Below are 56,315 nucleotides of genomic sequence, written 5' to 3' on the forward strand. Positions count from 1 at the left end.
GTAACGGCTGCTTGACCGGGCGGACGACCATCTTTGGGGAAGGCGCGCCAGACAACATGCGCTCCAGATCGTGGAAATCCTGCGACGATATGATCGATGCCGATAATTCTTCGGGTGTCGGCTTGCGCAGTTCGAACTCAATGTCGGCTGTGTCGGGATCCGGCGATGGGGCTGCGACCGGCGGTGGAAGTTGTGCTGGCGGTGCCTCATCTGCAGATGCCGGCCGGGGCTCCGCAATCGGATCTTGGGCTTCAACTGGCAGCGGCGAAGCCGATTTCCTGAATGGCCAACGCATCAGCAGAAATCCTGAAGATGCGCTTTGGGAGGCGTGGATATACGCAGCATCGTGATCATAAGGGCACCGAGCAAAAGAAACGCGAGAGGAGGGCCGAGCCCACGATTTTTGTCACCGCTCTCTCACCTGGGTGGCGCCGGATAGCGGCAATATCCTTAAGACCTTTGAAGATCCAATCATGAAGATCTGAACCAAGAATGTCTCCAGTATCGCGGCTGTCCCACGGATCTTACCCTAGCAGAACCTGAGGCGTCGACAAGGCAAGCGCCGCTCTATGGTGCCGCCGAACTGCGTGCGCTGAGGCGCAAGGATTGCGCCAAGCTTGGGAGCGATTTCGACCGCCAGCTGCGCCTTGCGGGGGCAGGATTCACACAATGTCAGTCAGTTGGCAATATGCTCCACCGCCGTTGTTGATGCGGCGGAGCGATGGTTGAACGCATCGCATGACTGTTATACGAGCTAACAATTGTTGGTGCGCGGTTGCGGAGATGGACTTTATGGCCAGTGAAACGGTCATCTTTTATACGACGCAGACCAGTGCGACCATGTCCATCGGCCGCATTCTGACCACGATCAACAACCGCCATCTGAAGCTTCGTGCCATCGGGCACGAACTGTTCACGCAAGGCCCTTTTTTTCGATTTGCCTGGAAAGACGTGCCAAGCACCGGCCAACTGCTCCTGGCAAACTGCCCATATGAGCTTGGACAGATCGAGAATCTCAGACAGCAGAAATTTATCGTCAATTTTCGCGATCCGCGTGACCGGATTTGCAACGAATTCGCGTTTCGCCTCGTCCATTCGAATAGTCCGGACGAACCGAAGGAGGCCGTAGAAGCGCGGGCAAAGCTTCTGCGCGAGAAGGGTATCGACACCTGGATACGCGAAAACCTGGGAACGAGCGGCCTCACCGACCAGGACTATTTCAAATTCTTCATTGATAACGTGGGCAGAATTCCGCCTGCGGACCTTAGTGTCATCACATATGCCCGTCTCTGCCTTGATTTTGATTCCTTCGTCGAGCGAGCTTGCGCGGCGATGGCGAAGGACTTGACCCCGGACCTCAGGGAAGCGCTGGAAGTCGAGCGAACCGAAAAGATTGAACAAAATCCCAATTGGATCGGGCATGTGTGGAGTGGCTCGGATGCGATGCCGGGACGCTATAAGAGGGATCTCAAGCCTGAGACTATCGCGTTTCTGACCGCGCGTTACACCCCCGTCCTGCGGGAGATGGCGCGGCTCGATCCGGATTATGCGGACCTTTATCTTGAGGGGCTGGCGTCGGTTTCGTCGGTCTCGCGTAAGTCACCTGCTGTTGAAAATCCCGTTCAATCTATTCCCGTCCTTGCGGCACGCGCGATCGCCAGCGAGGGTTCAACTGCAAACGTCAATAATCATTCCATTGCGCGATCGACGATCGTCGATCGCGCGGACCTCAGGATCGATCACTTCCGGAGTCAGGCGAAGAATGAGACGGTTGTCTTTACCTTCAGCGAGCGGACCAACCGCGATCTCGCCGGGCCGGGCTTTGCCACCGAATTTCTGCTGAAGAACGGCGTGGATGTCGTCGCGATCAAGACCAATCGGGATGTCTGGTACGAAAATCTCCTGGAGCGCGACATCCGCGAGATCGATCGCTCGTTGTCATGGACGGCTACGCCCTATCGGCAGCGGCTTGCTTATGGCAGCAGCATGGGCGCCTATGCCGCGATCCGCTTCTCCCGCGCGTTGCGGTTCGATCGCGTCGTCGCCCTTTCGCCCTTGTTCGACATCAAGCAGGGTTGGGAGACGCGCTGGCGAGAGGATCTTCCGGCGCTTTCGCCGGACCTGCTGATGCTGGCGCTTCCCGGAGAGGCGGGTTTCGAACAGACCCGGCACCATATCTCGGACAGTTGCGACTTTCTGATGGTCTTCGATCCGCTCGACCCCGATCTCGACCATATCCGGCGTTTCCAGCAGGTGATTGCGCCCGAACGGCTGCAATTGCTGGCGGTGCCCTATGGCGGCCACCCGGCAGGGCAATATCTGCTCGAGATCAAGATGCTCGGCGATGTCGGGCTGAGCGCGCTCAAGGAAGGCCGCTTCCCCTCGATCGCGGCGGCCCGGCGCCAATATAAGGGGCATTCGACGATCCACCTGTTCCAGCTGGCCGAGCATTGTCAGCGGCGCGGCCACCTGCATTGGGCACTGGCAATCATCAAGCGGCTGATAGCGATGCGGGACCATCCCGAATATCAGTTGCAGGCAAGCAGGATATTCCGCCAGCTTGGCCGGATTGATGAAGCGGTGGCGGCGGTCGATCGCGCACTGGGCTTTGCCGACTATATTTTCCGACCGAATATCGAAAATTATCGACGGGAGATGCTCGCTCAAAATAGCCTATCTGAAAATCGATCTCTTTTATCGAGCGGCGACCTATGGCACCACTGATGTGAAGGGCCAGTGTCCAGTGTTGTTGCGCGTTTGCGGAGATCGAACCAATGACCAGCAAAACGGTCATTTTCTATACGATGCAGACCAGCGGCACCGCGTCAACATGGCGTATCCTCACCAAGCTCGATAGGCGTTGCCGAACGCGGCGTACGATTGGTGATGAACGATTTACACAAGGTGCCAGCTTTGCATTCGACTGGTCCGAAATCCCGCCAGAGGATTATCTCGTCTTCGCAAACTGCCCGCATGATCTGAAACCAATCGACAATCTCAACGACCAGAGATTCATCGTCAATTTTCGCGACCCTCGTGACCGCATCTGCAATGAATTCATGTGGTATATGATTCATCCTCTCAATTCGGAGGATACGCCGGAGCAGATCGAAGCGCGTGCGGCGATACTTCGAGATCAGGGTATCGATGCCTGGATCAGCGAACGCCTCAAAGACACACCGCTGACCGACCGAGACTATTATCAATATTTCATGCGGAACGTTGATAGGATCCCCGCGCAGGATCGGGTTGTGAACAGCTATGCGCGCCTTTGCCTGGGCTTTGATTCCTTCGTCGAGCGTAGCTGTATCGCGCTTGGTCTGGAGCCGACCAGTGAACGGAAGGCAGCGGTCGAATTGGAGCGAGCCGAGAAGCTAGAGCTCAACCCCCGATGGATCGGTCATACATGGGCAGGGTCCGATACTATGCCCGGCCGATACAAGCGCGAGATGCGAGCCGAAACTATTGCCTTCGTGACTGACTATTACGCGCCTGTTCTGCGGGCAATGGCACGATTGGATCCCGATTATGCGGACCTGTATCTTGAGGGGCTACCATTGGCTTCGCCGGTTAGATCGGCGCCGGATGCGGTCGTAAACCCGGCTTCAGCCGGTCGGGACCTTTCGAAGCCTCGCCCGCTCGCGGCCGAAGGCGTGACCATGGGTTCAAAAAGCGAGGCTATTGCGCGATCGACGATCGTCGATCGCGCGGACCTCAGGATCGATCACTTCCGGAGTCAGGCGAAGAATGAGACGGTTGTCTTTACCTTCAGCGAGCGGACCAACCGCGATCTCGCCGGGCCGGGCTTTGCCACCGAATTTCTGCTGAAGAACGGCGTGGATGTCGTCGCGATCAAGACCAATCGGGATGTCTGGTACGAAAATCTCCTGGAGCGCGACATCCGCGAGATCGATCGCTCGTTGTCATGGACGGCTACGCCCTATCGGCAGCGGCTTGCTTATGGCAGCAGCATGGGCGCCTATGCCGCGATCCGCTTCTCCCGCGCGTTGCGGTTCGATCGCGTCGTCGCCCTTTCGCCCTTGTTCGACATCAAGCAGGGTTGGGAGACGCGCTGGCGAGAGGATCTTCCGGCGCTTTCGCCGGACCTGCTGATGCTGGCGCTTCCCGGAGAGGCGGGTTTCGAACAGACCCGGCACCATATCTCGGACAGTTGCGACTTTCTGATGGTCTTCGATCCGCTCGACCCCGATCTCGACCATATCCGGCGTTTCCAGCAGGTGATTGCGCCCGAACGGCTGCAATTGCTGGCGGTGCCCTATGGCGGCCACCCGGCAGGGCAATATCTGCTCGAGATCAAGATGCTCGGCGATGTCGGGCTGAGCGCGCTCAAGGAAGGCCGCTTCCCCTCGATCGCGGCGGCCCGGCGCCAATATAAGGGGCATTCGACGATCCACCTGTTCCAGCTGGCCGAGCATTGTCAGCGGCGCGGCCACCTGCATTGGGCACTGGCGATCAACAAGCGGCTGATCGCCCTTCTCGATCACCCCGAACATCAGCTCCAGGCTTGTCGAATCCTGCGCGAACTGGGTTCGTTCGACGAAGCGGTGGCGGCGGTCGATCGCGCACTGGGCTTTGCCGACTATATTTTCCGCCCAAATATCGAAAATTATCGACAGGATATGATCGCACAGCGTGCCGCGGCCTGACGAACCGTATCAGCGGGGCGCGACGACGGGCATAGCATCCTCCGCGCCCTGACAGATCACCACATCGGGCTTGTGTTGATCGAGATAAGCGAGATCGAGCTCGCTGCTCCAGACGAAGTGGAATTCGGCGAACATCGCCTTGAACCACCAGGATAGCTCCCGCGCGCTATCGCCGCGTCCGAACAGCGATCCTCCGAAGGCAATGATGCGCAGCGATGACGGAGCCTGCGCGTTACGCCACATCAGCCGCGTGCCGATTTCGCCCTGGCGTGGTATCCGGGCGACGACGGGTTTGCCCGTCACCAGGGGCGCCGTTCGTGACAGATCGGGAAGCTTCTCGCTTTCATACAGCGGCAGCGCGAAATGCGCGCCGAGATCGCCCGCGAAGGCATCGCTCTCACCGCCAGGCTTTAACTCTCCGCAATAATCGGCCACGCGCATCAACTCGGTCTCGCGGTCGGGCCGCAGAGCCGCGAGTTTCTGCACGAATTGATAGAAGACCAATTGCGCCGCCGCCGTGCGCACGCGCGAGTCATAGCGCAGAAAAGGTGCGATGCCTGCGCCATGAAAACCGCGCAATGTACCGATCAGCGAGCGATACCAGGCCACCGCGTCCGGGCCGTCCCGGCGCAGAACCATATCGATCATCGTTTCAAGTACGCCCAGCCGCGCCGTGACGGGGCCCAGCCCCGGTGGCGCGAGATCGCCGAGCACGGTCGCCCGATCGGGCATGATCGTCTGGATATAGGTGATGCGGCGCTGATGAAGCGTGGCCTGCCGTGCGGAGAACAGCGCAAACCATTTGGCGGCATCGCGCTGGACCGTCGGGTCCTTCGGATCGGCGGCATATTGCGCGAGGAGGTCGTTGAAGGGAAACAGGAATCCTTCACGGCCGACTATGGCCGCCTGATCGGGCGATACGAAGCCGACCGGTACCGGGAAATAGCTGAGCTCGACTGTCGGTTTGGGTGCGGCCGGCGGCGTAGCGGCGGGCACCGGCGGGGCAATATCCTGCGGGGCCGGGTTGGGCGGAAAAAAGGATCGCGCCTGATCGATCACGCTCGACAGCATCGGCAGAGCGACGGGCGCGATCCCTGGTCTGGAGACCTGCAGCGTCAGGCGGCCATCCAGAATGAGGCGGGGCACCTGTCGATCTATGAAGGGAATGCTGAAGCCGCCATGCGGCGTATCCGGCCGATCCGCATCTGCGATCGCCGAAGCGACTTCCTGGCCATCGACTAGGGCTGCGACCCGCAATATCCGGCAGGTGGGATCCTTGTGGTCGCCGGCCCAGCCGCCGAGAAAATTGCCGATATCAAAATGTTCGAAAAAGCCGTGAAGCTCGGCCTCCGATACGGGGGCGGGGGCGGCCGGGGCAGCCGGTGCGACAGGTTCGTCCGAATAGAGGCGATCGAGGCTTATCATATCCTGTTCGAACAGGATCGGTGCCGCCATTTCCTCCGGGGTTGGCTCGCGCAATTCGAACGCAACATTCCCTGTCGGTGGCGGCGAAGCGGCAGGAAGTTCGGCTGTGGCATCGTTCGCGCCGACGGCGGCGGCACTCTCGTCCTGCACGTCGCGCGGAACAGGCGCCTTCCCGAACAATCGCTTCATCACCACTCCACAGCCCCTGGCAGCCCGTTCCCGCGATGCAGCATAACCGCTGATCGGCGGAAATGGGAACCCTTAGTGGGCCGGCCTTCTCGCAATCTCGCTCCGGCGCGTCCACATGAGGGGGATGAGTGCCCTTGCTTCCCTTCCTCCCCCCTTGATCGACTGGTTCACGGCCAAGGGGTGGACGGTGCGCCGGCACCAAAGCGAGATGCTGGCCGCCGCGCGTGGCGGGCGCGATGCGCTGCTGGTCGCGCCGACCGGATCGGGCAAGACGCTGGCCGGGTTCCTGCCGACCCTCGCCGATCTGATCGAGCATCCGCAGGAGGGGCTGCACACGCTCTACGTCTCGCCGTTGAAGGCACTGGCCATCGATGTGCAGCGCAATCTGCTCGGGCCGATCGCGGAGATGGGCCTGCCGATCCGGGTGGAGGCGCGTACCGGCGATACGCCGTCGGACCGCAAGGCACGGCAGCGCGTTCGCCCACCCCAGATATTGCTGACCACGCCCGAATCGCTGAGCCTGTTGCTGTCTTATCCCGAAAGCGCGGCGCTGTTCGCATCGCTCAAGGCGATCGTGATCGACGAGGTCCATGCCTTCGCCAGCGGCAAGAGGGGCGATCTGCTGGCTTTGTCGGTCGCGCGGCTGGGCACGCTGGCGCCCGACATGCGGCGGGTCGCGCTGTCGGCGACGGTCGCCGATCCGGATGCCTTTCGCGGCTGGCTGCGCGGTGATGGCGATTATGAGCAGGTCGCGCTCGTCATTGGCGATCCGGGCGCGCCCGCGCAGATCGACATATTGATCCCCGAAGGGCGCATCCCCTGGTCGGGCCATTCGGGCCGCTATGCGATCGAGCAGGTTATGGCCGAGATCGAAACCCACCGCACCACGATCGTCTTCTGCAACACCCGCAGCCTGGCCGAACTGATCTTCCAGGATCTGTGGAAGGTCAACGCGATGAACCTGCCGATCGGCGTCCATCACGGATCGCTGTCGAAAGAGGCGCGCCGCAAGGTGGAAGGGGCGATGGCCGATGGCCGACTGCGCGCTTTGGTCGCCACCTCCAGCCTCGATCTCGGGGTCGACTGGGGCGATGTCGATCTGGTGATCCAGATGGGCGCGCCGAAAGGGTCGTCGCGGCTGCTCCAGCGGATCGGCCGCGCCAATCACCGGCTCGACGAGCCGAGCCAGGCGGTGCTCGTGCCCGGCAACCGCTTCGAATATCTCGAAGGCCGCGCCGCGGTCGACGCTATTGCGGCCGGCGATCTCGATGCCGAGCCGTTCCGCGCGGGCAGCCTCGATGTGCTCGCCCAGCATGTGATGGCCGTCGCCTGCGCAGGGGCGTTCCGCGCGGAAGAGATGCTGGCCGAGGTCAACCGCGCCGCGCCTTATGCGACCGTGCCGCCCGAGCTGTTCGATCGCGTGCTCGATTTCATCGCGTCGGGTGGTTATGCGCTGAAAGCCTATGAGAAGTTCCGCCGGTTGACCCGACAGCCCGACGGTTTATGGCGGGTGAGCCACCCGAACTTCGTCGCGCAGCATCGGCTGAATGCCGGGATCGTCGTCGAATCGCCGATGCTCAACGTCCGCTTCCGCAACGGGCGCACGCTCGGCCGGGTCGAGGAGATGTTTGCTGCGTCGCTGTCGCCGGGCGACTGCTTCTTCTTCATGGGCCTCGCGCTCGAGGTGCAGAAGGTCGACGTGACCGATCTGCTGGTGCGGGCAACGTCGAAATCGGCGCGAATCCCGACCTATGGCGGCGCACGCATGCCGATTTCGACCCATCTCGCCGACCGCGTGCGGGCTTATCTCCACGATCCGTCACAATGGCCGCGCTTTCCCGACGATGTCCGCGAGTGGCTGGAAGTGCAGGCGCGGCGATCGCGGCTGCCCGCGCCCGACCAATTGCTGGTCGAAACCTTCCCGCACGAAGGGCGCCATTATTGGGTGATCTATAGCTTCGAAGGCTGGAATGCGCACCAGTCGCTCGGCATGCTGCTGACGCGGCGGATGGAGAGCGCCGGGCTGATGCCGCTCGGTTTCGTGTCGAGCGATTATGCGCTGGCCTGCTATTCTCTGCATCCGGTCACCGATCCGGCAGCGCTATTTTCGGCGGAGATCCTCGAGGACGAATTCGTCGCCTGGGTCGAGGGATCGGCTTTACTCAAGCGCGCGTTTCGCGAGGTGGCGATCATCGGCGGGCTCGTCGAGCGCCAGCATCCGGGCAAGGTCAAATCGGGCCGGCAGGTGACCTTCTCGACCGACCTGATCTACGACGTGCTGCGCCGCTACGAACCCGATCACCTGATGCTCAACGCCGCCTGGGCCGACGCGCGGTTGAAGATGACCGATCTCGGCCGGCTGAGCATGTTGATCGAGCGCGCGGCCGATCGCATCGTGCATGTGAAGCTCGATCGGGTTTCACCGCTCGCGGTGCCGGTACTGGTGCTGATCGGACGCGAAACGGTAGCGCAGGGGCTCGCCGACGATGTGCTGCTGATCGAGGCCGAGGCGCTGGCGGCGGTGGCGATGCGGGAGTGACGCTTATTTCCCCTCCCTGGAAGGGAGGGGATCAAGGGGTGGGTCGCGAACATAGTGAGCGTCCCGAACTATCCTCCCCGGTACCGCATGCTGTGTCCTCAGCGGCATCGAGCCGCTTCGGCCACTACCCACCCCCTTACCCCTCCCTTGGCAGCGAGGGGAGATTATCCCTTATACAGGCCGTCCAGCCGCACCCCATACACCGCCCGTATCGCATGGCGCCGGTTCTTCATCGACGGCGTCATCTGCTCGTTGGCGATCGAAAAAGGTTCGTCGGCGATGGCGATCCGGCGGACGCGTTCGATCACCGACAGATCGGCGTTGACCGCATCGACCGCCACCATCAGCGCACGCTGGAAGTCGGGATTGTCCTTCAGCGCGACAAGCTGTGCCGGCATGCCGTGCGCCTCGGCCCATTCGGCCATCCATTCGGGATCGGGGACGATCAGCCCCACCAGATATGGCCGCCGATCGCCCGACACCATCGCCTGCGCGATTTCGGGCCGCAGGGTCAGCATGCCCTCGACCCGCTGGGGCGCGATATTGTCGCCCTTGTCGTTAACGATCAGATCCTTCTTGCGATCGGTGATCACCAGCCGGCCCTTGGCGTCGAGATGGCCGACGTCGCCGGTGTGCAGCCAGCCGTCCTGGAGCACGCGTTCGCTCTCGGGCTCGTTGCGCCAATAACCGTGCATCACCAGCTCGCCGCGCACCAATATCTCGCCGTCGGCGGCGATCTTCACCTCCACCCCCTTCAGCGGCGGGCCGACCGTTTCCATCTTCAGCCCCACTGACGGGCGGTTGCACGCGATCACCGGCCCGGCTTCGGTCTGTCCATAGCCCTGCAGCAAGGTGACGCCGAGCGACTGGAAGAAGATGCCGATATCGGGATTGAGCGGCGCGCCGCCCGAAACCATCGCCTTGATCCGCCCGCCGAAGCGCTGCGCGACCTTGGGCTTGAGCAGGGCATTGACGAGCAGGTCCACGGGCACGTCGATCAGCCGGCGCTTGCCCGCTGCCGATCGCGCACCCGATTCGAGCGCGTGGGCGAGCAGATAGCGGGGCAGCTTGCCCTGCTTCTCGACGCTTTTCAGGATGCGTGCGCGCAGCAGCTCGAACAGCCGCGGCACCACCACCATGATCGTCGGCTTCACCTCCTCGATATTGCTGGCCAGCTTTTCCAGCCCCTCGGCATAATAGATCTGCCCGCCCAGCCCGATCGGCAGATATTGGCCGCCGCTATGCTCATAAGCGTGGCTGAGCGGCAGGAAGCTGAGGAAGACCTCGTCGTCCCAGCCGAAATCCTGCTCGATGATGTCGATGCAGCCTTCGACATTGGCGAGGATCGATCCGTGATGGTGGCGCACGCCGCGAGGGGCGCCGCCGGTGCCGCTGGTATAGATCAGGCAGGCGAGATCGCCGCGGCCGAAATCGGCGCTGGCGCGAGCGGCGGCGATGTCGGCGGGCGAGGCCACCATATCGGAGAAATCGATGCACCGCACCGCGCCGGTCCGCGATGCCTGCGGCTCGATCGCGATCAGCAGATCGCACGCCGAGGACCGGATCATCGCCGGCAATAATGTCGCCGCCAGTTTTTGCGAGGAGACGATCGCCGCCCGCGCGCCGCTATTTTCAAGGATATGGCTGTGATCGCGTTCGGTGTTGGTGGTGTAGGTCGGCACCGTCACGCAGCCGGCAGCCATGATGCCGAGATCGGCGATGCACCATTCGGGGCGGTTTTCGGAGACGAGCACCACGCGATCGCCCGGCCGCAGCCCCTGCGCCTTCAATGCGCCGGCGAAGGCCGCCACCTGCCGTGCGGCCTCGCCCCAGCTTGTCGCCACCCATGCGCCATCGCGTTTAGCCCACAGGAAGGGCTTGTCCCCGCCTTGCGCCGCGCGTGCAAAGAACATCGCGACGAGATTCGGAAAATGTTCGAAAGTCCGCATCGTCTCTCCTGCCGCGCCCCGGCGACCTTTCGGTCGCTCTTATGCGACGATCATAGGACAATTATGTTTCATGGCGAAAGGGCGACGACAATCCGCGATTGCGGCGCATGTCATCACTCGGATGGGCGGTCGCGCTGGAGCGCCGCCATCGCCGGTTTCACCACCTTGCCGTCGATGCCCATGGACACGCCTTCGCTGCGCGGATCGGCGGCGCCGGCCCAGGCACCGCTTTGCCATTCGATCGCATTGGCTTTCAGTCCCAGGGGCGCGACCGACAGATGCTCGCCCAACGCCGCGAGTGCGGGCAGCATCGGCTCGAGCTGCGTGTCCTTCTCGGCCACGCCCCCCGGCGTCGGGGCGTAGAGCAGGCCCATCGATATCGCGTCCTGCGCGCTCATATGCCAGTCGATCACCCCGACCAGCGCCTTGGCGACCTGCGCGATGATCGTCGATCCGCCGGCTGCGCCGATCGCGATCCGCACCTTGCCGGCTGCGTCATAGACGATCATCGGCGACATCGAACTGCGCGGCCTCTTGCCGCCTTCGACCCGGTTCGCGGTCAGAACCCCATCCTTCTCGGGCACCAGGTTGAAATCGGTGAGCTGGTTGTTGAGGAAGATCCCGTTCATGCTCTGGCCCGATCCGAACACGCTTTCGATCGTGACCGTGCCTTCGGCGACATTGCCCCAGCGGTCGACCGCGGTGAACGAAGAGGTGCCATGTTCGGGCTGGAGCTCGGCCCGCTTGAGTGCGGGAGCGCCTGCCGGCATTCCCGGTGCGATGGCCGCCATGGTGCTGTCTGGCGAGATCAGCGCCGAGCGGCTCGCGAGATAGTCGGCGGCCAGCAGCCCTTGGACGGGTACCTGCACATAATCCGGATCGGCGAGCCAGGTGTCGCGATCGGCATAAGCCAGCCGCGAGCTTTCGGCGAACAGGTGCCAGGCGACGGGCGAGCCCTTGCCCAGCGCGCCCATGTCGAACCGCTCGAGCTGTTTCAGGATCATCAGCACGATCACCGTGCCCGAGGCGGGCGGCCCCATGCCGCAGATTCGGTAAGTCCGGTACGTGCCGCACACAGGCGCGCGCTCCTGCACCTTGTAGGACGCGAGATCGCCGGTCGTCATCTTCGACGGGTTGTGTGCGGCATTGTTGATCGTCGCGACCAGGGTCTGCGCTGGCGGGCCGACATAGAAATAGCTCGGGCCATGCCGGGCAATATTGCCGTAGAGCGCGGCGAGTTCGGGGTTCTTCACGACCGTGCCGACGGCCTTCGCCGTCCCGTCGGCATTGTAGAGATAGGATTTGGCCCAGGCGTTGAAGAAGCCGGTCGCCGGCATCTTCGTGAGGAAATTGTTGAACCGGGGCGTGATTGCCCAGCCATTGCGCGCCAGCCTGGTCGCCGGGGCGAACAGTGCGCTCCACGCCAGCTTGCCATGTTCGGCATGCGCCGTCTCCATCAGCCGCAGCTCGCCGGGTACGCCGACGCTGCGCCCCCCGGGGATCGCCTGGCGAATCCCCAACGGTTTGCCATCCGCCCCGTAGAACCAGCGCCCGTCGGCGGCGGCCGGGGCGGCTTCGCGCGCGTCATAGCTGCTGATCTTGCCGGTCTTCGCATCGTGATAGACCAGGAAGCCGCCGCCGCCGATGCCCGAATGGCCCGGCTCGATCACGCCGAGCGCCAACATCATCGCGACAGCCGCATCGGCGGCGGTGCCGCCCTTCTTCAGCATCTCGACCCCGGCCGCGGCGGCCCGCGGGTCGGCGGCGGAGACCATGGGTTGGGCGAGCGCCATGGTGGCGGTGAGGGCGAGGGCGACGAGGGCGATGACGCGGTGCAGCATCGGGCGAGCTTACTGCTTTCTCCCCTCCCTGCAAGGGAGGGGCTGGGGGTGGGTGCGAGCGACGAAGTCGCGAGCTCCCCGCTCGTCCCGCAATGCTGCGCCAAGGGCATCGAGCCCTTGGCTTCGCCACCCACTTAGCCTCCCCTCCCTTGCAGGGAGGGGAGGCTAAGTACCCACAGCTACCTTGATGCTTGCAAACCCGTCGCGCTCGAGCAGCTTCACGAGCCCCGCGTTGATCCGCCGCACCAATCCCGGTCCTTCATAGACGAGCGCCGAATAGAGCTGCACGAGGCTCGCCCCCGCCCGGAAGCGCGCATAGGCATCCTCCGCCGATGCGATGCCGCCAGCCGCGATCAGTGGCATCGCGCCGCCGGTCGCCTTGCGGAAATCGATCAGTCGTCGGTGGGCGAGATCGCGCAAAGGCTCCCCCGACAGGCCGCCGGTCTCACCGCGGAATGCCGACCGCAGCGCCGGCCGCGTGATCGTGGTGTTCGAAACGATGATGCCGGCGATCCGGTGCGCGGCGGTCACCTCGGCGATGTCATCGATGTCGGCCGGCTCCAGATCGGGCGCGACCTTGAGGAACACGGGCGGCCCGCCGGCCGGCCGCGCCGCCATTACCGCGGCGAGCAAGGCATCGAGCGCACCTTTGTCCTGCAGCGCGCGCAGCCCGGGCGTGTTGGGCGAAGAGATGTTGATCGTCAGATATCGCGCGACCCCGGTCATCACCCGAACGCCATTGGCATAATCGGCGATGCGATCGACGGCGTCCTTGTTCGCGCCGATATTGACGCCGACGATGCCCGGCCGCGCGTTCCGCCGCAGCAGTCGTTCGTGCGCCGCCGCCTGCCCGCCATTGTTGAAGCCCATGCGGTTGATGACGGCCCGGTCCTCGACCAGCCGGAACAGCCGCGGGCGCGGATTGCCGGGCTGCGGAAAGGGCGTGAGCGTGCCGACCTCGACAGAGCCGAAGCCCAGGCCCAGCATCTGATCCGGCACCTGCGCATCTTTGTCGAACCCCGCGGCAAGCCCGACCGGATTCGGAAAATCGAGCCCGGCGACGCGGATGGCAAGCCGGGGATCGGATGCGGGCGGCGTCCCGACCGGCTTGAGCCGCAGCGCGCGGATCGTCGCGCGGTGCGCGCGTTCGGCGTCGAGGGTGAACAGCAAGGGGCGGGCGAGGGCGTAGAAAGACATGGGAAGGCGCTTAACCGCTTCCCACCCAGTTCGTCACGCTGAACTTGGCTCGGCGTGACGAGGAGGGCCGTGGCCGGAACAACCCCTTGACGTTACGGGCCCACGCGCCCAATTGGCAATCGGATCGAATCAATCCGATTGAAAGCCACGCTCATGCGCCTGTCCAGCCTCGCCGATTATGCGGTGGTCATGCTGTCCGCCGCCGCCCGCCATGGGCCGACCGCGCGGCTGACCGCGAATCTGCTGTCCGACGAGACCGGCGTGCCGCTTCCCACTGCGCAGAAATTGATGGGCAAGCTCGCCGGCGCGGGCCTGTTGACCTCGGCGCGCGGCACCGGCGGCGGCTTTGCGCTCGCCCGCGATCCGGCGTCGATCAGTCTGGCCGACATCGTCGAGGCGGTCGAAGGGCCGATCGCGATGACGGCGTGCGTCGACGATCATCGCGATCATTGCGGGCTCGAAGGCGCGTGCCGGGTGCAGCCGCACTGGTCGGTGGTCAACAACACGATCCGGGGGGCGCTCGACGGCGTCAGCCTGGCGACACTTTCAGGAGCAGCGGCATGACCGATGTGAAAAATCGGGCCGCCATCGAGGCCGCGAACAAGAGCTATGAATGGGGCTTTTCGAGCGACATCGAGCAGGATTTCGCGCCGAAGGGCCTGAGTGAAGACACCGTCCGCTTCATCTCCGCCAAGAAGAACGAGCCCGCATGGATGCTCGAATGGCGGCTCAAGGCCTATCGCCACTGGCTGACGATGGAGGCCCCCGACTGGGCCAAGCTCGAAATCGCGCCGATAGATTATCAGGACGCGTATTATTATGCCGCGCCCAAGGCCAAGCCGAAGCTCGACAGCCTCGACGAGGTCGATCCCGAGATCCTGCGCGTCTATGAGAAACTCGGCATCCCGATCGAGGAGCAGAAGATGCTCGCCGGGGTTGAGGGCGCGCGCAAGGTGGCGGTCGACGCGGTGTTCGATTCGGTGTCGGTCGCAACCACCTTCCGCGCCGAGCTGGAGAAAGCCGGGGTCATCTTCCGCTCGATCAGCGAGGCGATCCGCGAATATCCTGATCTGATCCGCAAATGGCTCGGCAAGGTCGTGCCGATGCACGACAATTTCTTCGCGACCCTGAACTGCGCGGTCTTTTCGGACGGCACCTTCGTCTATATCCCCGAAGGCGTGCGCTGCCCGATGGAGCTCAGCACCTATTTCCGGATCAATGCCGAAAATACCGGCCAGTTCGAACGCACATTGATCATCGCCGACAAGGGCAGCCACGTCTCCTATCTGGAGGGCTGCACCGCGCCGATGCGCGACGAGAACCAGCTCCACGCCGCCGTGGTCGAACTGGTCGCATTGGACGATGCCGAGATCAAATATTCGACCGTCCAGAACTGGTATCCGGGCGACGCCGACGGCAAGGGCGGCATCTATAATTTTGTGACCAAGCGCGCGCTGTGCCAGGGCAGGAACAGCAAGGTGAGCTGGACCCAGGTCGAAACCGGCAGCGCCGTCACCTGGAAATATCCGAGCTGCGTGCTGAGCGGCGAGAACAGCGTCGGCGAATTTTATTCGGTCGCGGTCACCAATAATCATCAGCAGGCCGATACCGGCACCAAGATGATCCACCTCGGCAAGAACAGCCGCTCGACGATCGTCTCGAAGGGGATTTCGGCCGGCAAGAGCAACAATACCTATCGCGGATTGGTGCGGGTCGGCCCGACCGCCGAGAATGCGCGTAACCACACCCAGTGCGATTCGCTGCTGCTCGGCGACAAATGCGGCGCGCATACCGTGCCCTATATCGAGGTGCGCAATCCGAGCGCGCAGATCGAGCATGAGGCGACGACGAGCAAGATCAGCGACGATCAGCTGTTCTACGCGATGTCGCGCGGGCTCGATCAGGAGGCGTCGGTGGCGCTGATCGTGAATGGCTTCGCGAAGGAAGTGCTGCAGCAATTGCCGATGGAGTTCGCGGTCGAGGCGCAGAAGTTGCTGGGCATTTCGCTAGAAGGCTCGGTCGGATGACTTCGGCCATCACACCGCATGAGGACGCGCGCCGCCTCAACTCCCCTCCCCTTCAGGGGAGGGGTCGGGGGTGGGGCCTCTCCGCGAACGCATTGGCCGAGAATCAGCGTCGCGCATCCGAAATGCGCCGCAATCCGACTGAACCGGAGAAGCGCCTCTGGCGGGTGCTGAGCAATGGTCAACTCGACGGGTTCAAGTTCAGACGGCAGGCGGTGATCGGTGGCCACATCGCCGATTTTCTGTGCCCGCGCAAAGGGCTGGTGGTCGAGGTCGACGGCGACACCCATGCCGACCCGGTCGCGGAAGCGAGGCGGGATGCAGCCCTTCGATCGCACGGGTTTACGGTGTTCCGCGTCACCAACGCCGATGTGATGGGGAATATTGAAGGCGTATGGCTACAATTGCGAGACATGCTTCGAGCGTTGCCCGATCGGCGAGCGCCCCACCCCAACCCCTCCCCTGAAGGGGAGGGGCTTGAGGAGGCCAAGGCGCAGAAATTGCTGAGGATCAGCCTTGAGGGGAGCGTGGGGTGATCTATTCTTGGCTCGCCTTTCTGCACGTTTTACTTGGGGCGTGGCCAGGCCAAACAATCTTGGTGGCATCATTCGCATTGGCGATGATTTTATTTTTTAAATCATCAGGGCCGAGTCGCCGAATTATTCCCGTTACGCTTAGAGTTACTCTTATTGTTAGTATTATTTCTGGGCTTACTGTTGCTATTTTATTATATAAATCTACATTTTTCTTGGAACTTTTTGTTATCCCCTTTGCGATATTTGGTTTTGCGTTAATCGCTTTCTTGCCCGCTCTAGTTGGGGCATTCGTATCTGCCAAAATTTTGCAGTTAAACAATTCCGGATTTAATGATGCTGAAAATTGAAAACCTCCACGCCAAAGTCGACGGCAAACCGATCCTCAAGGGGCTCTCGCTCACGATCAATCCGGGCGAGATCCATGCGATCATGGGGCCGAACGGGGCGGGCAAGTCGACGCTCAGCTATGTGCTGGCGGGGCGGCCGGGCTATGAGGTCACGCAAGGATCGGTGACGTTCGACGGGCAGGATCTGCTCACCCTCGCGCCCTATGAGCGTGCGGCAGCCGGGCTGTTCCTGGGGTTCCAGTACCCGGTCGAGATCCCCGGCGTGTCTAACGTCCAGTTCCTGCGCGAGGCGCTCAATGCGCAGCGCAAGACGCGGGGCGAGGCGGCGCTTTCGGGCGGGGATTTCCTGAAGCGCGCGAAGGTGCAGGCCGATGCGCTGGGGCTCAGCATGGACATGATGAAGCGCCCGGTGAACGTCGGCTTCTCGGGCGGCGAGAAGAAGCGCAATGAAATGGTGCAGATGGGGATCATCGATCCGAAACTCGCCATCCTCGACGAGACCGACAGCGGCCTCGACATCGACGCGCTGCGCGTGATCGGCGGCGGGATCAACATGATCATGCGCAAGCCCGACAAGGCGGTGCTGCTGATCACCCATTATCAGCGGCTGCTCGATTATGTGAAGCCGGATTTCGTGCATGTGCTCGCGGCCGGACGGATCGTGCGGACCGGCGGTGCCGAGCTCGCGCATGAGCTGGAGCGCGAAGGCTATAAGGATATTGCGGCGTGAGGGGAAATGAGCTTACTCCCTCGCCCCCGCTTGCGGGGGAGAGGGTCGGGGAGAGGGGGCAGTCGGGAAGAGGTTCGCGACAGAACCTCCAGCACTGCCCCCTCTCCCAACCCTCTCCCCCTAAAGGGGGCGAGGGCTTATGACTCCTCTCCCAACCCGCAAGGACGAGGCGTGGCGCTATAGCGACCTCGACGCGCTCGCGCCCGTCTGGCCGCGCGATGCGGTCGAGCATGTCACCGTGCCGGCAGGCGAAACCTATGTCCGCCAGATCGTCCAGATCGCCGGCCCGGACGAAATCGTGATACGCAACCTCGATCTCACGCTCGAATCCGGCGCCGCCGCGACGCTCCACCTGCTCAATGCCGGGGGCAAGCTCGGGCGGATCGCGATCGACGTGACGTTGCACGAAGGCGCCGCCTTCTCGCTCGGCGCGGTGCAGCTCGGCCAGGGCCAGCAGACCGTCGAGATCGTCACCACCGTCCGCCATGTCGAACCAGGCGCGACCAGCCGGCAGACGGTACGGTCGATCGTCGCGAAACGGGCGACGGCATCCTATCTCGGCAAGGTCGCGGTCGCGCGCGACGCGCAGAAGACCGACAGCGTGCAATCGGTGAAGGCGATGCTGCTCGATCGCACCGCGACGGCGAACGCCAAGCCCGAACTGGAGATCTACGCCGACGACGTGAAGTGCGCGCATGGCGCCACCGTCGGCGAGCTGGACAAGCAGGCGATGTTCTATCTTGCCAGCCGCGGGTTGCCGCCGGAAACGGCGAAGACGTTGCTGCTGCAGGCGTTTATCGCCGAGGTGTTCGGCGATGTCGCGGATGAAGCGGCCAAGGTGCGGCTGGAAGAAGCGGCGCTTGCGGCGCTGGAGGCGATGGTATGAGCAGCACGATTTTGCGTGAAAGCCCCTCCCCTGAAGGGGAGGGACTTATAGGCAGAAGGGCCGACTTTCCCGCCATCCCCGACGGTTGGCACTATCTCGATACCGCCGCGACCGCGCAGAAGCCGCGCGCCGTGATCGATGCGATCGAGACCGCTTACGCCCGCGATTATGCGACCGTGCATCGCGGCGTCTACAAGCGATCGGCCGACATGACGATCGCTTATGAGGCCGCACGGACCCGGGTTGCGCGGTTCATCAACGCCGCCTCTTCCGACGAAATCGTGTTCGTGCGGGGGGCGACCGAGGCGATCAATCTCGTCGCGCAGAGCTGGGGCGTCGCCAATCTCAAGGCCGGCGACCGGATCCTGCTGTCGCAGCTCGAACATCACAGCAATATCGTGCCGTGGCAGTTGCTGCGCGATCGCACCGGCATCGAAATCGACGTCGCGCCGCTCACCGAAGACGGGCGGATCGATCTGGATGCGGCCGAGGCGATGCTGACCCACCGGCACAAATTGGTCGCGCTCGCCCATGTCTCGAATGTGCTCGGATCGGTGCTCGATGTGGAGCGCGCTGCCACGATCGCGCACAAGGTCGGGGCGAAGCTGCTGCTCGATGGCTGTCAGGCGGTCGCGCGGCTCGCTGTCGACGTGCAAGCTATCGATTGCGACTTCTATGTCTTCTCCGGCCACAAGCTCTACGGTCCGACCGGGATCGGCGCGCTCTGGGCGAAGGGCGAATTGCTGAGCGCGATGCCGCCCTGGCAGGGCGGCGGATCGATGATCGATCGGGTGACGTTCGCGAAGACGAGCTGGGCGCCGGCGCCGCAGCGGTTCGAGGCGGGGACACCGAACATCGTCGGCGCGCTGGGGCTCCATGCGGCGATCGACTATGTCGATGCGATCGGGCTCGATGCGATCCATGCGCATGAGGTGTCGCTGGTCCGCGCGGCGCGCGCGGCGCTGTCGCAGATCAACAGCGTCAAGCTGTTCGGCCCCGAGGATGCGGCCGGCATCGTCAGCTTTGCGATCGAGGGGGTGCATCCGCACGACATCGGCACCATATTGGATGAAGCCGGCGTCGCGATCCGCGCGGGGCATCATTGCGCCCAGCCGCTGATGGAGCATCTCGACGTGCCGGCGACCGCGCGCGCGAGCTTCGGAATTTACAGTGATCTGGCCGATGTCGCGGCATTGGCCAAGGGCATCGAACGCGTAACCCGGATTTTCGGATGATGGACGACGATATGAACGAGCAGCAGAAGATCCTGATCGAGGAAGTGAGCGAGGCGCCGGCTCCGCCCAAGGCGCGGGTCGAACAGGAAGGCCGGGCGCCCGACTATCTCGATGGCTTCCTCGCGCAGAAACCCGTCGAGGCATCGGCGGGCGAACCCGGAGGCAGCATCTATGATGGTGTGATCGACGCGCTCAAGGAGATTTACGATCCGGAAATTCCGGTGAACATCTATGATCTCGGGCTGATCTACGGCGTCGATGTCGCCGATGCCCATGTCGTGGTGACGATGACCTTGACGACGCCGCATTGCCCGGTCGCAGAATCGATGCCGGGCGAAGTCGAGCTGCGGGTCGGCGCGGTGTCGGGGGTCGGATCGGCCGAGGTCAATCTGGTCTGGGATCCGCCGTGGGATCCGCAGAAGATGTCCGACGAGGCCAAGCTCGAACTGGGGATGTTGTGATGACGACCACCACGAAGACCCGCGTCCGCCCCGCCGCTTTGATCCTCACGCCGTCGGCCGAGGCGCGGATCGCCAGGCTGATGGCGGATGCGCCCGAAGGCGCCGCCGGCGTCAAGCTGTCGACGCCGCGGCGCGGCTGTTCGGGGCTGGCTTACTCGGTCGATTATGTCACCGAAGCCGATCCGATGGACGAGAAGATCGTGACCCCGGGCGGCGATTTCTACGTCGATGGCGGCTCTTTGCTCTATCTGATCGGATCGACGATGGATTGGGTGGAGGACGATTTCACCGCGGGCTTCACCTTCCAGAACCCCAATGCCAAGGGCAGTTGCGGCTGCGGAGAAAGTTTTACGGTCTGATGCCAAATTGTGTTAGGTGAAACTCTCTTGCCCTCCCCTTCAGGTGAGGGGCTTTAGATCCTCAAGCTCCGTCATGCCCCGATCAGCTCCCGGCCGATCAGATATCGCCTGATCTCGTTGGTGCCGGCGCCGATATCGTACAGCTTGGCATCCCGCAGTAGCCGTTCGACCGGCCACTCCTTGGTGTAGCCCGCGCCCCCCAAAGCCTGGATTGCGTCGAGCGACGTCTTCACGGCATTCTCCGATGCCAGCAGGATCGCGCCGGCGGCATCGAACCGCGTGGTCTTGCCGGCGTCGCACGCGCGGGCGACCGCATAGACATAAGCGCGCGCCGAATTGAGCGCGACATACATGTCGGCGACCTTGCCCTGCATCAGCTGGAACGATCCGATTGGCTGGCCGAACTGCTTGCGCTCGCGGACATAGGGCAGGACGATGTCGAGGCAGGCTTGCATGATTCCGAGCGGTCCGGCGGCGAGCACCGCGCGCTCATAGTCGAGGCCGGACATCAGCACGTTCACGCCGCGCCCGTTGCCGCCCAGGATATTCTCGGCCGGAACCTCGCAATCCTCGAACACCAGTTCGGCGGTATCGCTGCCGCGCATGCCCATCTTGTCGAGCTTCTTCGATACCGAAAAACCCTTGAAACCCTTTTCGATCAGGAAGGCGGTGATCGCGCGATCGCCGGTCTTCGCATAGACGACCAAAGTGTCCGCGTGCGGGGCGTTGGTGATCCAGAACTTGGTGCCGTTCAGGATGTAATGATCGCCTTTTCGCTCGGCCTTGAGCTTCATCGACACGACATCGGAGCCGGCGCCGGCCTCCGACATCGCCAGGCTGCCGACATGCTCGCCGGAGATGAGCTTGGGAAGATAACGCCTCTTCTGCTCGTCGCTGCCCCAGCGGCGGATCTGGTTGACGCACAGATTGCTGTGTGCGCCATAGCTGAGCCCGACCGAGGCCGAAGCGCGCGAAACCTCTTCCATCGCGACGACATGGTCGAGATAGCCCAGGCCCAGCCCGCCAAATTCCTCCTCCACCGTGATGCCGTGCAGGCCCAGAGCCCCCATTTCGGGCCAGAGATGGCGCGGAAAAGTGTTGGTCGCGTCGATTTCGGCGGCGATCGGCGCGATCCGGTCGGCTGCGAAGCGCGCGGTCGTCTCCCGGATCGCATCGGTGGTTTCGCCCAGCGCAAAGTCGAGCGCGGTCGTCATGTCAGCCATCCTCTTTGAACTATGTCTCCACGGCTTTAGCAGGCATGGACCGGTTGGAAAAACCCAAACGGCCGGCGCGTTGCGGCCGCCTGCGGCCCGGCGCCCCCGTTTGCGGCCGGGCGGGGTTGCGCGATCACGCGGCCCCTTGCAAAAAGGGGCCGAAGCGCCTCTAACCCGGCGCGGTTGCGGGTCGAGATACGATTTCGTCAGGGACGATACGGGCGGTCAGGCATGGATGAACAGCCGGTATTTTTCGATGCGTCGGGCCGGCGCCGGCGTCGTTTCGCGCTCGCCCTGATCGCTTTCGTCCTGCTGATCCTCCTGGCTGTCGGCATGTTCGCGGGATCGATCGTAGCGGTCGTGCCGCAGCCGCCTTTGCCGTTCGAGGCGGAGCGGCCGCCGATCGCCGGAATTTCCGGACCGAACGATACGTTGGTCCATCACAGCGCCCGGCAGGTTCGGCGGATGTTCCGCAATTTTCAGCACTTTCTCGGCGAAAGTGCCGGGCAGCCGGGGCTCTCGCCCAAGACGTTCGCGTTTCACGCGCCATGGGACGATGCCAGTGCCGCTTCGCTGGCCCGCCATGTCAACGATCTCGACTGGGTGATTCCGGGCTGGATCTCGATCACCGGGCCCGACCATCACGTAACGAGCTTCGCCGATGCGCGCGGCAAGGCCATCCTGAGTACCGCTGTCCATCGGCCGAAGTTGATGCCGATGGTGCAGAATGTGCTCGAGGGGGCGTGGGATGGACCGGGCATAGCCGCGCTGATGCATGATCCGGTGCAGCGCAAGCTGACGCTCGATCGGGTCGAAGCGCTGCTGGTCGCCAATCAGGCGAGCGGCGTCTTCTTCGATTTCGAGGAACTGCCCGAAGCCGCCCACGGCGATTATCTCCGGTTTCTGGCCGCTGCGCGTGCCCGCTTCGCACCACGCGGCATGATCATCGCGATTGCGGTGCCCGTCGCCGATCCGAACTGGAATCTTCCGGCATATGCCAAGGTCGTCGATCGGCTGTTCCTGATGGCTTATGACGAACATTCGGAGCCCGGCGATCCCGGCCCGGTGGCATCGCAGCCCTGGTTTGCCGATTCGGTGGCGCGCGCCACGCAGGGCGTACCGCGCGACAAGATCGTCGTGGCGCTCGGATCCTATGCCTATGACTGGCAGAGGGGCGGCGACGCATCGCCGCATTCGGTGGAGGATGCCTGGCTGACCGCGCATGAATCGGGCGTGCTGCCGATTTACGACCGGGCGAGCGGCAACAGCTATTTCGCCTATAGCGAAGGCGGCATTCGCCACGACATCTGGCTGCTCGACGCATCGAGCATGCGCGCGCAGGTGGCCGTGCTGCGCCAGCTGGGGCTCAATGCCGTCGCCTTGTGGCGGCTCGGCACCGAGGATCCGTCGATCTGGACGATGTTTGGCCGAAACCGCATCACCAAACAGCCCGCATCGGTGCTCGAGGATATCCCCGCCGGCACCAACGTCGATATCGAAGGCACGGGTGAGATCTTGCGGATCGGCGCGGTTCCGGTACCCGGACATCGCACGATCAAGGTCGATCCGCGCGGCAATATCATCGGCGTTCGCTTCGATCGTCTGCCTTCGCCCTATCAGATCGAACGGACCGGATATCGCCCCGGCCTGATCGCGCTGACGTTCGACGACGGCCCCGATCCGGTGTGGACGCCGAAGATTCTCGACGTGCTCAAGGACAAGCACGTGCCGGCGACCTTCTTCGTGATCGGCAGCAATGCGCTTACCCAGCGCAAATTGCTCGAACGGCTGGTGCGCGAGGGGCATGAGGTTGGCAATCACACCTATACCCACCCCAATCTCGCCAACGCTACCGAACGCGAGACCGGGCTCGAGCTCAACGCCACCCAGCGGCTGTTCCAGGCCTATACCGGCCGATCGCTCCGGCTGTTCCGCCCGCCTTATTTCGGCGACGCCGAGCCGACCACCGCTGACGAGATCGTGCCGGTCGCGGAGGCGCAGAAGCGCGGCTATCTGACCGTGGGATTGCATGTCGATCCGGACGACTGGAAGCGGCCTGGTGTGGCCGAAATCGTCCAGCGCGCGATCGATGGCGTCGAATCCGGCAGCGACACATTCGCCACCCAGGTCGTGTTGCTGCACGACTCCGGTGGCGATCGCACCCAGACGATCGCGGCATTGCCGCTGCTGATCGATGCGTTGCGCGCCAAGGGCTATCGCTTCGTTCCGATCTCGGCACTCGCCAATCTGTCGCATCAGGCGGTCAATCCGCCGATCTCCAGCAGCGATCGGCTCGCCGCCGAAACTGATCTGGCGCTATTTTCGACGCTGGGCGGCATCGTGATCGGGCTGAAATGGCTGTTCGCCTTCGCAATCTCGGTGGGTATATTGCGGGCTATCACCTTGTCTGGCCTCGCTTTGTGGCAGGCCCGCCGCGAATCGCGGGTGATCTTTCCGCAGATCGATCCTGACCGGTTCGTGACCGTGCTGATCCCGGCGTTCAATGAAGAACGGGTGATCGAACGCTCGGTGCGCCACGTGCTGGCCAGCCGCGACGTCCAGGTCGAAGTCATCGTCATCGACGATGGATCGAAGGATCGCACCAGCGAGATCGTGCGCGAACAATTCGCCGATGAGCCGCGTGTACGGTTGCTTACGCTCGAAAATGGCGGCAAGGCGCGCGCGCTCAACCGCGGGCTCGAACTGGCCAAGGGCGAGATCGTGATCGCGCTCGATGCCGATACGCAGTTCGAGCCGGCGACGATCGCCAGGCTGGCGCGCTGGTTCGTCGATCCCGAACTGGGCGCGGTCGCGGGTAATGCCAAGGTCGGCAACCGCGTCAACCTCATCACCTGCTGGCAGGCGCTCGAATATATCACCGCGCAAAATCTCGAGCGGCGCGCATTGGCGCGGCTCAACGCGATGACGGTGGTGCCGGGGGCTGTCGGCGCCTGGCGGCTGTCGGCGATCCGCTCGGTCGGCGGCTACCCGCACGATACGCTGGCCGAGGATCAGGATCTGACGATCGCGATCCAGCGGGCGGGCTGGAAGGTCGCTTATGATCAATATGCGGTGGCGTGGACCGAGGCACCCGAATCGTTCAAGGCGCTTGCCAAGCAGCGCTACCGCTGGGCCTATGGCACGTTGCAGTGCCTGTGGAAGCACCGCGCGACGATGAAGAGCGGCAAGCCGCGAGGGCTCGCCATCATCGGTCTTCCGCAAGCGATCCTGTTCCAGATCCTGCTGGCGGCGATCTCGCCGGTGATCGATCTCGCTTTGATCCTGAGCATCGTCGACACCTGGATCTCGGTCGAAGCGCATGGTTGGGAACAGACGCAAACCAATATCGACAAGATGCTCACCTATTGGCTGATCTTCACCGCAATCGATCTGCTCGCCGCGTTCATCGCCTTCGCGCTGGAGCGTCGTGAGCGCTGGCGGCTGCTCTGGCTCCTGATCCCGCAGCGGGTCGGCTATCGCCAGGTCATGTATTATGTCGTGCTGAAGGCGCTGGCGCAGGCCATGCGGGGCCCGCGGGTCGGCTGGGGCAAATTGGAGCGCAGCGGCCGGGTCGGTGCCAAAGCCTGAGATCCAGCAAGCAGCAATCGCACTGGTCTGCGCCTGTCTGTGTGCGTTGCAGATCTACGTCTTTCGTTGGGGCGTGATCACGCCGGATACGGTCGTGCAATATGGTCAGGCGCTGGCGGGCGTTTATGATGACTGGCACCCGCCCGTAACCGCGTGGCTCTGGCGGCAATTGCTGATCTTCCACCGGGGGAGTGCGCCATTCCTGATCCTGGACTCGCTACTCTATTGGGGGGGCTTCGCGGCCATCGCGGAACAGCTGCGGCGACGGCGCAGTTTGACGGCGGCGTGGCTCGTCATCCTGCTGGCGGCACTCCCGATCGGATTTGGACAGATCGGCGCGATCCTCAAGGATTCGCTGATGGCGGCACTGCTTGTGGCCGCCGCGGCGCTCATCCTGTGGCGGGAACACACGGGTGGCCGCGTCCGGCTCTTGTTGGCGATCACAGCGCTGCCCCTGATCGTGATCGCCAGCGCCACCCGTTTCAACGCCGCGTTCGCGGCCGCACCCTTGCTGTTGCTGCTCGTGCCGCGATCCTGGCTTCGATCGTCGCCGCGCGTCGGGCTGGCGCTGGGCGGCGCGGCGCTGCTGCTGGCCACGACCGGCTGGCTGATCAACGGCGTCGCGCTCAAGCCGCATCGCTCATCGCCGATCTTCTCGCTGGTCAACTTCGATCTCGCGGGCATCGTCGCGTATGGCGGCGGGAACGCGTATCCGTCGCTGTCCGCGGCCGATGCCGCGCGCTTCACCGCCCATTGTTATGAGCCGCGCCAATTTGGCGCCCGCGATAATGCCGGCTGCGCCCGGCCAGAGGATTCGCTGGCGGAGTATGCGAACAGGCATCATGTCGGCGCGATCGGCATCTGGCTTGATGCGGTCATACACGCGCCCTTGCCCTATATCTTGCATCGGTTGGGCCATCTGAACTGGAACTGGCGCCTCCTGGTTACCGAGATCCCGAATGATGCGGTCTTCGTGATGAGCCAGCCGAACGATCTGGGGTTGCACTTCACGAAGACACGTCTTGCCGTGGCATTCGGCATCGCCGGCAAGGCGATGGCCTGGTCCCCGCTCGGCCGGCCGGCCAGCTGGCTGTGCATCGCGATCGGCTTGCTCATCGTCGCGCCGAATTTGCCGAGTCGGAATTACATCAACGCCATCGCCGCTTCGGCATTGCTGTATGGCTGCGCCTATGCCGCCGTCAGCGTCGCGCCCGATCTGCGCTATAATTTCTGGACGATGCTCGCGGTGATGATCGGGCTGGCGGTGGCGCTCGGCGATGGGCGCCGTGCGCTGGCCGTGATCGGGCGACGGCGGTTGATATATGCAATTGCGCCGTTGATCGCCGTCAGCGCGCTCGAGATGGGGGCATTGGTCGCCGGGCAGTTCGCGAGCTGAGGCGGCGCAGCTTTTCCGCTGTCATCATAATGTAACATAAACGTCACCGATCTGGCATCAGTGGCGACTAGCTGCCCCTCAAGCACCACATGCAAAGGGGGAATCACTTCCATGAAAACCAGAACGCTCATCCTCGCGGGCCTCGCGCTCGGCGGAGCCATGCTGCCGATGCAGGCGATGGCCCGCACCCAGATTCGCGCCGTCGGCTCATCGACCGTCTATCCATTCGCGACCGCAGTTGCCGAGCGTTTTGCCCGTGCCAACCCGAAGTTCGGTGCGCCGATCATCGAATCGACCGGCACTGGCGGCGGCATGAAGCTGTTCTGTGCTGGTGTCGGCGAAGCCTTTCCCGACATTGAAAACGCCTCGCGCCGCATGAAGGCTTCGGAAGCCAAGGCGTGCGCCGCCAATGGCGTGACCAGCGTCACCGAAGTCCAGGTCGGCCTCGACGGCATTGCGGTCGCCACTGCCAAATCGTCGCCGCTTTCGGGCCTGACGACCGACGACATCTACAAGGCGCTCGCCAAGACGCCTTATGGCAAGCCTAACAAGGCGGTCACCTGGAAGGACGTCAACGCCAAGCTCCCGGCGCTCAAGATCCAGGTCTATGGTCCGCCGCCGACGAGCGGCACGCGCGATGCATTCGGCGAACTGATCATGACCGATGCCTGCCAGAAGAACGCCGCGATGGCCGCGCTCAAGAAGAGCGACGAGAACAAGTTCAAGGCGATCTGCACCGCTGTGCGCGAAGATGGTGGGTATATCGAAGCCGGCGAGAACGACAATCTGATCGTCTCGAAGCTCGAAGCCAATCCCGGCACGGTCGGCCTGTTCGGCTATTCGTACCTCGAAGAGAATGCCGCGAAGATCAAGGGCATCGCGATCAACGGCGTCGTCCCGACCTATGACAGCATCGCCAGCTTCAAATATCCGGGCGCCCGCCCGCTCTACGTCTATATCAAGAATGCGCATGTCCGTGCGATCCCTGCGATCCGCCCGTTCATTGCCGAATTCGCGAAGGAATCGACCTGGGGCAAGGAAGGCTATCTGGTCCGTCGCGGCCTGATCTCCGCGCCGGACGCGGTGCGCGCAAAGGCGGCTGCCAATGCCGCGGCGCTCACGCCGCTCGACTTCTCGACCCTGAAATAAGGCATTCCGCCGGAGCGATCGCTTCGATCGCTCCGGTTTTCCGATCACAATCCCAAGGGGGGACCATATGACGATATCGAAATTCACGGCCGGCCTGCTTGCCGCCAGCAGCCTTGCGCTGGTTGCCGCTCCGGCCCTCGCCCAGGATCAGGCCGCACCGGCCGAAGCCGCGCCGACCGCCGAGGAAACTGCCGCACAGACGGCATTCCTCGCCGCGCAGGTCGAATCGCTCCAGGCGCAGATCGAAGCGCTCAAGAAGCAGATGACCAATGTCGCCCCCTCGTGGAAGGGCGCTCCGCAATGGGCCGACAGCTCGGGCTGGAGCTTCAAGCCCAAGGGCGTGATCCAGTTCGACGCCGGTTATGTCAGCATCCCCGGCAAGCTCTCGGGCGTAGGCCTGCAGTCGGTTGGTACCAGCGTTGCCGGTTCGGGTGCGATCAACACCAACAATCTCGGCTGGAACATGCGGGCTCGCCGCCTGATTTTCGGTGCGGAAGGTTCGATTCCCGGTGGCTTCGGCTACAAATTCGAACTGCAGGTGGCGCAGGGCACGGTCGACTATGAGGATCTGGTGCTGACCTATCAGAAGCCGGGTAGCCCGTTCCTGACGACGATCGGCTATCAATATCCGCTGTCGAGCCTCGAACTGCTCACCAGCAACCGCTTCACCAGCTTCATGGAACGCGCGACGATGAACGACGCGTTCGGCTATGGCCGCCGTCTCGGTGGCTCGGTTGCCTATCTCGATCCGGCCGGCCGTTATACGCTGACCGCCGGTGTCTATGGCGGCAACGAGATCGTCGACAGCACCAATTTCAACCGCAACGCATGGCAGGCCTCGGTCCGCGGCACCTACTCGCCGATGATCGGCGATATTCAGGCGCATCTCGGCCTGACCTTCCAGCACCGTGTTGCGGCGAGCGACACACGCGCCGTCCGTTATCGCGCGCGGCCGTTCTCGCAGACGACCGATCAGCGCTTCATCGACACCGGCCGCATTGCCGCCAAGGGCGATGACGTCCTCGGTGTCGAAGTCGCCGGCATCTACAAGTCGCTGCACGTCGCCTCCGAAGTCCAGAAGCTCTGGGTGCGTGGCATCAGCACGAACGCCTTCGGTCCGAATAACGGTCCGGCGGCGGCGGCCGGCACGGCGGGTTCGGCGATCTTCCCGCAGGACGATCCCGATTTTCTGTCGGCCTATATCGAAGCCGGCTATTTCCTGACGGGCGAGACGCGCGGCTATAAGGGCGGCAAGTGGGATCGCACGAAGGTGCTCAATCCGATCGACAAGGGCGGCTGGGGCGCCTGGCAGATCAACGGTCGCGTCGATTATACCGATCTCGGCGATCGGGTTGCTCCGGGTGCGATCGCTTCGGGGACGACCTATGTGAACGGCGGCAAGATGACCGGATATCAGGCCAGCCTGATCTGGCTGCCGATCGATTATATCAAGTTCATGCTGCAATATTCGCATGCGCATGTCGAAGGCGGCATCGGCGCGGTCGCGCCGTTCACCACCTCGACGACAGCTTTCTTCGATCGGCCATATAATGTCGATCAGGCTGGCCTGCGGGCGCAGCTCGACTTCTGATAACAGTCCCCTCGCCAAGGCTGCCGGGCATCCCCTTAGGTCCGGCAGCGTGCGATACCTCTGGCCGGTGGCATTGCCACCGGCCTTTTTTTGATCACTCGCCGGCGGCTCTGAGTTGACTTGCCCGCGCGCAGGCCTTCAATCGCCCTATGCGCTTTTTTTCCGACAACGCCGCCCCGGTCTGCCCCGAGGTTTTCGCCGCGCTGGCCGCGGCCAATCATGTCGATACGGCCTATGACGGCGATGCGATCAGCAAGAGCCTCGACGGCGTCTTTTCCGATCTGTTTGAAACGCCTGTCGCGGCCTTGTGGGTATCGAGCGGCACCGCGGCCAATGCGCTGGCGCTGGCCGCTCTGGTCCAACCCTATCAGGCTGTGATCTGCCATGCCGACGCGCATATCCAGGGCGACGAATGTGGCGCCCCCGAATTCTATACCGGCGGCGCCAAGCTGATGCTGGTCGAGGGACCGGGCGCCAAGATCGCTCCCGATCGGGTGGCGGGGCTGCTCGGATCGGTACGCGCGGATGTCCATCAGGCGCAGCCGGCGGCGATCTCGATTACCAACGCCACCGAATATGGCTGTGTCTATACGCCCGACCAGGTGGCGGCGCTGGGAGATCTGGCACGGGCGCGCGAGCTCGGATTCCATATGGATGGCGCGCGCTTCGCCAATGCGGTGGCGACGCTCGGATGCTCGCCTGCCGATCTCACCTGGCGGGCCGGCGTCGACGTGCTGAGCTTCGGCTTCGTCAAGAATGGCGGATTGTCGGCCGAAGCGCTCATCTTCTTCCGCCCCGAACTGGCGGCGGCAACCCGTTATCGCCGCAAACGCGCGGGCCATCTGCTGTCAAAGGGGCGGTACAGTGCGGCGCAGCTGATCGCGATGCTGAAGGATGACCTCTGGCTGCGCAATGCGCGGGCGGCCAATGCGGCGGCGGGCCGGATCGCATCGGCCGCACCCGATCGGCTGATTGAACCCGTGGAAGCGAACGAGATCTTCATTCGGCTGTCGCCGGCCGAAGCGGCATCGCTGCGCGCGCAGGGCTTCGATTTCTACGACTGGGGCGAGGGCGGCGCGCGGTTCGTCACGAGCTGGAGTCAGCCGGAACCGGAGGTGGCTGCGCTCGCTGCCGCGCTCGCCACGTTATGACGCGCCCGCCATCGGGCGTGCTGCCCGGGCGGGTGATGCTGGCCTTCATCATCGTGACGTTGATCTGGGGATCGACCTGGCTGGTGATCCGCGGCCAGCTTGGGACCGTCGATCCCGCCTGGTCGATCTGCTACCGCTTCCTGATCGCTGCGGCGGCGATGTTCGTCTATGGCGCGTTCGCCCGGTCGCCGATGCGGCTGGACCGGGCGGGGATCCGTCTCGTCTCGCTGATCGCACTGACGCAATTCTTCCTGAATTATACGCTCGTCTATCACGCCGAAGCGCGAGTGACATCGGGTGTGGTCGCGATGATCTTCGCCTTGCTGATCGTTCCGAACGCGCTGCTGGCCCGGTTTTTCCTCGGCATGCCGATCTCGGGGCGTTTCGCGCTCGGTTCGATCGTTTCGCTGGTCGGATTGGGGTTTCTGTTCGGCCATGAGGTCGTGCATGCGGCCAGCGGTGGCGGGCCGGTCGCGCTGGGTATCGGGATGGCGCTGGTTAGTGTGCTGGCCTGCGGTTGCGCGAATGTGCTGCAGGCGAGCCGGCTCGGGCGGACGCTGTCGCCGGTGCCGGTAATGGCCTGGTCGATGCTGATCGGATCGGCGATGAACGCGCTGTTCGGGTTCGTCGCGGCCGGCGCACCGACGATCGATCTCGATCCGTCCTATCTGGCTGGGATCGTCTATCTCGGGCTGTTTGGCTCCGCTGTGACCTTCCCGCTTTATTACCTTGTGATCCGCGAGATGGGGCCGGCGCGCGCCGCTTATTCGAGCGTGCTGACGCCGGTGATCGCGATGGGCCTGTCGACTCTGTTCGAAGGCTATCGCTGGTCGCTGGCGGCGGCGTTCGGCGCGTTGCTGGTGTTGATCGGATTGCTGGTGGCGCTCAGCGCACGCAAGCCCGCCGCATAATCCGGATAGAGCGGCGCCCAGCCGAGCAGCCGCTTGGCCTTGCCGTTCGCGACCCGGCGGTTCTCCGTATAAAAGCCGCGCGCCATCGGCGACAGGCCGGCTTCGTCGATCGTCTGCAAGGGCGGCCAGGCCACGCCCAGCAGGTCGCAAGCCTGTTCGATGACATCATTCTGGTGGCACGGCCGATCGTCGGCTAAGTTGTAGATGCCCGGCGGCCCGCGATCGATGCTGGCCAGCAGTCCGCCTACGATATCGTCGACATGGACGCGGCTGAAAACCTGTTTCGGCACGTCGAGCCGGTGCGCCTTGCCGCTCGCCACCCGATCGAGTGCCGATCGGCCGGCGCCATAGATGCCCGGCAGTCGAAACACGCGCACAGCCGGGTGTAATATTTGCCAGGCGGAATCGGCGGCGGCGCGCGCGTTGCGGCGGCCCGTGCCGATCGGCGTGGCTTCGTCGATCCAGGCGCCGCCGCTATCGCCATAGACCCCGGTTGAGGACAGATAGCCGATCCAGCGTGCCGGGGCCGCGCTCAATTGCGCGGCATATCGCGCGAGCACCGGATCGTTCGCGCCATCGGGCGGGACCGACGACAGGATATGGCTCGCGGAAGCGATGGCGGCTGTCACGGCGTCGCGATCATCGAGCATCGATCGCCCGATCGTTTCGATCCGCCAGTTTTGGCCGGCAATCGCCTCCGCGAGGCGCGATGCCGTGTAGCCGGGGCCGAAGATCAGGAGCGAGGACATGGGTTTAGTCTATCGGCGTACGGGCTTGCCGGCCATTGTTTCCTGTGTTCGGCCGGCGTAGATCGCTAAGATGCTCGATATCAAGGTGGCTGCGGCCAATCCCCCTGTCATTCGCCGCGAAGACTATCGCGAGCCCGATTGGCTCGTGCCCGACGTCCGGCTGGCGTTCATACTCGATCCGGCAAAGACGCGCGTCAGCGCGCGTCTTTCCGTCACCCGAAACGGCACGCATGCGCGACCGATCCGGCTGAATGGCGACGGGCTCGCGCCGGGCGCGGTGCGAGTCGACGGGGCGCCGGACGCGGGCTGGCATATGGACGGTGCGGATCTGATCATCGATCTGGCGGGCGACACGCATGTGATCGAGACCGAGGTCGAAATCGCGCCCGAAGCCAATTCGCAACTGATGGGCCTTTATGCGTCGGGCGGCATGCTGTGCACCCAGTGCGAGCCCGAAGGCTTTCGTCGGATCACCTTCTTCCCCGATCGGCCCGATGTGCTGAGCCGCTATTCGGTGCGGATGGAGGCGGACAAGGCCCGCTTTCCGGTGCTGCTGTCGAACGGTGATCTGGTGGAGAGCGGCGATCTGGGCGAAGGCCGGCACTTCGCCGAATGGGCCGATCCGTTCCTCAAGCCCACCTATCTGTTCGCCTTGGTCGCCGCCGATCTCGCGGCCAATGTCGACAGCTTCACGACGATGAGCGGCCGCTCGGTCAAGCTCGCCATCTGGGTGGCGCCGGCCGATCTGCCGAAGACCGATCATGCGATGGCGGCGCTCAAGGCGTCGATGGCGTGGGACGAGCATGTTTATGGCCGCGAATATGATCTGGGCGAGTTCAACATCGTCGCGGTCGCCGATTTCAATTTCGGCGCGATGGAGAATAAGAGCCTCAACATCTTCAATTCGCGCTATATTCTCGCCGATCCCGATACCGCCACCGATGCCGATTTCGATGCCGTGGCCGGTGTCGTCGCGCACGAATATTTTCACAACTGGTCGGGCAATCGGGTCACCTGTCGCGACTGGTTCCAGCTATCGCTGAAGGAAGGTTTCACCGTCTTTCGCGATCAATGCTTCTCGGCCGATCAGGGATCGCCGGCGGTCAAGCGGATCGAGGATGTCCGCGGGCTCAGGGCAGCGCAATTCCCCGAGGATGCCGGGCCGCTCGCGCATCCGATCCGGCCCGAAAGCTATATCGAGATCTCGAATTTCTATACGGCGACGGTTTACAACAAGGGCGCCGAGGTCATCCGGATGCTCCACACCCTGCTGGGCGCGCAGCGGTTCAGGGCGGGATCGGATCTCTATTTCGCCCGCCATGACGGGACGGCGGCGACGTGCGAGGATTTCGTCCGCGCGATGGAGGAGGCGACCGGCGAGGATCTCTCGCAATTCCGCCTCTGGTATCGCCAGTCGGGGACGCCGCGGGTCAAGGCCAGCCTGCGCCACGATCCGGCCAGCGAACGCGCCCATCTCACGCTCGAACAGACCATACCGCCGACGCCGGGCCAGCCCGACAAGCAACCGATGCCGATCCCCTTGCGCATTGCCCTGTTCGGGGAGCGCAGTGGCGGGATGTTCGGTGAGGAGCAGCTTGTATTGCTCGGCGAAAATCATCGCGAAGTGGTGTTCGACGGCATTAGCGAACGTCCGATCCTTTCGATCAACCGCGGTTTTTCGGCGCCGGTCACGGTCGATTCGGATCGTTCGGCCGCCGATCTCGCCTTCCTGTCGGCACATGACGACGATCCTTTTGCGCGCTATGAGGCGATGCAGCAGCTGATGGTCGATACGATGGTCGCTGCGATATCGACCGGGAAGGCCGATCATCGCCCCGTGATCGATGCGATCCGGCGCACGCTCACCGATCCGGCGCTCGACGCGGCGTTCATCGGCGAAGCGGTCTTGCTGCCGTCCGAGGCATTTGTCGGCGATCAGATGCTGGTGGTCGATCCGCAGGCGATCCACGATGCGCGCGAGGCGTTGCGCCACGATATCGGCGTCGGGATGGAGCAGGCATGGCGCGATGCCTATGATCGTTGCCGCGCCAACCGGTTCGAGCATACGCCCCAGGCCAAGGGCAGCCGGCGCCTGCGCACGATCGCCTTGGGCTATCTGATCGCGAGCGGGGCCAGTGATGGCGCGAGCCTGGCCAAGGCCCAGTTCGACGATGCCGACAACATGACCGATCGGCAGGGCGCCCTGGGACTGCTCACGAACATTGCGGTACCGGAGACCGATGCCGCGCTGGCGGTGTTCTACAACCGATATCGCGACAATGGGCTGGTGCTCGATAAATGGTTCACTGCGCAGGCGCTGTCGGCGCGGGCGGATACGATGGATCGGGTCGAGGAACTCGCCCGCCATCCCGATTTCACCCTGACCAATCCGAACCGGCTACGCTCGCTGGTCGGTGCACTGTCGGCGAACCAGTTCATCTTCCACGACCGCTCAGGCCGTGGCTATCGCTTCCTCGCCGATATGGTGATGCAGATCGACGCGCTCAATCCGCAGACGGCGGCCAAGCTCGTGCCGCCGTTGGGCCGCTGGCGCCGGTTCGGCGAGGATCGGGCGACCTTGATGCGGACCGAACTCGAACGGATATTGGCGCGCCCGAACCTGTCGAAGGATGTGTTCGAACAGGTTTCGAAGAGCCTGGGGTGATAGAAGAGCTCAAGCCCCTCCTCTTCAGGGGTGGGGTTGGGGTGAGGCCTCACCTCCCAATCAGGGCTGGTCTCGATGAGATGCGGGTGCCCCACCCCCAACCCCTCCCCTGAAAGGGAGGGGTTTTTTACTTGCCCACCCAGTCCGCCACGTCGTTGGCCACTGCGTTGCTCGCCCGGTTCAACGCCGCGACGACGCTGTCGGGCTGTTCAGAGGCCGTCGGCACGCTTGCCTCGAAGCGGCGCGTCCGGATCTCGCCCGATCCCGATTTCGACAGGGTCGCATCGTAAACCACCACCACCTTGCCCTGCCCGCCGACCAGCTGGAAAGCCGAGATCGTGCCGGCCAGTCTGGTATCGGGATTGATCGCGGCGTTTTTCGCATCGGGAACGAAGCGTCCGGTTCTGGCTTCGATCGTTTCCGCGAGCAGATCGCGGAACAGATGCGTCGGAATATCGGACCACATCGCCTTCGGAAGATAGGCGAAGGCATTGCCGGGCGCTGCGACCGCGATCCGCTGGTTACGCAAAGCCGCGATGGTTACCGGTATGGCGACGCTGATCGCGGTCTTGTCCTGCGCGACACGCGTCTCGCTCGCCGGCAGCTTTGCATCCGACGACAGGCTCATCAGCTGCGCCGGTGGTTTCTCGCCAAAGCTGATGCAGCCCGAAAGCGGGGCGACTAAAGCGACGGCGATCAGCGGTGACAGGCGGCGAAACATCATGAGCCTCAATTCTTTGGCTTATAGTCGGGGAGCTTCGATCCGCCGACCAGCGCGCCGGCGCCGCCGCGATCGAGCTTTGTCGAAATCGCATTCAGCGAATCGGACATATCGGCGAGGTTGCGCACGAGCTGGTTCACCTCGGGTACGGTCTGCGACGAAAACGCCTTCAGCCCCGGCCGCGCATCGGTGATCGCGCCGTCGAGCGATTCCATCGTGTGGCGTGCAGCCTCGGTAGCCTTGTTGAGGTTGGCCATCGCCGGCCGGACATCGCTGGCGACGACTCCGTTGGTGCTTTCGGCGAGCGTGCCGATCTTCTGCGCGGCCTCGCCGACCTGCTGAACGGCGGTCTTGATTTGGGCAAGCGCGGCAGCGATTTCTGGGCCGCGATCGGCGAGCGATCCCGTCAACCTGTCGACATGGGCAAGAATCCCGCCGATCGATTTCTGGTTCTTGTCGTTGAGCAACTCGGTCAGCCGCTCGGTCAGCGTTGATATCCGCTGGAGCAATTCGGGTGCCGAACTCAGCAACTCCCCGAGCGCGCCCGGTTTGGTAGGAATAACGGGCTCGCCATAGGGCCCCACTTCGGTGATTGGCGGAGCACCCTTGATGGCGCCATCGAGGTTGATCTGGCTGACCCCGGTGAAACCGACTCCCGCGATCGTCGCTGTGGTGCCTTGCAGGATCGGTGTGTCCTGCTGCACCGCAATGCGTACGCGGACGAATTCGGGGCTGTCGGGCAACAGCTGAATCCGGTCGATCTTGCCCACGGGGACGCCGGCGAAGGTCACCGCCGATCCCTTGGCGAGACCTTCGACCGATGTCTTGAAGAAGATGTCATATTTCTTCTCGGCAGATCCGGTGAAACCCGCCAGCCAGACGATGAAGACCAGTAGCGCGAGCAGCAGGCCGAGCACGACGCCGCCGACGAGCACATGGTTGGACCGGGTTTCCATCAGTTTCTCATGCCCCGTTCGTGCCTTCTGCCCTGGCGGCGCTGTTCGCCGCACCCCGCCCGCGCGGTCCGTTGAAATATTCCTGGATCCACGGGTGATCCAACGCCAATAGTTCCGCTATCGTTCCAACCGCAATGATGTGCTTGTCGGCGATCACCGCAACCCTGTCGCAGATCGCGTAGAGCGTATCGAGATCGTGGGTGATCAGGAAGACCGTCAGATCCATCGTCTGGCGCAGCGAACGGATCAGTTCGTCGAACGCCGCGGCGCTGATCGGGTCGAGCCCAGCGGTCGGTTCGTCGAGAAACAGCAATTGTGGATCGAGCGCGAGCGCCCGCGCCAGCCCGGCACGCTTGCGCATGCCGCCGGACAATTCGCTCGGATATTTCGGCCCGGCCTCGGCGGGCAGACCCGTCATCGCCACCTTATAAGCCGCGATCTCGTCAAGCAGCTGGGGATCGAGATCGGGGAAATATTCGCGGATCGGCACCTGCACATTTTCGGCAACCGTGAGCGTCGAAAACAACGCGCCGTTCTGGAACAATACACCCCAGCGCTGGCGGACGCGTTTGGCTTCATATTCCTCGCGCCCGATCATCGACTCGCCAAACACGTCGACAACGCCGGCGGTCGGGGCCTGCAGCCCGATGATCGATCGCATCAGCACCGATTTTCCGGTGCCCGATCCGCCGACGACGCCCAATATTTCACCGCGGCTGACATCCAGATCGATGCCATCATGAACCACCTGATCACCGAAGCTGTTCTTCAGCCCCGCGACATGGACGACGATATCGCCTTTTGCTTCTGGCGTGTCGTTCATATCCACCCGATCGAACTGAAGAAGACCGCAAACACCGCATCAAGGACAATCACCAGGAAGATCGCCTGGACCACCGACGCAGTCGTGCGCAGGCCGACTTCCTCGGCATTCCCCTTCACCTGCATCCCCTGATAGCAGCCGGAAATAGCGATGATTACGCCGAACACCGGCGCCTTGATGAGGCCGACCCATAAATCGGTCAAAGGGACCACTTCGCGGATCCGCTGGACGAAGGTAACCGGAGGAATGCCGAGATCGATCCAGCAGAAGATGCCGCCACCCACGATCGCGACGATCGCGGCGTAGAAGCCAAGCAGGGGCATCAGCAGGATGGTCGACAATACTCGCGGCAGGATCAGCGCCTCCATCGGCGACACGCCGATGATGCGCATAGCGTCGACTTCTTCGGCCAGTTTCATCGATCCCAGCTGGGCGGCAAACGCGCTGCCCGAACGACCGGCGACCATGATCGCGGTCATCAGCACGCCAAGCTCGCGAATCGTGATCCGGCCGATCAGGTTGATCGCGAACACCTCTGCGCCGAACTGGCGGAGCTGAACGGCGCCCTGCTGGGCGATGACGATGCCGATCAGGAAGCTCATCAGCCCGACGATGGCCAGCGCCTGGACCCCCACCACTTCGAACTGCCGCGCCATCGCGTTGCCGCGGAACCGGCGGGGATGAAGGGCCAGCCCTGCCGCCCCGATCAGGGTTGCGCCGAAAAAGCCCAGCAGGCCGTATAAGGAGCTTGCGGCGGCGACCGTCCCCTGACCCATTTCGTCGAGCACGCGGAAAAATGCGGGCCGGGAATCAGGACGAATCTTTAATGGGCGGTCGGCGGCCGCTACCTGTTCGAGCAGGTGGCCGAAATTATCGTTGGCGCCATCGACGGGAATATCCTGATCGCGCACGACGCGATGAATTAGCCAGGCGCCAACCGTATCCATCCGCCCGACCTGGCTCAGATCGATCCTGGCGGGCTTTTCGGACAGCGATTCGAGCCGTTGCGACAGGTCACCAAGCCGCGCCAGGATCATGTCCCCGGTGAAGATCAGCGTTCCTTCATCGAACTGAAAGTCGGCGGGCGCGTTCATGCCCGACAGGATTGATCGATTAGGGCGGGATCGGCAAGCATCCGAAATGAAATTCCCGCCTTCGCCGAAGGTTCCCTATAGAGTTGCACCATGATTGAACTCGCTATCTACGATATGGACCGCACCATCACGCGGACAGGGACCTTTACCCCCTTCATGCTGCACGCTGCGGGCCGGCTGGCCCCATGGAGGCTGATCTTCGCGCCGGCAGCGGCAGCGGTGGCGCTGGCTTATGTGGCGAAGCTGATCGAACGCAAGACGGTCAAGGAGACGAACCAGCGGCTGATGGTGGGGCATCGCGTAACGCCTGCGCGGTTCCGCGAAGCCGCCGAAACCTTTGCCGATCGCACGTTACGGTTCAACGTTCACCCCGGTGCGCTCGACGCGATTGCCACGGATCGCGCGGCCGGCCGCCGGCTGGTGATGGCGACCGCCTCGTCACGCCTCTATGTCGAATCGATTGCGGCGCGGCTGGGCTTCGACGACGTCATCGCGACAAATGGCATCCAGGGGCTCGATGAATATGTCAGCCCGAAGATCGACGGTGAGAATTGTTACGGGCCGGCGAAGCTGCGGATGATCAAAGCGTGGATGGCAGCCGAGGGACTGGAGCGCACCGATTGCCATATCCGCTTCTATTCGGATCATGCGTCGGACGTGCCGGTGTTCGAATGGGCGGATGTACCCCTGCCGGTCAACGCCCACGCAAAGCTGCGGCGAATCGCGAAGGCGCGCGGCTGGCCCCTGCAGAACTGGGGAATCTGAAGGGCGTCAGCCCTTGATGTCGCTCGCGTCGGCGGAAGCGGTTTTGGCGTTGCTGTTGTAGATGAAGCCGTTGACCGGATAGGCCTTGTTGCCGACCTTGCCGATCGGCGCGAACCAGACTTTGACTTCGCTCCAGTCGTTCCGGGCGGAGGCATCGACGACGGTGACGTCGCGTTCGATCTTGCCGCGTGCGCCGTTGATGATCGACCAGTTGGCATGGGTCACCTTGATCACGCGATCGCTGACGACCTGGCTGACGGTCGCGACATGGCCGGACCGCATCGAACCGATCGCCTTGAACACCAGCACTGATCCGATTTCCGGGGTGTTGCCGCGCAGATATTTGCCGACGGCCTGGTTCCACCAGCTCGCGGCGGCGCCGAACAACTGGATGCCGGAGATCATACGGGCATAAGGCGCGCACTGCAGGCCTTGGGCGGAAACGGCGGCGGGGCTTGCGGCCATGCAGGCAAGCAGCATGGAACCAAGTATCGCGCGCATCGTTTTCGTCATGTGGTAAGCCCCGCCCGAAATCCGTGAATATGTGACTGGCATCACATCGGGGGGGAGGGAATAGCGATAGGTTAACAGAATTGCTGCAATGCGACGAACGGGTTTCGTCGCACGACGGACGATGACTTATCCACAGGCGACGCTGTCGAAGCAGATCGGCTCGCCGATTGCTGCGTTCGATAATGCGCCATCCCACATCACCCGATTTCCCCGAATCACCGTTCCAATAGGCTTGCCGGTGATCGACATGCCGGTGAACGGGGACCAGCCGCATTTCGATGCCAGCCAGCTATCGTCGATCGTCCATCGCGCCTTCCGGTCGACGATCGAGAAGTCGGCGTCATAGCCGAGCGCGATCCGCCCCTTGGTGCGCAGCCCGAACACACGTTGCGGACCGGCAGAGGTCAGTTCGATCAGATGCTGCAAGGTCAGCCGCCCCTCGGCGACATGGTTGAGCATCAGCGGCAGCAGCGTCTGCACGCCGGGCATGCCGCTCGGGCTGGCCGGATAGGTTTTTGCCTTCTCATCGCGCAGGTGCGGGGCGTGATCCGATCCCAGCACGTCGGGTACGCCCTGGCGCAGATAATCCCACAGTCCGTCGCGATGCGCGCCTGATCGGATCGGCGGATTCATCTGGGCGAAGGTGCCGAGCCGTGGATAGGCTTCCTCGCCGGCGAGCGTCAGATGCTGCGGGGTCACCTCGCAGGTCGCGATATCCTTGTTCTGCGCGATCAGCGCCAGTTCGGCCGGCGTGGTGATGTGGAGGATGTGGATGCGGCGTCCGGCCGCGCGCGCCAGCCGCAGGATCCGGGTGGTCGCGAGCAGCGCGCTTTCGTCGTCGCGCCACACCGGATGACTCGACGGATCGCCTTCGATCCGGAAACCCGCGCGCGCCTGCATCCGCGGTTCATCCTCGGCATGGATCGCCACCCGCCGCCGGCCGGAGGCGAGCACGCGCGCCAAAGGTTCGTCCTCGGCCACCAGCAGGTCGCCGGTCGATGCGCCCATGAAGATCTTCACGCCGGCGGTGCCGGGGATCATTTCGAGCTCGGCCAGATGATCGGCATTGGCGGCGGTCGCGCCGACATAGAAGGCATGATCGCACCACATCCGGTTCTTCGCGCGGGCGAGCTTGTCGGCGACGGCTTCGGCCGAATCGGTGTTGGGCTTGGTGTTCGGCATCTCGAACACTGCGGTCACGCCGCCAAGCACCGCCGCGCGGCTGCCCGATTCGAGATCTTCCTTCGGTTCGAGCCCGGGCTCGCGGAAATGGACCTGGCTGTCGATCACGCCGGGCAGGATATCGAGCCCGGTACAGTCGATCGTCTCGCCGGCATCGCCGGCTATGCCGATCCCGGCGATCTTGCCGTCGGTCACGCCGACGTTGGCCGCAACGGGGCCGCCCACCGTCCAGACGGTGCCGTTCTTCAGGATCAGATCATAAGTGGGCATGGCGGCTTTCCTTTTGTCTGTCGGCTTCCTACCTTCGCGCCATGGCTGACACCACCCTTATAGACCGCGCCGTCGTTCGATTGTCGGGCGCCGGCGTGCGCGACTTCGTGCAGGGCCTCGTGACCAACGACGTGCTGGGCGAACTGCCGGTATGGGCAGGGCTGCTGACGCCGCAGGGCAAGGCTCTGTTCGATTTCATCGTCTGGGCCGATGGTGACGATCTGCTTATCGATTGCGAGGCCGAACAGGCCGATGCTCTGGCCCGCCGGCTGTCGCTCTATCGGCTGCGCAAACCGATCGGGATCGTGCGCGATCCGGCGCTTGGCGTGCATTGGTCGATTGCTGCTGGCCAGGGCGTGCCCGATCCGCGGCTTGAGGCGCTCGGCCACCGCTGGATTGCGCCGCCAGATGGGCCGGCCGCAGGCTGGCTGGCGCACCGTCTGTCGCTCGGCGTACCCGAAGGGGTCGCCGAACTCGGATCGGACAAGACCTTGTGGCTGGAAACCAACGCCGATCTGCTGGGCGGCGTGAGCTTTTCGAAGGGCTGTTATGTCGGGCAGGAAAATACCGCGCGAATGAACTGGCGCAACAAGGTCAATCGGCGCCTGGTGGTGGTCCGGGCGACCGAGCCCACCGATCGCACCCGCGCCATCTACGCCGACCTGGCGCTTGCGGTTGAGCACCGCCGGGTCGACGCGTTGGGAGACGCGATCGTGCCGGGCTGGCTGGCGGAGGGGCTGGTCGCGGACGTGGAGTAGATTTCGGCCGCCATGGCGGCCGCAGTTGATCCCGAAGGCCGCTTGGAAGGCCTAGAGTCGAATTGCGGCGGCGCGCGATTTCATGTCCTGAACATAGGCGTTGAAAAACTCGCCGTCAGCTGTTCGGTTGCGCCAGGTACGCTCGTTGTCGCTCAGGACGAACTGGATGGTATGCGCATGATCGGGCGAGATTCCGGGATCGCTCCCGGTAGGGCCATGATTGAATATGACCTTATAGACAATGTCGCACTTTCCAGTGGGATTCGCGTTCATCTGCCATTGTTCGGCGATATTCGCATCGCATTTTGACTGAGCCGCGCTGTAAGACCCAACTCTTCTGAAATATTGACCGTCATCGAATACAAAATAATAATCGCCTAAATCGTAGTTCGTCCCGTAAACTCTCGCTCCTTTTTCCGGGTTTCCGCGGACCTTGGAGGAAATTTGATTGAGTATGTCGGAAATGCGCGGTTCGTCCGCGGGGTTGTTGTGGTAATATACCAGCCTGCGAACTCCGATGACCTGCGAACCGGAGGCCGGGGCACTGAAGTAAACGATGACGGTATCTTGGATCGGTGAATTCCCCGTCCCCATCCGATCCATCGAAAGGCTGATATCGCTCACATATGCGGATTCTTTGGGAGCGATCGTACCGGTGGAATCCTGATATATCGTCATGCGTTCTTGCGGAGGATATTTGACCCGGAACTTCGCCAACTTCGCCCTTGCTTCCAGGAGTGTATCGCCAAGCTCGATTCCGAGAATATCTACCTTCGCGTCCGGTGGCAGGTTCGCCCTCTTCGGCATGTTAAGCGTCTGTCGCCATTGAAAAACCGGAGCTCCGGGACCGGCACGGCCCGCGCCGGGGAACGCCAGCACGGAAAGCGCAAATCCTGCGGCCAGTGCGTACCGGTTCATACAGTGCCCTTCTACTGTTCAAGCGCGACAACTACGATAGTTTCCGGAGAATATTCCAGATCGTTCGACAGAGTAATATCGATCCAATGGCTGATGCAATTCAAGAATCACGGACGACTTATACTATTTCTGAAACGGCCGACCGTCGGGTCGCGCTCACTTGTTCCCGATCCGGCGGACAGCAAATCAAGCCTCGGATCCTCGCGCTAGCCGATCTTCGAGATCAGTGCCTGCGCGGCTGCGGGGGCGCGCTCCTTCGCGCCGTTAATCATGAACAGGAATATCTCGCGCGATTCCGCTGCTGCCGCCTTCGGGCCGAGATAATCGAAGCCCTCCGGCGCATGGCCTGCCCGCCAGCTCCGCACCGCATCTGCCCAGCGATCGAGTGCGGCGTCGTCATAGCCGGTCGGGATATCGGGCTGCGCATCCTGCAACCGCGCATAAACGAAGTCGGCCGACAGATCGGCGATCGTCGGATAGCCGGCATGATCGGCGAACACGATCGCGACTTTATGCTGGCGCGCCAGTTCGACGAACTCGGCGCAGACGAAGCTCTCGTGCCGCACCTCGATGGCGTGGCGCAGCGCGATACCGCCCTGCTTGGCCGGCAGTAGCGACAGGAAGGCGCCGAAATCGTCGGGATCGAAGCGCTTGGTGGGCATGAATTGCCACAATATCGGACCCAGCTTGTCGCCCAGTTCGGTCAGGCCCTGCGCCAGAAACTTGCCGATCGATTCGCCAGCTTCGCCCAGCACCTTGCGATTGGTGCAGAATCGCGAGGCCTTGACCGAGAAGACGAAGCCGTCCGGCACCGCTTTCGCCCATTTGGCGAAGCTGTCGGCGCTTTGCGTGCGATAATAGGTGCCGTTGATCTCGATCGCGGTGACATGGGTGGCCGCAAATTCGAGTTCGCGCGCCTGCGGCAGGCTCTTTGGATAGAAATTGTCGCGCCACGGCTCATAGGTCCAGCCGCCGATGCCGATGTGAACGCCTGACCCGCTCATATCCCCTCTCCGTCAGAAGCTTGCGCCGTCGACCTTCGCGATTTCCAGAGCGTCGAGATCGATCGTTTCCACGCAGCGCAGGTTCACGGCATACATGCGCGAGCCGTTCGGCCCCTTTCCGTGTGCGAACGCCTCGGTGCCGCAGGTCGTGCAAAACTGGTGCTCGATATTATGCCGGTTGAACAAATAGGTCGCCAGATTGCCCTGCCCCTTGTCGAGGGTGAATTGCTCCGGCGCGAAAAAGGTGAGCAGAAAGCCCTTTCGGCGGCAATGCGAGCAGTTGCACGACATGGCCTTGCTTGGCGGATCTGCATCGATCGTGAATGCGACCGCCCCGCAATGGCAACTACCGGAAAATGGCATGGGCCGGTCCTTCGAGAATATTCGCCAGATCTGTTCCTTTTATGTTCAATTCCGGGCCATGCAAGCATCGATCGGCAGGATGAGGCGCGATCAAATTGCGGATCGGCACCCGTCCATTCTATAGCGACGCGGGGCAAGGCAGGATCGGTGCATGGGTGATAGCGTAAAACTGCACGAAAGCTGGAAAGCGCCGCTCGCGGGCGAGTTCGCCAGCCCGTATATGGCGGCGCTCAGAAATTTCCTGCTGACCGAGAAGGCGGCGGGCAAAAGGATTTTTCCGGCCGGCAGCGAGTGGTTTCGGTCGCTCGATCTGACGCCGCTGGACAAGGTGCGGGTCGTGATCCTCGGGCAGGACCCTTATCATGGCCCGGGCCAGGCGCATGGCCTGTGCTTCAGCGTGCGCCCCGGCGTGCCGCCGCCGCCGTCGCTGGTCAACATCTACAAGGAATTGCACAGCGATCTGGGGTTGCCGCGGCCGACGCACGGTTTTCTCGAACATTGGGCGCGCCAGGGCGTGCTGCTGCTCAATAGCGTGCTGACGGTCGAGCAGAGCCTGGCGGCCTCGCACCGCGACAAGGGGTGGGAACGGTTTACCGATGCGGTGATCGCCGAGATCAATCGCAAGGCCGATCCGGTCGTCTTTTTGCTGTGGGGCAGCTATGCGCAGAAGAAGGCCGCGAAGGTCGACAGCATCGATCGCGGCGGCCATCATCTGGTACTCAAGGCGCCGCATCCGTCGCCCTTGTCCGCGCATAACGGCTTTTTCGGCTGCCGCCATTTTTCCAAGACCAACGATTTTCTGACGGCCAGGGGCCTGCCGCCGATCGATTGGACATTACCGGCCATCGCCCCACAGGATAGCAACAACCCCCATGTCTCATAAATATGTGTTGACCCTGTCATGCCCCGATCGGCCCGGGCTGGTTGCGGCTGTTGCCGGATTTCTTGCCGAAAACGACGGGAATATCGTCGATTCGCAGCAGTATAACGATGCCGGAAGCGGGCAGTTCTTCATGCGGATCGGGTTCGATCTGATCGAACCGGCGATCGGCCTGGAGGCGGTGAGGACGCGCTTCGAGCCGCTGGCCGCGCGGTATGCGATGACGTGGCAGATGCGCGATACGGCCGAGCGCCGGCGCGTCGCCTTGCTGGTGTCGCGCTTCGATCATTGCCTTGCCGATCTGCTCTATCGGATGCGGATCGGCGAGCTGCCGATGGACGTGGTGGCGATCATCTCGAATCACCCGCGCGAGGCGCTGACCCACAGCGCGATCGGCGATATTCCGTTTCACCATCTGCCGGTCACGAAGGAAACGAAGCCGCAACAGGAGGCCGCGATCAAGCGGATCATCGCCGCGTCCGGCGCCGAACTGGTCGTGCTCGCGCGCTATATGCAGATATTGTCCGACGATCTCGCCGGTTGGCTGTCGGGGCGCTGCATCAATATCCACCACAGCTTTCTGCCGGGCTTCAAGGGGGCCAAGCCCTATCACCAGGCGCATGATCGCGGGGTCAAGATGATCGGCGCGACGGCCCATTATGTGACGGCCGATCTCGATGAGGGGCCGATCATCCATCAGGATGTCGAGCCGATCAGCCATGCAGACACGCCCGACGATCTGGTGCGCAAGGGCCGCGACATCGAACGCCGCGTGCTGGCCGGCGCCGTCCAGTTTCATCTTGAGGATCGGGTGCTGCTGAACGGTGCGAAGACGGTGGTGTTCAAGACCTGATCGACGGCGCGGCCTTGTCATCGGACTGTATCAGCACGATATGGCACCTGTGAACCTGATATCGATCCTCATCGGCCTCGTCGCCTTGCCCTGCGCGTTGGTGGCGTTCGTGCCGCTGCTGGGCTGGATGTACTGGTTCGTCATCCCTGTCGCCATGCTTGGCCTGGCTTTTGGCGTGTTGTCGAACAGCACCGGCGGTCGCAACCTCAATCTGGTCGTGATCGTGGTCGGCGTGTTTCGCCTTATGATCGGGCACGGCATATTCTGAGCGGGCGACCGTGATGCACAGCGGCGCATCACGTGCGACCAGATCGAACGATCAGCGTGGCGATCACGACCACAATGGCCAAAACCGGCCGAAATCCGACAAAATTCTACCCGAATAGCAAAGAACATAGCCGCCTGGTGGCGACATGGTGTGTATTCGTGACATTCAGGAACAACGTTTTCTGCAATGGATTGCAGTAATGTTTGAACTTGCCCGCAAATTTGATGGCTTTCTGCCAAATTTGAATCGGAATGCCTCATCACCTTGGACATTATAGGCGAGATTTAGACTTTCTTAAGTCTTTCCTCTTATCAAGCGCCAGACTCGATCTGTTTTCTGGTCAACAGTTGCTTCCCTGTAATGGCTCCCCGGTAGAAGGTGAGGTGCGGAACGCGGATGATCGACATTCCTGGCATTCTTGTCGGTCTCGCGGGCCTTTTTGCTGTCGTTGCGGCGGTGTTGTGGGCATTTCCGTCGCTCATCGACGACATCGAGATCGCGGTGCTTCCGTCGCGTGGGGAACTGATCGCGGGTACGACGATGCTCTGCACGCTCATGATATTCGGCGCGGCGACGCTGACGATGGGGAAAACGTCGACCCATTCGCAAGAGGCCGGCAAACATTCTCCCGCTGCGGGAGCCCATCCCTTGTCATGGCTGTCAGCGTCGCGATCGAGCGACGATCCCGCCGCGGCCGCCATGGAACAGAAGATGGCGGAGAATGAGAAGAAGGATGTGACGACGCTCGGCACCGTGCTGTCGGTGACGCAGAAATGCCGGGCAACGACTGGCAATGTTGCCGAGTTGCTGCAGCAGGGCCGACCGGACGCGTCGCTCGTCCAGCATATCGCCAGTCAGGCAAGCCGGAATTGCCAGTCTGACCGCCAGAGCCTGTCCGCCTTGTTCATGCCGCAACTGGCCAGCGAAATCTGCGGCAAGGTGATATCGGCCAACGAATCGCTCGATCGGGCGGCATTGAATGCGGCGAACGACGTTGCGCGTCTCGGCGGCGGTCAGGTTGCCGGCTTCCTGCAATCCATAAGCGATGCCGAATCGAACTGTGGACTGGCACTCAAGTCCTGACGGCGCCGATCAAACCCGAAAAGCTCAGCCCGCCAGACTGGCGAGCACCTCCCTCAAAGACGCCACCGCGCCGAACACCCCGCCCTGCATCGTCACCATCCGGAGCGCCGCCTCATGATTGGCGGGATCGGTCGCGCCGCAACAATCGCCGACGATCAGGCATTCGAATCCGCGATCATTGGCCTCGCGCATCGTCGTGCTCACGCAGACGTCGGTGGTGATGCCGGTCAGGATCAGGTTGCGGATGCCGCGGGTGCGCAGGATCAGTTCGAGGTCGGTTGCGCAGAACGATCCCTTGCCGGGTTTGTCGATGATCACCTCGCCGGGTAGCGGCGCCAGATCGGGGATGATGTCCCAGCCGGGTTCGCCGCGCACCAGGATCCGCCCGCACGGCCCCGGATCGCCGATGCCGGCACCGATCCGGCGCGATCGCCAGCGCTTGTTGGCGGGCAGGTCGCTCAGATCGGGCCGATGCCCCTCGCGCGTATGGATGACGGGGTAGCCGCCCGCGCGCATCGCCGCCAGCAGCCGCCGGATCGGCTCGATCGGCGCGCGGGTGAGCGCCAGGTCATAGCCCATCGTATCGACATAGCCTCCCACCCCGCAAAAGTCGGTCTGCATGTCGATGATGATCAGCGCGGTATCGGCCGGATCGGGCGGCCCGTCATAGGGCCAGTGATAAGGTGCCGAACTGACCTGTCTTGCCGCCATCGCTTTTCCCCCCGCGATCGTCTTGCACCGCAGCATAAGGTGCGAATCGGGCGAGATGAAAGGGGGTTTTCGACGTATATCCGTGATTGCATCCGGGACTCAAAACCAACCCGCAATGTCCCGTCAATCCCGGCGAAAGAAGTGAGGGGCTCGTATATTTACCACTGGCCTTCCCTTTCCGAGGCAACGCTTGCCCGAGCCATCCGCCTCATCAAGGCGACCTTCCGTGATGATATACTTGGAGGTCTCCCAATCGCGGAGGCCCAAGTCATGGCGATCTTTCTCGACATGGACCTGTCGATCCTGGGCGCGTCCGAGGCTGCGTTCGACGCCTACGAAGCTGGCGTTCGCCACGAATATCGCGACGTGCCTGACGCGGCCTTGCGTGCGGGCCGCTCGCAGATACTGCAGAGCGTTCTCGCGCGGGATCGCCTTTACATGTCGGCGTGGGGCCGGAACCGCTTCGAGGCGAAAGCTCGGAAGAACCTTCAGCGCTCGATGGCGGCGTTGGCGTAGATGGATCCGGCCCCCGCGGATTACTCCGCCGCAGCCGGCAGGTAAATCTCGCTCCCCTTCGCCTTGAACACCTCGCTCATCGCCTTCATGCCTTCTTCGGCGGCAATGAAGCTGTCGGCCGGGGCGTTCTGCTTGGAGGCAAACTCCCGCACTTCCTGCGTAATCTTCATCGAGCAGAATTTCGGCCCGCACATCGAACAGAAATGCGCTACCTTGGCGCCCTCGGCCGGCAAGGTCTGGTCGTGATATTGCTCGGCGGTGTCGGGATCGAGCGACAGGTTGAACTGGTCGCGCCAGCGGAATTCGAAGCGGGCGCGGCTGAGGGCATCGTCGCGGAGTTTCGCGGCGGGGTGGCCCTTGGCGAGATCGGCGGCGTGGGCGGCGAGCTTGTAGGTGACGACGCCGACTTTCACGTCGTCGCGATCGGGCAGACCCAGATGCTCCTTCGGCGTCACGTAGCAGAGCATCGCGGTGCCGAACCAGCCGATCATCGCCGCACCGATCGCCGAGGTGATATGATCGTAACCCGGCGCGATATCGGTGGTGAGCGGCCCCAAGGTGTAGAAGGGGGCCTCGCCGCACGCCTTGAGCTGCTTGTCCATGTTCGCCTTGATCTTGTGCATCGGCACATGGCCGGGGCCTTCGATCATCACCTGCACGTCATGCTTCCACGCGATTTGCGTCAGTTCGCCCAAAGTCGCGAGTTCGCTGAACTGGGCTTCGTCATTGGCGTCGGCGATCGAACCGGGGCGCAGGCCGTCGCCCAGCGAGAAAGCGACGTCATAGGCCTTCATGATCTCGCAGATTTCCTCGAAGCGCTCGTAGAGGAAGCTCTCCTTATGATGCGCGAGGCACCATTTCGCCATGATCGATCCGCCGCGGCTGACGATGCCGGTGACCCTCTTGGCGGTCATCGGGATATAAGGCAGCCGCACGCCGGCATGGATCGTGAAATAATCGACGCCCTGCTCGGCTTGCTCGATCAAGGTATCGCGGAAGATTTCCCAGGTCAGGTCTTCGGCGACGCCGTTGACCTTCTCGAGCGCCTGATAGATCGGCACCGTGCCGATCGGCACCGGCGAATTGCGCATGATCCATTCGCGGGTGTCGTGGATGTTGCGGCCGGTGCTGAGGTCCATCACCGTGTCCGCGCCCCAGCGGATCGACCAGACCAGCTTGTCGACCTCGTTCGCGACATCGGAGGCGACCGCACTATTGCCGATATTGGCGTTGATCTTGACCAGGAAGTTGCGGCCGATCGCCATCGGCTCGGCTTCGGGATGGTTGATGTTCGACGGGATGATCGCCCGGCCGCGCGCGACTTCCTGCCGCACGAATTCGGCGGTGACGAAATCGGGGATCTCGGCGCCGAAATCCTCGCCGTCGCGGATCAATTTGTCCTTGAGTGCGGCGCGGCCGACATTTTCGCGGATCGCGACATATTCCATCTCGGGGGTGATGATGCCGCGGCGGGCATAATGCATCTGGCTGACATTCTGGCCGGCCTTGGCGCGCAGCGGGCGCTTGACCACGTTCGGGAACGGCGTGACGCCGCCCGAGCGGTCCGGGCCCTTCAGGCCATTATCCTCGGGCTTCACGCCGCGACCGTCATAGTCCTCGACGTCGCCTCGGCCCAGGATCCACTGCTGGCGGAGCTGAGGCAGCCCGGTCATGATGTCGATCTTCGCTTTGGCGTCGGTATAGGGCCCCGAACAGTCATAGACGCGCAACGGCGGTTCGCCGCAGGAGGGCTCGAGCGCGATCTCGCGCATCGCCACCCGGATCGGCTTGCCGGTGCAATCGATCGGCCCCTCGACATGGATCTTGCGCGATCCACGGATCGGTCCGGTCGTGACCTTCATCTCAGTACGGGCGGGGATATCGGCCATGCTCTCACTCCTATAGTTCGGAGGGTGTGAGGGGGCTTGCCCACCAGTTTCCAGAACCGGCTGCTTTACCCGCTCCCTCCGCCGGTACGATCCGGATCAGGTTCAGCGGGTCGCGGGCATTTCAGCACCGCCTCTCAGCCATCGGCTCCCCGGGGATGGGGCATATGTAGCGGGGGATCCGAGGAGAGGGAAGGCCCTGTGAGGCGCGAACGCGTGCTCGCCTCCTTTAGGGGGCGAGGGCTTTTGTGCGCAAACCACACTGCCGATTCCGCAACTTCGCAAATTAGCCTAATGCCCATTATGACTGGCGCCCTGCCGACGCGCGGCTATATTCGCCGGATGACCCCGACAGGGACGTGCGATCTGGCGATTATCGGTGGCGGGCTGGCCGGCGGCCTGATCGCGTTGGCGGCGCAGCGCGCGCATCCGGATCGCCATATCCTGCTGATCGAGGCGCGACCGGCGCTGGGCGGCAATCATCTCTGGTCGTTCGCCGAAAGCGATATCGGCAAGGCCGATCGGGCCCTGCTCGCGCCGTTGATCAGCTTTGGATGGCGCAGCTACTCGATCGTCATGCCGTCCTGGCAGCGCGAGATCGCCGACCCGTTCTACAGTATCCGTTCGGACCGGTTCGATACGGCGCTCCGCCAGATAATGCCGGCCGGCGCGATTATTTGCGGTCGCTCGGCGGTATCGGTGACGCCGGTCTCGGTCGAACTCGACGACGGGCAGCATATCGATGCGGGGGGCGTGATCGATGCGCGCGGCGGCGCCGCTCTGGCGCTGCTCGATCCGGCATGGCGCAAATTCGTCGGCTATGAGCTGCAACTCGCCGGTCCGCACAGCGTGCGCCGCGCCCGACTGATCGAAATTGCCGATGGCGACAGCGACATACTCGGCTTCCAGACGATGTTGCCGCTGGAAGCCGACCGATTGTTCGTCGAGGATGTGCGCTACGAACCGGATCCGGGCCTGGACCTCGCCGAACATGCGCGGCGCATTTTCAATCTCGCCGCGAAGTTCGGCTGGCGGATCACCGATTCGGCGCGCGGCCACGCCGGGGTGATCCCGATCGTGATGGGCGGCGATTTTGAAGCCTATTGGCAATCGGGCGGAGACGGTGTCGCCAAGGCCGGTGTGCGCGCAGGGCTGTTTCATCCGGTCACCGGCGGTTCGCTCGGGGATGCTGTGCGGGTCGCGCAGCTGGTGGCGTCGCTCGGCGATTGGTCGGGGCCGGCGCTGCACAAGGCGCTGCACGATCATGCCGCAAAGTGCTGGGCGCGGCGCGATTTCTACCGCCGTTTTGCCCGTCGGATGATGCGCGAGATGGCTCCGGGCGAGCAATATCGCTTGTTCGAGGCCTTATATAAAAGCGATACCGATGTTATCGGCCGGTTCCACGGCATGCGGCTCAGCCTGGTCGATCGGCTGGCGCTGAGCACCGGCGACGGGCCGATGCCATTGTCGGCGCTGTTGCCGGGCGGGGGCGGATAATCGATGCGAAACCTGTGCGTATTTTGCGGATCGAGCCGAGGTTTTTCGCCGATCCATGCCGATGCCGCGCAGGCGATGGGCGCGGCGCTGGCCGGGGCGGGGATCGGCCTTGTCTATGGCGGCGGTGCGGTGGGACTGATGGGGACCGTCGCGGACAGTGTGATGGCGGCCGGGGGCAAGGCGATCGGGGTGATACCGAAGGCGCTTGCCGACCTCGAAGTCGCGCATCGCGGACTCAGCGAACTGCACATCGTCGGATCAATGCATGAACGCAAGGCGATGATGGCCGATCGGTCGGATGGCTTCATCGCCATGGCCGGCGGCATCGGCACCTTGGAGGAGCTGTTCGAAATCTGGACCTGGGGCCAGCTCGGCGATCACCGCAAGCCGATCGCGATGCTCAATATCGAAGGCTTCTACGATCCGTTGCTCGCCTTCCTCGATGGTGTCGTGGCCGCGGGCTTCTTTCGGGCGCAGCACCGGGCGATGATCCTGGTCGATGATGCACCGCTGCCGTTGATCGCGAAGATGCGGGATTATGCGGCGCCGGATCTGGGGAAGTGGATCAAGCCGGCCGAGCGGTGACCGAAACCCCTCCCCGGAACGGGGAGGGGCGTATGTCCGCATCATGCCGGGGGCATGATGCGGAAGGAGCCGGCTGCGCAGCAGCCGTGGGCCGAAGGCGTGGTGGAGGGGCGGGCGCAACGCTCGAAGAAGCCCCTCCACCATCCTGCGGATGGTCCCCCACCCCTGGAAAGCCACAGGAGGAATTTAGAAACGTTCATCCGCGCGAAAGCTAGGCGCGCGCAAAAGCGCGTCCATGCGATCCAAACAGCATCGGCTGATCATGGCCCTGACAAAGTGCCTGCCCAATCTTGCGCTGATCGGCGCACTGGTCTTGTCCGCCTGCGCCACGGTCTCGCCCGAGGCGCGGGTGCGGACCAAGCTGATCGAGGCGGGGGTGAAACCGCGCGTGGCGGGCTGCATGGCGGAACGGATGGTCGATCGCCTGTCGCTCCCTCAGCTCAGGAAGCTCCAGTCGCTCGCCAATCTGCCCCGGCGGGCCAATGCGGATGATGGCGACATCAGTATCGACGAGGTGGCGCATCGCCTGCGGGCGCTCGATGACCCCGTCATCGTCTCGGTCGTGCTGCGCGCTGGCATCGGCTGCACGATCGCGAGCTGAACGGCATCCGCCGGAAGCGGGAAACGGCCTCCAAAAATTTCGCATCTTCGCTGCTGGTGCGAACATGGGGTTCCCAAGTCGCCACCATTATGCTTTAGCCCGGCGGATTTTTTCGGACTCGGGATCGGGCAATCATGAACATCCACGAATATCAGGCCAAGGAATTGCTGGCGAAGTTCGGTGTGGCGATACCGGCGGGCTTTGCCGCGCTGACGGTCGACGAAGCCGTCGCAGCGGCCGGCAAGCTGCCGGGACCGATCTATGTCGTTAAATCGCAGATTCATGCGGGCGGCCGCGGCAAGGGCAAGTTCAAGGAACTGCCGGCCGATGCCAAGGGCGGTGTCCGCCTCTCGAAGTCGATCGAGGAAGTTCGCGCCAACGCCACCGACATGCTGGGCAATACGCTGGTCACGATCCAGACCGGCGAAGCCGGCAAGCAGGTCAACCGGCTCTACATCACCGACGGCGCCGATATTAAGTCCGAATATTATCTGTCGATGCTCGTCGATCGCAAGACCGGCCGCATCGCGATGATCGTATCGACCGAGGGCGGCATGGACATCGAAGAGGTCGCGCATTCGACCCCGGAGAAGATCCGCACGATCACGATCGATCCGGCCGAAGGCTTCATGCCGCACCATGGCCGCGCGGTCGCTTTCGCGCTCAAGCTGTCGGGCGACCTCAACAAGCAGGCGGCGAAGCTTGCCGAGCAGCTCTATAACGCCTTCATCGCCACCGACATGGCGATGCTCGAGGTGAATCCGCTGGTCGAAACCACCGACGGCAAGATCCTGGTGCTCGATGCGAAGGTCAGCTTCGATCCGAACGCGCTCTATCGCCACCCCGATATCTTCGCGCTGCGCGACGAGAGCGAGGAGGATGCGAGCGAGATCGAGGCGTCCAAATATGATCTCGCCTACATCAAGCTCGACGGCAATATCGGCTGCATGGTCAACGGCGCCGGCCTTGCCATGGCAACGATGGACATCATCAAGCTCAACGGCGAATTCCCGGCCAACTTCCTCGATGTCGGCGGCGGCGCCGACAAGGCTAAGGTGACGGCGGCGTTCAAGCTGATCCTCAGCGATCCGGCGGTGAAGGGAATTCTCGTCAACATCTTCGGCGGCATCATGCGCTGCGACATCATCGCCGAGGGCATTGTCGCGGCCGCCAAGGAAGTGAATTTGACGGTGCCGCTGGTCGTCCGTCTCGAAGGTACCAACGTCCAACTGGGCAAGGATATCCTCGCCGGTTCCGGTTTGCCGATCGTTTCGGCCGACGATCTCGGCGACGCGGCGGTCAAGATTGTTGCCCAGGTGCGGCAAGCCGCCTGAGTTCATGCTTTTTGCGTCATTCCCTGCCGGGGCGTGAGCCCATAAGGGTCAGGTTCGAGGTTCTGGGTGCCGGCCGTGGCCGGCATGACGGTTTTGGAAGAGGAAAGCGAAGATGAAAATCCTCGTCCCCGTGAAGCGGGTGATCGATTATAATGTGAAGCCCCGGGTCAAGATGGACGGCACCGGCGTCGATCTGGCCAACGTCAAGATGTCGATGAACCCGTTCGACGAGATCGCGGTCGAAGAAGCGATCCGCCTGAAGGAAAAGGGCATCGCCACCGAGATCATCGCCGTATCGATCGGCGAGCAGAAGGCGCAGGAAACGCTGCGCACCGCGCTGGCGATGGGCGCGGATCGCGCGATCCTGATCGTCAGCCCGACCGAAGTCGAGCCGCTCGGCGTTGCCAAGCTGCTCGCCAAGATCGTCGAGGAAGAGGCCCCGGGCCTCGTCATCCTCGGCAAGCAGGCGATCGATGACGACAGCAACCAGACCGGCCAGATGCTGGCGGCGTTGACCGGGCGCCCGCAGGGCACCTTCGCGTCGAAGCTGGAGGTCGAAGGCGACACGATCAAGGTCACGCGCGAAGTCGATGGTGGTCTGGAAACGATCAGCCTGTCGATGCCGGCGATCATCACCACCGATTTGCGGCTCAACGAGCCGCGTTATGCCTCGCTGCCGAACATCATGAAGGCGAAATCGAAGCCGATGGCGCAGAAGACGCCCGATGATTATGGCGTCGATATCACCCCGCGTCTGAAGACGCTCAAGGTCTCCGAGCCGCCGAAGCGCGTCGCCGGCATCAAGGTTGCCGATGTCGATGAACTGGTGGCCAAACTCAAGGCGATGGGAGTAGGCGCATGAAGACGCTGGTTTGGGTCGAACATGAAAATGGCGCGATCAAGGATGCGACGCTCGCCGTCGTCACCGCCGCGTCGAAGATGGGCGAAGTCCATCTGCTGGTCGCCGGTTCGGGTGTCGCCGGTGTGGCGGATGCGGCCGCAAAGATCGCGGGCGTCGGCAAAGTCCATCTCGCCGATGATGCCGCCTTCGCCAATGCGCTGCCGGAAAACATCGCGCCGCTGGTCGTCGAATTGATGGGCCATCATGATGCGTTCCTCGCGCCGGCCAACGCCAATGGCAAGAATATCGCGCCGCGCGTCGCTGCGTTGCTCGATGTGATGCAGATCAGCGAGATTCTGTCGGTCGAAAGCGAAGATACGTTCACGCGCCCGACCTACGCGGGCAACGCGATCGCGACGGTTCAGTCGTCCGATACGAAGAAGGTGATCACGGTCCGCGGTACGTCATTCGCCAAGGCCGCGGCCGAAGGCGGTACGGGCACGGTGGAAGCCGTCGCATCGACCGGCGACAAGGGGCTCTCGTCCTTCGTCGGCGCGGAAATTTCCAAGTCGGAGCGTCCGGAGCTCACCTCGGCCAAGATCATCGTCTCGGGTGGCCGCGCGCTGCAGAACAGTGAGAATTTCCACGCGATCATCGAGCCGTTGGCGGACAAGCTCGGCGCGGGCGTCGGCGCGAGCCGCGCGGCGGTCGATGCCGGCTATGTGCCGAACGAATATCAGGTCGGCCAGACGGGCAAGATCGTCGCGCCCGAGGTCTATATCGCGGTCGGCATTTCCGGCGCGATCCAGCATCTGGCTGGCATGAAGGATTCGAAGACCATCATCGCCATCAACAAGGATGAGGACGCGCCGATTTTCCAGGTCGCGGATATCGGCCTGGTCGGCGATCTGTTCAAGATCGTGCCGGAACTGACGTCGAAGCTCTGATCATGTGATGCGCCACGGGCCCTCCAGGGCCGGGCGCGAATCCGTTGAACGTCCGCGAGCGGCAGGCGATGATAGATGGTCATCGCCTGCCTTCGTGCGTCTATCGCGCAGCGGCGGCCCTCCTTGCCAGGCTCCGATGCCCCAAAT

51 protein-coding genes and 1 riboswitch (1 of these 52 cut by a window edge) are annotated in these 56,315 nt (G+C 63.2%); of the genes, 32 read left to right on the forward strand and 19 right to left on the reverse strand.

Going from position 1 to position 56,315, the window contains the following annotated elements:
* Together BLS13_RS04330 and BLS13_RS20250 are read right to left on the reverse strand one after the other, a co-directional pair.
* On the reverse strand, positions 1-295 hold the start of the coding sequence (locus tag BLS13_RS04330) for an alginate O-acetyltransferase AlgX-related protein (RefSeq protein WP_093450046.1). Its footprint begins 1,493 nt before the window's first position; the window shows 295 of its 1,788 coding nt (coding positions 1-295); it begins with the start codon at positions 293-295; its stop codon lies beyond the left edge, outside the window.
* A 377-nt stretch (positions 296-672) separates the two neighbouring features.
* Positions 673-1,422 (reverse strand): hypothetical protein, encoded by a 750-nt coding sequence (locus tag BLS13_RS20250; protein WP_143011858.1) that lies wholly within the window; start codon positions 1,420-1,422, stop codon positions 673-675.
* A 21-nt stretch (positions 1,423-1,443) separates the two neighbouring features.
* Between BLS13_RS20250 and BLS13_RS04335 the strand changes: the two genes are divergently transcribed.
* Together BLS13_RS04335 and BLS13_RS04340 are read left to right on the forward strand one after the other, a co-directional pair.
* Complete coding sequence (locus BLS13_RS04335) at positions 1,444-2,724, forward strand: hypothetical protein (RefSeq protein ID WP_143011859.1); 1,281 nt, start codon at positions 1,444-1,446, stop codon at positions 2,722-2,724.
* A 50-nt stretch (positions 2,725-2,774) separates the two neighbouring features.
* Positions 2,775-4,667: a hypothetical protein gene (locus BLS13_RS04340; protein WP_093450049.1), complete on the forward strand. Its 1,893-nt coding sequence runs from the start codon at positions 2,775-2,777 to the stop codon at positions 4,665-4,667.
* Between the two features lie 9 nt (positions 4,668-4,676).
* Here the strand turns inward: BLS13_RS04340 and BLS13_RS04345 are convergent, their stop codons facing one another.
* Complete coding sequence (locus BLS13_RS04345; RefSeq protein WP_093450050.1) at positions 4,677-6,281, reverse strand: alginate O-acetyltransferase AlgX-related protein; 1,605 nt, start codon at positions 6,279-6,281, stop codon at positions 4,677-4,679.
* Positions 6,282-6,405: 124 nt separating this feature from the next.
* Here BLS13_RS04345 and BLS13_RS04350 point away from each other — a divergent pair, with 124 nt between their 5' ends.
* Entirely contained in the window at positions 6,406-8,820 is a 2,415-nt protein-coding gene (locus BLS13_RS04350) for a ligase-associated DNA damage response DEXH box helicase (RefSeq protein ID WP_093450051.1), read from the forward strand.
* 164 nt (positions 8,821-8,984) lie between these two features.
* On the opposite strand, the gene BLS13_RS04355 is transcribed toward BLS13_RS04350, so the two are convergent.
* The 3 genes from BLS13_RS04355 to BLS13_RS04365 all read right to left on the reverse strand — a co-directional run bounded on the left by BLS13_RS04355 (position 8,985) and on the right by BLS13_RS04365 (position 13,807).
* A complete protein-coding gene (locus tag BLS13_RS04355; protein WP_093450053.1) occupies positions 8,985-10,769 on the reverse strand; it encodes an AMP-dependent synthetase/ligase in 1,785 nt (594 codons plus the stop codon).
* A 113-nt stretch (positions 10,770-10,882) separates the two neighbouring features.
* Positions 10,883-12,610 carry a gamma-glutamyltransferase gene (gene ggt, locus BLS13_RS04360; RefSeq protein ID WP_176943429.1) on the reverse strand — a complete coding sequence of 576 codons (1,728 nt, stop codon included), beginning with the start codon at positions 12,608-12,610 and terminating at the stop codon, positions 10,883-10,885.
* Between the two features lie 165 nt (positions 12,611-12,775).
* Positions 12,776-13,807, reverse strand: coding sequence for a quinone-dependent dihydroorotate dehydrogenase (locus tag BLS13_RS04365; protein WP_093450054.1), 1,032 nt, complete (start codon positions 13,805-13,807; stop codon positions 12,776-12,778).
* Positions 13,808-13,960: 153 nt separating this feature from the next.
* Between BLS13_RS04365 and BLS13_RS04370 the strand changes: the two genes are divergently transcribed.
* The 9 genes from BLS13_RS04370 (at position 13,961) to BLS13_RS04405 (ending at position 20,385) form a co-directional block, all read left to right on the forward strand.
* The gene (locus BLS13_RS04370; RefSeq protein ID WP_093450056.1) at positions 13,961-14,371 is read left to right on the forward strand and encodes an SUF system Fe-S cluster assembly regulator; all 411 of its coding nucleotides are present in this window, start codon (positions 13,961-13,963) and stop codon (positions 14,369-14,371) included.
* Entirely contained in the window at positions 14,368-15,834 is a 1,467-nt protein-coding gene (sufB, locus tag BLS13_RS04375; RefSeq protein ID WP_093450057.1) for a Fe-S cluster assembly protein SufB, read from the forward strand. The genes BLS13_RS04370 and sufB overlap by 4 nt, the downstream gene beginning before the upstream one ends.
* The gene (locus BLS13_RS04380; RefSeq protein WP_093450059.1) at positions 15,831-16,367 is read left to right on the forward strand and encodes an endonuclease domain-containing protein; all 537 of its coding nucleotides are present in this window, start codon (positions 15,831-15,833) and stop codon (positions 16,365-16,367) included. Before sufB ends, BLS13_RS04380 begins: the two co-directional genes overlap by 4 nt.
* The gene (locus BLS13_RS20260; protein WP_143011860.1) at positions 16,364-16,714 is read left to right on the forward strand and encodes a hypothetical protein; all 351 of its coding nucleotides are present in this window, start codon (positions 16,364-16,366) and stop codon (positions 16,712-16,714) included. The genes BLS13_RS04380 and BLS13_RS20260 overlap by 4 nt, the downstream gene beginning before the upstream one ends.
* Positions 16,701-17,444 (forward strand): Fe-S cluster assembly ATPase SufC, encoded by a 744-nt coding sequence (sufC, locus tag BLS13_RS04385; RefSeq protein ID WP_093450181.1) that lies wholly within the window; start codon positions 16,701-16,703, stop codon positions 17,442-17,444. The genes BLS13_RS20260 and sufC overlap by 14 nt, the downstream gene beginning before the upstream one ends.
* A gap of 139 nt (positions 17,445-17,583) precedes the next feature.
* The gene (locus BLS13_RS04390; protein ID WP_093450060.1) at positions 17,584-18,330 is read left to right on the forward strand and encodes a SufD family Fe-S cluster assembly protein; all 747 of its coding nucleotides are present in this window, start codon (positions 17,584-17,586) and stop codon (positions 18,328-18,330) included.
* Entirely contained in the window at positions 18,327-19,565 is a 1,239-nt protein-coding gene (locus tag BLS13_RS04395) for a cysteine desulfurase (protein WP_093450062.1), read from the forward strand. The genes BLS13_RS04390 and BLS13_RS04395 overlap by 4 nt, the downstream gene beginning before the upstream one ends.
* Positions 19,566-19,576: 11 nt before the next feature.
* On the forward strand, positions 19,577-20,026 hold the full coding sequence (locus BLS13_RS04400) for an SUF system Fe-S cluster assembly protein (RefSeq protein ID WP_093450183.1): 450 nt from the start codon (positions 19,577-19,579) through the stop codon (positions 20,024-20,026).
* Positions 20,026-20,385 (forward strand): HesB/IscA family protein, encoded by a 360-nt coding sequence (locus BLS13_RS04405; protein WP_093450063.1) that lies wholly within the window; start codon positions 20,026-20,028, stop codon positions 20,383-20,385. The genes BLS13_RS04400 and BLS13_RS04405 overlap by 1 nt, the downstream gene beginning before the upstream one ends.
* 71 nt (positions 20,386-20,456) lie before the next feature.
* On the opposite strand, the gene BLS13_RS04410 is transcribed toward BLS13_RS04405, so the two are convergent.
* Entirely contained in the window at positions 20,457-21,599 is a 1,143-nt protein-coding gene (locus BLS13_RS04410; RefSeq protein ID WP_093450065.1) for an isovaleryl-CoA dehydrogenase, read from the reverse strand.
* 231 nt (positions 21,600-21,830) lie between these two features.
* Here BLS13_RS04410 and BLS13_RS04415 point away from each other — a divergent pair, with 231 nt between their 5' ends.
* From BLS13_RS04415 to BLS13_RS04440, 6 genes are all read left to right on the forward strand, one after another.
* On the forward strand, positions 21,831-25,187 hold the full coding sequence (locus BLS13_RS04415) for a glycosyltransferase (protein WP_093450066.1): 3,357 nt from the start codon (positions 21,831-21,833) through the stop codon (positions 25,185-25,187).
* Positions 25,174-26,583, forward strand: a complete 1,410-nt coding sequence (locus tag BLS13_RS04420; protein WP_256325699.1) for a hypothetical protein — start codon at positions 25,174-25,176, stop codon at positions 26,581-26,583. Before BLS13_RS04415 ends, BLS13_RS04420 begins: the two co-directional genes overlap by 14 nt.
* A 111-nt stretch (positions 26,584-26,694) precedes the next feature.
* The gene (locus tag BLS13_RS04425) at positions 26,695-27,732 is read left to right on the forward strand and encodes a substrate-binding domain-containing protein (protein ID WP_093450068.1); all 1,038 of its coding nucleotides are present in this window, start codon (positions 26,695-26,697) and stop codon (positions 27,730-27,732) included.
* Between the two features lie 67 nt (positions 27,733-27,799).
* The gene (locus BLS13_RS04430) at positions 27,800-29,323 is read left to right on the forward strand and encodes an OprO/OprP family phosphate-selective porin (protein WP_093450069.1); all 1,524 of its coding nucleotides are present in this window, start codon (positions 27,800-27,802) and stop codon (positions 29,321-29,323) included.
* A 149-nt stretch (positions 29,324-29,472) separates the two neighbouring features.
* Positions 29,473-30,474, forward strand: a complete 1,002-nt coding sequence (locus BLS13_RS04435; protein ID WP_093450071.1) for a threonine aldolase family protein — start codon at positions 29,473-29,475, stop codon at positions 30,472-30,474.
* Positions 30,471-31,385, forward strand: coding sequence for a DMT family transporter (locus tag BLS13_RS04440; protein ID WP_093450072.1), 915 nt, complete (start codon positions 30,471-30,473; stop codon positions 31,383-31,385). Before BLS13_RS04435 ends, BLS13_RS04440 begins: the two co-directional genes overlap by 4 nt.
* Here the strand turns inward: BLS13_RS04440 and BLS13_RS04445 are convergent.
* Positions 31,295-32,134 (reverse strand): Rossmann-fold NAD(P)-binding domain-containing protein, encoded by an 840-nt coding sequence (locus BLS13_RS04445; RefSeq protein ID WP_093450074.1) that lies wholly within the window; start codon positions 32,132-32,134, stop codon positions 31,295-31,297. The genes BLS13_RS04440 and BLS13_RS04445 overlap by 91 nt on opposite strands.
* 70 nt (positions 32,135-32,204) lie before the next feature.
* Between BLS13_RS04445 and pepN the strand changes: the two genes are divergently transcribed.
* Positions 32,205-34,799 carry an aminopeptidase N gene (gene pepN, locus BLS13_RS04450; protein WP_093450075.1) on the forward strand — a complete coding sequence of 865 codons (2,595 nt, stop codon included), beginning with the start codon at positions 32,205-32,207 and terminating at the stop codon, positions 34,797-34,799.
* Between the two features lie 127 nt (positions 34,800-34,926).
* On the opposite strand, the gene BLS13_RS04455 is transcribed toward pepN, so the two are convergent.
* From BLS13_RS04455 to BLS13_RS04470, 4 genes are read right to left on the reverse strand one after another with little or no spacing between them, the layout of a single operon-like run.
* A complete protein-coding gene (locus BLS13_RS04455; RefSeq protein ID WP_256325700.1) occupies positions 34,927-35,523 on the reverse strand; it encodes an ABC-type transport auxiliary lipoprotein family protein in 597 nt (198 codons plus the stop codon).
* 5 nt (positions 35,524-35,528) lie between these two features.
* Positions 35,529-36,476, reverse strand: a complete 948-nt coding sequence (locus BLS13_RS04460) for an MlaD family protein (protein WP_093450077.1) — start codon at positions 36,474-36,476, stop codon at positions 35,529-35,531.
* 7 nt (positions 36,477-36,483) lie between these two features.
* On the reverse strand, positions 36,484-37,299 hold the full coding sequence (locus BLS13_RS04465) for an ABC transporter ATP-binding protein (protein WP_093450078.1): 816 nt from the start codon (positions 37,297-37,299) through the stop codon (positions 36,484-36,486).
* Positions 37,296-38,393: an ABC transporter permease gene (locus tag BLS13_RS04470; protein WP_093450080.1), complete on the reverse strand. Its 1,098-nt coding sequence runs from the start codon at positions 38,391-38,393 to the stop codon at positions 37,296-37,298. Before BLS13_RS04470 ends, BLS13_RS04465 begins: the two co-directional genes overlap by 4 nt.
* A gap of 90 nt (positions 38,394-38,483) precedes the next feature.
* Here BLS13_RS04470 and BLS13_RS04475 point away from each other — a divergent pair, with 90 nt between their 5' ends.
* Positions 38,484-39,158: an HAD family hydrolase gene (locus tag BLS13_RS04475; RefSeq protein WP_093450081.1), complete on the forward strand. Its 675-nt coding sequence runs from the start codon at positions 38,484-38,486 to the stop codon at positions 39,156-39,158.
* Positions 39,159-39,164: 6 nt separating this feature from the next.
* Here the strand turns inward: BLS13_RS04475 and BLS13_RS04480 are convergent, their stop codons facing one another.
* Both BLS13_RS04480 and BLS13_RS04485 read right to left on the reverse strand, forming a co-directional pair.
* On the reverse strand, positions 39,165-39,671 hold the full coding sequence (locus tag BLS13_RS04480) for a CHAP domain-containing protein (RefSeq protein ID WP_093450083.1): 507 nt from the start codon (positions 39,669-39,671) through the stop codon (positions 39,165-39,167).
* 126 nt (positions 39,672-39,797) lie between these two features.
* A complete protein-coding gene (locus BLS13_RS04485) occupies positions 39,798-41,123 on the reverse strand; it encodes a dihydroorotase (RefSeq protein ID WP_093450085.1) in 1,326 nt (441 codons plus the stop codon).
* Between the two features lie 41 nt (positions 41,124-41,164).
* On the opposite strand from BLS13_RS04485, the gene BLS13_RS04490 reads away from it, so the two are divergent.
* The gene (locus BLS13_RS04490) at positions 41,165-41,881 is read left to right on the forward strand and encodes a CAF17-like 4Fe-4S cluster assembly/insertion protein YgfZ (protein ID WP_093450086.1); all 717 of its coding nucleotides are present in this window, start codon (positions 41,165-41,167) and stop codon (positions 41,879-41,881) included.
* A 51-nt stretch (positions 41,882-41,932) separates the two neighbouring features.
* Here BLS13_RS04490 and BLS13_RS04495 read toward each other — a convergent pair whose 3' ends face one another.
* From BLS13_RS04495 to BLS13_RS04505, 3 genes are all read right to left on the reverse strand, one after another.
* A complete protein-coding gene (locus BLS13_RS04495; protein ID WP_143011861.1) occupies positions 41,933-42,799 on the reverse strand; it encodes a glycogen/starch/alpha-glucan phosphorylase in 867 nt (288 codons plus the stop codon).
* Between the two features lie 206 nt (positions 42,800-43,005).
* Positions 43,006-43,803 (reverse strand): DUF72 domain-containing protein, encoded by a 798-nt coding sequence (locus BLS13_RS04500; RefSeq protein WP_093450089.1) that lies wholly within the window; start codon positions 43,801-43,803, stop codon positions 43,006-43,008.
* A gap of 12 nt (positions 43,804-43,815) precedes the next feature.
* On the reverse strand, positions 43,816-44,166 hold the full coding sequence (locus tag BLS13_RS04505; protein ID WP_093450091.1) for a GFA family protein: 351 nt from the start codon (positions 44,164-44,166) through the stop codon (positions 43,816-43,818).
* A 151-nt stretch (positions 44,167-44,317) separates the two neighbouring features.
* Here BLS13_RS04505 and ung point away from each other — a divergent pair, with 151 nt between their 5' ends.
* The 4 genes from ung to BLS13_RS04525 all read left to right on the forward strand — a co-directional run bounded on the left by ung (position 44,318) and on the right by BLS13_RS04525 (position 47,250).
* Positions 44,318-45,049 carry a uracil-DNA glycosylase gene (gene ung, locus BLS13_RS04510; RefSeq protein ID WP_093450092.1) on the forward strand — a complete coding sequence of 244 codons (732 nt, stop codon included), beginning with the start codon at positions 44,318-44,320 and terminating at the stop codon, positions 45,047-45,049.
* Positions 45,039-45,899 (forward strand): formyltetrahydrofolate deformylase, encoded by an 861-nt coding sequence (gene purU / locus BLS13_RS04515; RefSeq protein WP_093450094.1) that lies wholly within the window; start codon positions 45,039-45,041, stop codon positions 45,897-45,899. The genes ung and purU overlap by 11 nt, the downstream gene beginning before the upstream one ends.
* A gap of 40 nt (positions 45,900-45,939) precedes the next feature.
* Positions 45,940-46,167 (forward strand): hypothetical protein, encoded by a 228-nt coding sequence (locus BLS13_RS04520; RefSeq protein ID WP_093450095.1) that lies wholly within the window; start codon positions 45,940-45,942, stop codon positions 46,165-46,167.
* Positions 46,168-46,563: 396 nt separating this feature from the next.
* On the forward strand, positions 46,564-47,250 hold the full coding sequence (locus tag BLS13_RS04525) for a hypothetical protein (RefSeq protein ID WP_093450097.1): 687 nt from the start codon (positions 46,564-46,566) through the stop codon (positions 47,248-47,250).
* A 24-nt stretch (positions 47,251-47,274) separates the two neighbouring features.
* On the opposite strand, the gene BLS13_RS04530 is transcribed toward BLS13_RS04525, so the two are convergent.
* Positions 47,275-47,961 carry a biuret amidohydrolase gene (locus tag BLS13_RS04530; protein WP_093450187.1) on the reverse strand — a complete coding sequence of 229 codons (687 nt, stop codon included), beginning with the start codon at positions 47,959-47,961 and terminating at the stop codon, positions 47,275-47,277.
* Between the two features lie 270 nt (positions 47,962-48,231).
* Here BLS13_RS04530 and BLS13_RS04535 point away from each other — a divergent pair, with 270 nt between their 5' ends.
* Positions 48,232-48,477: a hypothetical protein gene (locus BLS13_RS04535; protein WP_143011862.1), complete on the forward strand. Its 246-nt coding sequence runs from the start codon at positions 48,232-48,234 to the stop codon at positions 48,475-48,477.
* 20 nt (positions 48,478-48,497) lie between these two features.
* Here BLS13_RS04535 and thiC read toward each other — a convergent pair whose 3' ends face one another.
* Positions 48,498-50,366, reverse strand: a complete 1,869-nt coding sequence (thiC, locus tag BLS13_RS04540; RefSeq protein WP_093450100.1) for a phosphomethylpyrimidine synthase ThiC — start codon at positions 50,364-50,366, stop codon at positions 48,498-48,500.
* A 55-nt stretch (positions 50,367-50,421) separates the two neighbouring features.
* Positions 50,422-50,528: riboswitch (TPP riboswitch) on the reverse strand.
* Between the two features lie 138 nt (positions 50,529-50,666).
* Between thiC and crtY the strand changes: the two genes are divergently transcribed.
* From crtY to BLS13_RS04570, 6 genes are all read left to right on the forward strand, one after another.
* Positions 50,667-51,860: a lycopene beta-cyclase CrtY gene (crtY, locus tag BLS13_RS04545; protein WP_256325701.1), complete on the forward strand. Its 1,194-nt coding sequence runs from the start codon at positions 50,667-50,669 to the stop codon at positions 51,858-51,860.
* A 3-nt stretch (positions 51,861-51,863) separates the two neighbouring features.
* The gene (locus BLS13_RS04550) at positions 51,864-52,445 is read left to right on the forward strand and encodes an LOG family protein (RefSeq protein WP_093450102.1); all 582 of its coding nucleotides are present in this window, start codon (positions 51,864-51,866) and stop codon (positions 52,443-52,445) included.
* Positions 52,446-52,707: 262 nt separating this feature from the next.
* Positions 52,708-53,046, forward strand: a complete 339-nt coding sequence (locus BLS13_RS04555) for a hypothetical protein (RefSeq protein ID WP_093450190.1) — start codon at positions 52,708-52,710, stop codon at positions 53,044-53,046.
* Between the two features lie 134 nt (positions 53,047-53,180).
* On the forward strand, positions 53,181-54,380 hold the full coding sequence (gene sucC, locus BLS13_RS04560; protein ID WP_093450103.1) for an ADP-forming succinate--CoA ligase subunit beta: 1,200 nt from the start codon (positions 53,181-53,183) through the stop codon (positions 54,378-54,380).
* Between the two features lie 112 nt (positions 54,381-54,492).
* Positions 54,493-55,242: an electron transfer flavoprotein subunit beta/FixA family protein gene (locus tag BLS13_RS04565; protein ID WP_093450105.1), complete on the forward strand. Its 750-nt coding sequence runs from the start codon at positions 54,493-54,495 to the stop codon at positions 55,240-55,242.
* Positions 55,239-56,168, forward strand: a complete 930-nt coding sequence (locus BLS13_RS04570) for an electron transfer flavoprotein subunit alpha/FixB family protein (protein ID WP_093450107.1) — start codon at positions 55,239-55,241, stop codon at positions 56,166-56,168. The genes BLS13_RS04565 and BLS13_RS04570 overlap by 4 nt, the downstream gene beginning before the upstream one ends.
* The last annotated feature ends 147 nt before the right edge of the window (positions 56,169-56,315 follow it).

Source organism: Sphingomonas sp. YR710 (genome assembly GCF_900101455.1).
In the GTDB taxonomy this organism is placed as follows: Bacteria; Pseudomonadota; Alphaproteobacteria; order Sphingomonadales; family Sphingomonadaceae; genus Rhizorhabdus.

Excerpts from the sequence above, each read along its gene's own strand:
- BLS13_RS04470 (WP_093450080.1), bottom strand. The coding sequence starts at position 38,393 with ATGAACGCGCCCGCCGACTTTCAGTTCGATGAAGGAACGCTGATCTTC.
- BLS13_RS04415 (WP_093450066.1), top strand. The coding sequence starts at position 21,831 with ATGGATGAACAGCCGGTATTTTTCGATGCGTCGGGCCGGCGCCGGCGT.
- sufC (WP_093450181.1), top strand. The coding sequence starts at position 16,701 with ATGCTGAAAATTGAAAACCTCCACGCCAAAGTCGACGGCAAACCGATC.
- sucC (WP_093450103.1), top strand. The coding sequence starts at position 53,181 with ATGAACATCCACGAATATCAGGCCAAGGAATTGCTGGCGAAGTTCGGT.
- BLS13_RS04390 (WP_093450060.1), top strand. The coding sequence starts at position 17,584 with ATGACTCCTCTCCCAACCCGCAAGGACGAGGCGTGGCGCTATAGCGAC.
- BLS13_RS04405 (WP_093450063.1), top strand. The coding sequence starts at position 20,026 with ATGACGACCACCACGAAGACCCGCGTCCGCCCCGCCGCTTTGATCCTC.
- purU (WP_093450094.1), top strand. The coding sequence starts at position 45,039 with ATGTCTCATAAATATGTGTTGACCCTGTCATGCCCCGATCGGCCCGGG.
- BLS13_RS04570 (WP_093450107.1), top strand. The coding sequence starts at position 55,239 with ATGAAGACGCTGGTTTGGGTCGAACATGAAAATGGCGCGATCAAGGAT.
- BLS13_RS04530 (WP_093450187.1), bottom strand. The coding sequence starts at position 47,961 with ATGGCGGCAAGACAGGTCAGTTCGGCACCTTATCACTGGCCCTATGAC.
- BLS13_RS04495 (WP_143011861.1), bottom strand. The coding sequence starts at position 42,799 with ATGAACCGGTACGCACTGGCCGCAGGATTTGCGCTTTCCGTGCTGGCG.
- BLS13_RS04400 (WP_093450183.1), top strand. The coding sequence starts at position 19,577 with ATGAACGAGCAGCAGAAGATCCTGATCGAGGAAGTGAGCGAGGCGCCG.
- BLS13_RS04425 (WP_093450068.1), top strand. The coding sequence starts at position 26,695 with ATGAAAACCAGAACGCTCATCCTCGCGGGCCTCGCGCTCGGCGGAGCC.
- BLS13_RS04370 (WP_093450056.1), top strand. The coding sequence starts at position 13,961 with ATGCGCCTGTCCAGCCTCGCCGATTATGCGGTGGTCATGCTGTCCGCC.
- BLS13_RS04480 (WP_093450083.1), bottom strand. The coding sequence starts at position 39,671 with ATGACGAAAACGATGCGCGCGATACTTGGTTCCATGCTGCTTGCCTGC.
- thiC (WP_093450100.1), bottom strand. The coding sequence starts at position 50,366 with ATGGCCGATATCCCCGCCCGTACTGAGATGAAGGTCACGACCGGACCG.
- BLS13_RS04565 (WP_093450105.1), top strand. The coding sequence starts at position 54,493 with ATGAAAATCCTCGTCCCCGTGAAGCGGGTGATCGATTATAATGTGAAG.
- BLS13_RS04535 (WP_143011862.1), top strand. The coding sequence starts at position 48,232 with ATGGCGATCTTTCTCGACATGGACCTGTCGATCCTGGGCGCGTCCGAG.
- sufB (WP_093450057.1), top strand. The coding sequence starts at position 14,368 with ATGACCGATGTGAAAAATCGGGCCGCCATCGAGGCCGCGAACAAGAGC.
- BLS13_RS04435 (WP_093450071.1), top strand. The coding sequence starts at position 29,473 with ATGCGCTTTTTTTCCGACAACGCCGCCCCGGTCTGCCCCGAGGTTTTC.
- ung (WP_093450092.1), top strand. The coding sequence starts at position 44,318 with ATGGGTGATAGCGTAAAACTGCACGAAAGCTGGAAAGCGCCGCTCGCG.
- BLS13_RS04355 (WP_093450053.1), bottom strand. The coding sequence starts at position 10,769 with ATGCGGACTTTCGAACATTTTCCGAATCTCGTCGCGATGTTCTTTGCA.
- BLS13_RS04410 (WP_093450065.1), bottom strand. The coding sequence starts at position 21,599 with ATGACGACCGCGCTCGACTTTGCGCTGGGCGAAACCACCGATGCGATC.
- BLS13_RS04430 (WP_093450069.1), top strand. The coding sequence starts at position 27,800 with ATGACGATATCGAAATTCACGGCCGGCCTGCTTGCCGCCAGCAGCCTT.
- BLS13_RS04485 (WP_093450085.1), bottom strand. The coding sequence starts at position 41,123 with ATGCCCACTTATGATCTGATCCTGAAGAACGGCACCGTCTGGACGGTG.
- ggt (WP_176943429.1), bottom strand. The coding sequence starts at position 12,610 with ATGCTGCACCGCGTCATCGCCCTCGTCGCCCTCGCCCTCACCGCCACC.
- BLS13_RS04395 (WP_093450062.1), top strand. The coding sequence starts at position 18,327 with ATGAGCAGCACGATTTTGCGTGAAAGCCCCTCCCCTGAAGGGGAGGGA.
- BLS13_RS04350 (WP_093450051.1), top strand. The coding sequence starts at position 6,406 with ATGAGTGCCCTTGCTTCCCTTCCTCCCCCCTTGATCGACTGGTTCACG.
- BLS13_RS04460 (WP_093450077.1), bottom strand. The coding sequence starts at position 36,476 with ATGGAAACCCGGTCCAACCATGTGCTCGTCGGCGGCGTCGTGCTCGGC.
- BLS13_RS04505 (WP_093450091.1), bottom strand. The coding sequence starts at position 44,166 with ATGCCATTTTCCGGTAGTTGCCATTGCGGGGCGGTCGCATTCACGATC.
- BLS13_RS04555 (WP_093450190.1), top strand. The coding sequence starts at position 52,708 with ATGGCCCTGACAAAGTGCCTGCCCAATCTTGCGCTGATCGGCGCACTG.
- BLS13_RS04380 (WP_093450059.1), top strand. The coding sequence starts at position 15,831 with ATGACTTCGGCCATCACACCGCATGAGGACGCGCGCCGCCTCAACTCC.
- BLS13_RS04345 (WP_093450050.1), bottom strand. The coding sequence starts at position 6,281 with ATGAAGCGATTGTTCGGGAAGGCGCCTGTTCCGCGCGACGTGCAGGAC.
- BLS13_RS04340 (WP_093450049.1), top strand. The coding sequence starts at position 2,775 with ATGACCAGCAAAACGGTCATTTTCTATACGATGCAGACCAGCGGCACC.
- BLS13_RS04490 (WP_093450086.1), top strand. The coding sequence starts at position 41,165 with ATGGCTGACACCACCCTTATAGACCGCGCCGTCGTTCGATTGTCGGGC.
- BLS13_RS04520 (WP_093450095.1), top strand. The coding sequence starts at position 45,940 with ATGGCACCTGTGAACCTGATATCGATCCTCATCGGCCTCGTCGCCTTG.
- BLS13_RS04550 (WP_093450102.1), top strand. The coding sequence starts at position 51,864 with ATGCGAAACCTGTGCGTATTTTGCGGATCGAGCCGAGGTTTTTCGCCG.
- BLS13_RS04465 (WP_093450078.1), bottom strand. The coding sequence starts at position 37,299 with ATGAACGACACGCCAGAAGCAAAAGGCGATATCGTCGTCCATGTCGCG.
- BLS13_RS04475 (WP_093450081.1), top strand. The coding sequence starts at position 38,484 with ATGATTGAACTCGCTATCTACGATATGGACCGCACCATCACGCGGACA.
- BLS13_RS04500 (WP_093450089.1), bottom strand. The coding sequence starts at position 43,803 with ATGAGCGGGTCAGGCGTTCACATCGGCATCGGCGGCTGGACCTATGAG.
- BLS13_RS04445 (WP_093450074.1), bottom strand. The coding sequence starts at position 32,134 with ATGTCCTCGCTCCTGATCTTCGGCCCCGGCTACACGGCATCGCGCCTC.
- BLS13_RS04335 (WP_143011859.1), top strand. The coding sequence starts at position 1,444 with ATGCCGGGACGCTATAAGAGGGATCTCAAGCCTGAGACTATCGCGTTT.
- BLS13_RS04455 (WP_256325700.1), bottom strand. The coding sequence starts at position 35,523 with ATGATGTTTCGCCGCCTGTCACCGCTGATCGCCGTCGCTTTAGTCGCC.
- BLS13_RS04525 (WP_093450097.1), top strand. The coding sequence starts at position 46,564 with ATGATCGACATTCCTGGCATTCTTGTCGGTCTCGCGGGCCTTTTTGCT.
- BLS13_RS04365 (WP_093450054.1), bottom strand. The coding sequence starts at position 13,807 with ATGTCTTTCTACGCCCTCGCCCGCCCCTTGCTGTTCACCCTCGACGCC.
- crtY (WP_256325701.1), top strand. The coding sequence starts at position 50,667 with ATGACTGGCGCCCTGCCGACGCGCGGCTATATTCGCCGGATGACCCCG.
- pepN (WP_093450075.1), top strand. The coding sequence starts at position 32,205 with ATGCTCGATATCAAGGTGGCTGCGGCCAATCCCCCTGTCATTCGCCGC.
- BLS13_RS04440 (WP_093450072.1), top strand. The coding sequence starts at position 30,471 with ATGACGCGCCCGCCATCGGGCGTGCTGCCCGGGCGGGTGATGCTGGCC.
- BLS13_RS20250 (WP_143011858.1), bottom strand. The coding sequence starts at position 1,422 with ATGCCCGATCCAATTGGGATTTTGTTCAATCTTTTCGGTTCGCTCGAC.